The 57,671-nt window shown below is 62.1% G+C and carries 50 protein-coding genes and 1 tRNA gene (1 of these 51 only partly in view); 30 read left to right on the forward strand and 21 right to left on the reverse strand.

Annotated features, from left to right (window positions below; translation table 11 throughout):
• The first annotated feature begins 86 nt into the window (after positions 1 to 86).
• From gltB to EEB12_RS27830, 4 genes are all read left to right on the forward strand, one after another.
• On the forward strand, positions 87 to 4,565 hold the full coding sequence (gene gltB, locus EEB12_RS27815) for a glutamate synthase large subunit (RefSeq protein WP_141488886.1): 4,479 nt from the start codon (positions 87 to 89) through the stop codon (positions 4,563 to 4,565).
• The gene (locus EEB12_RS27820) at positions 4,558 to 6,060 is read left to right on the forward strand and encodes a glutamate synthase subunit beta (protein WP_020969747.1); all 1,503 of its coding nucleotides are present in this window, start codon (positions 4,558 to 4,560) and stop codon (positions 6,058 to 6,060) included. Before gltB ends, EEB12_RS27820 begins: the two co-directional genes overlap by 8 nt.
• Positions 6,061 to 6,142: 82 nt before the next feature.
• The gene (pyk, locus tag EEB12_RS27825) at positions 6,143 to 7,561 is read left to right on the forward strand and encodes a pyruvate kinase (protein WP_003944038.1); all 1,419 of its coding nucleotides are present in this window, start codon (positions 6,143 to 6,145) and stop codon (positions 7,559 to 7,561) included.
• Positions 7,562 to 8,443 (forward strand): acyl-CoA thioesterase, encoded by an 882-nt coding sequence (locus EEB12_RS27830; RefSeq protein ID WP_019748651.1) that lies wholly within the window; start codon positions 7,562 to 7,564, stop codon positions 8,441 to 8,443.
• A gap of 33 nt (positions 8,444 to 8,476) precedes the next feature.
• Here the strand turns inward: EEB12_RS27830 and EEB12_RS27835 are convergent, their stop codons facing one another.
• The gene (locus EEB12_RS27835) at positions 8,477 to 8,980 is read right to left on the reverse strand and encodes an SRPBCC domain-containing protein (protein ID WP_003944006.1); all 504 of its coding nucleotides are present in this window, start codon (positions 8,978 to 8,980) and stop codon (positions 8,477 to 8,479) included.
• A gap of 278 nt (positions 8,981 to 9,258) precedes the next feature.
• Here EEB12_RS27835 and EEB12_RS27840 point away from each other — a divergent pair, with 278 nt between their 5' ends.
• A complete protein-coding gene (locus EEB12_RS27840) occupies positions 9,259 to 10,194 on the forward strand; it encodes a bifunctional 5,10-methylenetetrahydrofolate dehydrogenase/5,10-methenyltetrahydrofolate cyclohydrolase (RefSeq protein WP_141488887.1) in 936 nt (311 codons plus the stop codon).
• Between the two features lie 166 nt (positions 10,195 to 10,360).
• Here the strand turns inward: EEB12_RS27840 and EEB12_RS27845 are convergent, their stop codons facing one another.
• Together EEB12_RS27845 and EEB12_RS27850 are read right to left on the reverse strand one after the other, a co-directional pair.
• Positions 10,361 to 10,975, reverse strand: a complete 615-nt coding sequence (locus EEB12_RS27845) for a hypothetical protein (protein ID WP_141488888.1) — start codon at positions 10,973 to 10,975, stop codon at positions 10,361 to 10,363.
• A gap of 75 nt (positions 10,976 to 11,050) precedes the next feature.
• Positions 11,051 to 11,127 (reverse strand) — tRNA-Leu (locus EEB12_RS27850).
• A 107-nt stretch (positions 11,128 to 11,234) separates the two neighbouring features.
• On the opposite strand from EEB12_RS27850, the gene EEB12_RS27855 reads away from it, so the two are divergent.
• A complete protein-coding gene (locus EEB12_RS27855) occupies positions 11,235 to 11,852 on the forward strand; it encodes an ANTAR domain-containing response regulator (protein ID WP_003944029.1) in 618 nt (205 codons plus the stop codon).
• A 218-nt stretch (positions 11,853 to 12,070) separates the two neighbouring features.
• The gene (locus EEB12_RS27860; protein ID WP_141488889.1) at positions 12,071 to 13,402 is read left to right on the forward strand and encodes an ABC transporter substrate-binding protein; all 1,332 of its coding nucleotides are present in this window, start codon (positions 12,071 to 12,073) and stop codon (positions 13,400 to 13,402) included.
• A gap of 56 nt (positions 13,403 to 13,458) precedes the next feature.
• Here the strand turns inward: EEB12_RS27860 and EEB12_RS27865 are convergent, their stop codons facing one another.
• Genes EEB12_RS27865 through EEB12_RS27880 form a run of 4 tightly spaced genes read right to left on the reverse strand, consistent with a single transcriptional unit; the run spans position 13,459 to position 17,588 of the window.
• Positions 13,459 to 14,265: an ABC transporter ATP-binding protein gene (locus tag EEB12_RS27865; RefSeq protein WP_007728720.1), complete on the reverse strand. Its 807-nt coding sequence runs from the start codon at positions 14,263 to 14,265 to the stop codon at positions 13,459 to 13,461.
• Positions 14,262 to 15,290: an ABC transporter ATP-binding protein gene (locus EEB12_RS27870; RefSeq protein WP_020907906.1), complete on the reverse strand. Its 1,029-nt coding sequence runs from the start codon at positions 15,288 to 15,290 to the stop codon at positions 14,262 to 14,264. The genes EEB12_RS27865 and EEB12_RS27870 overlap by 4 nt, the downstream gene beginning before the upstream one ends.
• Positions 15,283 to 16,272, reverse strand: coding sequence for a branched-chain amino acid ABC transporter permease (locus EEB12_RS27875; RefSeq protein ID WP_003944088.1), 990 nt, complete (start codon positions 16,270 to 16,272; stop codon positions 15,283 to 15,285). Before EEB12_RS27875 ends, EEB12_RS27870 begins: the two co-directional genes overlap by 8 nt.
• A 5-nt stretch (positions 16,273 to 16,277) precedes the next feature.
• On the reverse strand, positions 16,278 to 17,588 hold the full coding sequence (locus tag EEB12_RS27880) for a branched-chain amino acid ABC transporter permease (RefSeq protein WP_037120375.1): 1,311 nt from the start codon (positions 17,586 to 17,588) through the stop codon (positions 16,278 to 16,280).
• A 303-nt stretch (positions 17,589 to 17,891) separates the two neighbouring features.
• Here EEB12_RS27880 and polA point away from each other — a divergent pair, with 303 nt between their 5' ends.
• Positions 17,892 to 20,639 carry a DNA polymerase I gene (polA, locus tag EEB12_RS27885; protein ID WP_141488890.1) on the forward strand — a complete coding sequence of 916 codons (2,748 nt, stop codon included), beginning with the start codon at positions 17,892 to 17,894 and terminating at the stop codon, positions 20,637 to 20,639.
• A 74-nt stretch (positions 20,640 to 20,713) separates the two neighbouring features.
• On the opposite strand, the gene trxA is transcribed toward polA, so the two are convergent.
• Together trxA and EEB12_RS27895 are read right to left on the reverse strand one after the other, a co-directional pair.
• Positions 20,714 to 21,085 (reverse strand): thioredoxin, encoded by a 372-nt coding sequence (gene trxA, locus EEB12_RS27890; RefSeq protein ID WP_003944106.1) that lies wholly within the window; start codon positions 21,083 to 21,085, stop codon positions 20,714 to 20,716.
• A 74-nt stretch (positions 21,086 to 21,159) separates the two neighbouring features.
• Complete coding sequence (locus EEB12_RS27895; RefSeq protein WP_020969741.1) at positions 21,160 to 22,155, reverse strand: helix-turn-helix domain-containing protein; 996 nt, start codon at positions 22,153 to 22,155, stop codon at positions 21,160 to 21,162.
• Positions 22,156 to 22,368: 213 nt separating this feature from the next.
• Here EEB12_RS27895 and EEB12_RS27900 point away from each other — a divergent pair, with 213 nt between their 5' ends.
• A complete protein-coding gene (locus tag EEB12_RS27900) occupies positions 22,369 to 23,298 on the forward strand; it encodes a DMT family transporter (protein ID WP_141488891.1) in 930 nt (309 codons plus the stop codon).
• Here the strand turns inward: EEB12_RS27900 and EEB12_RS27905 are convergent.
• The gene (locus EEB12_RS27905; protein ID WP_223257901.1) at positions 23,243 to 23,818 is read right to left on the reverse strand and encodes a 2'-5' RNA ligase family protein; all 576 of its coding nucleotides are present in this window, start codon (positions 23,816 to 23,818) and stop codon (positions 23,243 to 23,245) included. The genes EEB12_RS27900 and EEB12_RS27905 overlap by 56 nt on opposite strands.
• Here EEB12_RS27905 and EEB12_RS27910 point away from each other — a divergent pair.
• The 4 genes from EEB12_RS27910 to EEB12_RS27925 all read left to right on the forward strand — a co-directional run bounded on the left by EEB12_RS27910 (position 23,784) and on the right by EEB12_RS27925 (position 27,674).
• Positions 23,784 to 24,881: an isocitrate/isopropylmalate dehydrogenase family protein gene (locus EEB12_RS27910; RefSeq protein WP_060939360.1), complete on the forward strand. Its 1,098-nt coding sequence runs from the start codon at positions 23,784 to 23,786 to the stop codon at positions 24,879 to 24,881. The two genes, EEB12_RS27905 and EEB12_RS27910, sit on opposite strands and share 35 nt — an antisense overlap.
• Before the next feature lie 206 nt (positions 24,882 to 25,087).
• Entirely contained in the window at positions 25,088 to 25,960 is an 873-nt protein-coding gene (locus EEB12_RS27915) for an ABC transporter substrate-binding protein (protein WP_024487476.1), read from the forward strand.
• Positions 25,960 to 26,916, forward strand: coding sequence for an amino acid ABC transporter permease (locus EEB12_RS27920; protein ID WP_019748635.1), 957 nt, complete (start codon positions 25,960 to 25,962; stop codon positions 26,914 to 26,916). The genes EEB12_RS27915 and EEB12_RS27920 overlap by 1 nt, the downstream gene beginning before the upstream one ends.
• Positions 26,913 to 27,674 carry an amino acid ABC transporter ATP-binding protein gene (locus EEB12_RS27925; RefSeq protein ID WP_019748634.1) on the forward strand — a complete coding sequence of 254 codons (762 nt, stop codon included), beginning with the start codon at positions 26,913 to 26,915 and terminating at the stop codon, positions 27,672 to 27,674. Before EEB12_RS27920 ends, EEB12_RS27925 begins: the two co-directional genes overlap by 4 nt.
• 3 nt (positions 27,675 to 27,677) lie before the next feature.
• Here EEB12_RS27925 and EEB12_RS27930 read toward each other — a convergent pair whose 3' ends face one another.
• Positions 27,678 to 28,523 (reverse strand): class I SAM-dependent methyltransferase, encoded by an 846-nt coding sequence (locus EEB12_RS27930; RefSeq protein WP_007728737.1) that lies wholly within the window; start codon positions 28,521 to 28,523, stop codon positions 27,678 to 27,680.
• A gap of 338 nt (positions 28,524 to 28,861) precedes the next feature.
• On the opposite strand from EEB12_RS27930, the gene rpsA reads away from it, so the two are divergent.
• Entirely contained in the window at positions 28,862 to 30,349 is a 1,488-nt protein-coding gene (rpsA, locus tag EEB12_RS27935; RefSeq protein ID WP_019748632.1) for a 30S ribosomal protein S1, read from the forward strand.
• Between the two features lie 174 nt (positions 30,350 to 30,523).
• On the opposite strand, the gene EEB12_RS27940 is transcribed toward rpsA, so the two are convergent.
• Positions 30,524 to 30,739 carry a hypothetical protein gene (locus EEB12_RS27940; RefSeq protein ID WP_003944056.1) on the reverse strand — a complete coding sequence of 72 codons (216 nt, stop codon included), beginning with the start codon at positions 30,737 to 30,739 and terminating at the stop codon, positions 30,524 to 30,526.
• Between the two features lie 159 nt (positions 30,740 to 30,898).
• Between EEB12_RS27940 and coaE the strand changes: the two genes are divergently transcribed.
• Positions 30,899 to 32,113, forward strand: a complete 1,215-nt coding sequence (gene coaE / locus EEB12_RS27945; protein WP_141488892.1) for a dephospho-CoA kinase — start codon at positions 30,899 to 30,901, stop codon at positions 32,111 to 32,113.
• Between the two features lie 4 nt (positions 32,114 to 32,117).
• On the opposite strand, the gene EEB12_RS27950 is transcribed toward coaE, so the two are convergent.
• Entirely contained in the window at positions 32,118 to 32,636 is a 519-nt protein-coding gene (locus EEB12_RS27950; protein ID WP_042952002.1) for a DUF402 domain-containing protein, read from the reverse strand.
• Positions 32,637 to 32,722: 86 nt separating this feature from the next.
• Here EEB12_RS27950 and uvrB point away from each other — a divergent pair, with 86 nt between their 5' ends.
• From uvrB to EEB12_RS27965, 3 genes are all read left to right on the forward strand, one after another.
• Positions 32,723 to 34,885 carry an excinuclease ABC subunit UvrB gene (gene uvrB / locus EEB12_RS27955; RefSeq protein ID WP_141488893.1) on the forward strand — a complete coding sequence of 721 codons (2,163 nt, stop codon included), beginning with the start codon at positions 32,723 to 32,725 and terminating at the stop codon, positions 34,883 to 34,885.
• 45 nt (positions 34,886 to 34,930) lie between these two features.
• Positions 34,931 to 35,806, forward strand: a complete 876-nt coding sequence (locus EEB12_RS27960) for an SCO6745 family protein (RefSeq protein WP_029538185.1) — start codon at positions 34,931 to 34,933, stop codon at positions 35,804 to 35,806.
• 188 nt (positions 35,807 to 35,994) lie between these two features.
• Positions 35,995 to 36,447 carry a universal stress protein gene (locus EEB12_RS27965; protein ID WP_019748627.1) on the forward strand — a complete coding sequence of 151 codons (453 nt, stop codon included), beginning with the start codon at positions 35,995 to 35,997 and terminating at the stop codon, positions 36,445 to 36,447.
• Position 36,448: 1 nt separating this feature from the next.
• On the opposite strand, the gene EEB12_RS27970 is transcribed toward EEB12_RS27965, so the two are convergent.
• The 3 genes from EEB12_RS27970 to EEB12_RS27980 form a co-directional block, all read right to left on the reverse strand.
• Entirely contained in the window at positions 36,449 to 36,910 is a 462-nt protein-coding gene (locus tag EEB12_RS27970) for a DUF732 domain-containing protein (RefSeq protein WP_019748626.1), read from the reverse strand.
• 83 nt (positions 36,911 to 36,993) lie between these two features.
• The gene (locus tag EEB12_RS27975) at positions 36,994 to 39,276 is read right to left on the reverse strand and encodes a HelD family protein (RefSeq protein ID WP_141488894.1); all 2,283 of its coding nucleotides are present in this window, start codon (positions 39,274 to 39,276) and stop codon (positions 36,994 to 36,996) included.
• A gap of 132 nt (positions 39,277 to 39,408) precedes the next feature.
• Positions 39,409 to 40,341 (reverse strand): DoxX family protein, encoded by a 933-nt coding sequence (locus tag EEB12_RS27980; RefSeq protein ID WP_003944048.1) that lies wholly within the window; start codon positions 40,339 to 40,341, stop codon positions 39,409 to 39,411.
• A gap of 217 nt (positions 40,342 to 40,558) precedes the next feature.
• Here EEB12_RS27980 and EEB12_RS27985 point away from each other — a divergent pair, with 217 nt between their 5' ends.
• A complete protein-coding gene (locus EEB12_RS27985; RefSeq protein ID WP_258537543.1) occupies positions 40,559 to 41,053 on the forward strand; it encodes a DUF2716 domain-containing protein in 495 nt (164 codons plus the stop codon).
• A gap of 28 nt (positions 41,054 to 41,081) precedes the next feature.
• Here EEB12_RS27985 and EEB12_RS27990 read toward each other — a convergent pair whose 3' ends face one another.
• Positions 41,082 to 41,768 carry an MBL fold metallo-hydrolase gene (locus EEB12_RS27990; protein WP_141488895.1) on the reverse strand — a complete coding sequence of 229 codons (687 nt, stop codon included), beginning with the start codon at positions 41,766 to 41,768 and terminating at the stop codon, positions 41,082 to 41,084.
• A 174-nt stretch (positions 41,769 to 41,942) separates the two neighbouring features.
• Between EEB12_RS27990 and uvrA the strand changes: the two genes are divergently transcribed.
• A complete protein-coding gene (uvrA, locus tag EEB12_RS27995; RefSeq protein WP_024487477.1) occupies positions 41,943 to 44,903 on the forward strand; it encodes an excinuclease ABC subunit UvrA in 2,961 nt (986 codons plus the stop codon).
• Positions 44,904 to 44,975: 72 nt separating this feature from the next.
• On the opposite strand, the gene EEB12_RS28000 is transcribed toward uvrA, so the two are convergent.
• Positions 44,976 to 45,686 (reverse strand): alpha/beta fold hydrolase, encoded by a 711-nt coding sequence (locus EEB12_RS28000; RefSeq protein WP_141488896.1) that lies wholly within the window; start codon positions 45,684 to 45,686, stop codon positions 44,976 to 44,978.
• Between the two features lie 80 nt (positions 45,687 to 45,766).
• Here EEB12_RS28000 and EEB12_RS28005 point away from each other — a divergent pair, with 80 nt between their 5' ends.
• Positions 45,767 to 46,477, forward strand: a complete 711-nt coding sequence (locus EEB12_RS28005) for a helix-turn-helix transcriptional regulator (RefSeq protein WP_141488897.1) — start codon at positions 45,767 to 45,769, stop codon at positions 46,475 to 46,477.
• A gap of 5 nt (positions 46,478 to 46,482) precedes the next feature.
• On the opposite strand, the gene EEB12_RS28010 is transcribed toward EEB12_RS28005, so the two are convergent.
• Both EEB12_RS28010 and EEB12_RS28015 read right to left on the reverse strand, forming a co-directional pair.
• Complete coding sequence (locus EEB12_RS28010) at positions 46,483 to 46,899, reverse strand: DUF1801 domain-containing protein (RefSeq protein ID WP_019748618.1); 417 nt, start codon at positions 46,897 to 46,899, stop codon at positions 46,483 to 46,485.
• A 1-nt stretch (position 46,900) separates the two neighbouring features.
• A complete protein-coding gene (locus EEB12_RS28015; protein ID WP_020907885.1) occupies positions 46,901 to 47,269 on the reverse strand; it encodes a DUF1844 domain-containing protein in 369 nt (122 codons plus the stop codon).
• A gap of 370 nt (positions 47,270 to 47,639) precedes the next feature.
• Between EEB12_RS28015 and infC the strand changes: the two genes are divergently transcribed.
• The 6 genes from infC to pheT all read left to right on the forward strand — a co-directional run bounded on the left by infC (position 47,640) and on the right by pheT (position 53,665).
• Positions 47,640 to 48,332: a translation initiation factor IF-3 gene (gene infC / locus EEB12_RS28020; RefSeq protein WP_003944008.1), complete on the forward strand. Its 693-nt coding sequence runs from the start codon at positions 47,640 to 47,642 to the stop codon at positions 48,330 to 48,332.
• Between the two features lie 43 nt (positions 48,333 to 48,375).
• Positions 48,376 to 48,570: a 50S ribosomal protein L35 gene (rpmI, locus tag EEB12_RS28025; RefSeq protein ID WP_003944043.1), complete on the forward strand. Its 195-nt coding sequence runs from the start codon at positions 48,376 to 48,378 to the stop codon at positions 48,568 to 48,570.
• 63 nt (positions 48,571 to 48,633) lie between these two features.
• Positions 48,634 to 49,023 (forward strand): 50S ribosomal protein L20, encoded by a 390-nt coding sequence (rplT, locus tag EEB12_RS28030; RefSeq protein ID WP_019748616.1) that lies wholly within the window; start codon positions 48,634 to 48,636, stop codon positions 49,021 to 49,023.
• A 23-nt stretch (positions 49,024 to 49,046) separates the two neighbouring features.
• The gene (locus EEB12_RS28035; RefSeq protein WP_141488898.1) at positions 49,047 to 49,877 is read left to right on the forward strand and encodes a TrmH family RNA methyltransferase; all 831 of its coding nucleotides are present in this window, start codon (positions 49,047 to 49,049) and stop codon (positions 49,875 to 49,877) included.
• Positions 49,878 to 50,047: 170 nt separating this feature from the next.
• Positions 50,048 to 51,118, forward strand: coding sequence for a phenylalanine--tRNA ligase subunit alpha (pheS, locus tag EEB12_RS28040; RefSeq protein WP_047888963.1), 1,071 nt, complete (start codon positions 50,048 to 50,050; stop codon positions 51,116 to 51,118).
• A 60-nt stretch (positions 51,119 to 51,178) separates the two neighbouring features.
• Positions 51,179 to 53,665, forward strand: coding sequence for a phenylalanine--tRNA ligase subunit beta (gene pheT, locus EEB12_RS28045; protein WP_141488899.1), 2,487 nt, complete (start codon positions 51,179 to 51,181; stop codon positions 53,663 to 53,665).
• Between the two features lie 58 nt (positions 53,666 to 53,723).
• Here pheT and EEB12_RS28050 read toward each other — a convergent pair whose 3' ends face one another.
• Positions 53,724 to 54,788: an Lrp/AsnC family transcriptional regulator gene (locus tag EEB12_RS28050; protein WP_141488900.1), complete on the reverse strand. Its 1,065-nt coding sequence runs from the start codon at positions 54,786 to 54,788 to the stop codon at positions 53,724 to 53,726.
• 56 nt (positions 54,789 to 54,844) lie between these two features.
• Here EEB12_RS28050 and EEB12_RS28055 point away from each other — a divergent pair, with 56 nt between their 5' ends.
• The 3 genes in view from EEB12_RS28055 to EEB12_RS28065 are tightly spaced (each overlapping or abutting the next) and all read left to right on the forward strand, a layout consistent with a single transcriptional unit that may run on beyond the window.
• Entirely contained in the window at positions 54,845 to 56,164 is a 1,320-nt protein-coding gene (locus EEB12_RS28055) for a flavin-containing monooxygenase (RefSeq protein WP_141488901.1), read from the forward strand.
• Positions 56,164 to 57,075, forward strand: a complete 912-nt coding sequence (locus EEB12_RS28060) for a bile acid:sodium symporter family protein (protein ID WP_019748612.1) — start codon at positions 56,164 to 56,166, stop codon at positions 57,073 to 57,075. Before EEB12_RS28055 ends, EEB12_RS28060 begins: the two co-directional genes overlap by 1 nt.
• Positions 57,072 to 57,671: the 5' portion of an SDR family oxidoreductase gene (locus EEB12_RS28065; RefSeq protein ID WP_092763567.1), read on the forward strand. Its footprint extends 336 nt past the window's final position; the window shows 600 of its 936 coding nt (coding positions 1-600); the start codon lies at positions 57,072 to 57,074; its stop codon lies off the right edge, out of view. Before EEB12_RS28060 ends, EEB12_RS28065 begins: the two co-directional genes overlap by 4 nt.

The raw sequence follows: 57,671 nt of genomic DNA on the forward strand, positions 1-57,671 counted from the left end.
GGGGGTCACACTTTTCTCTCGCGACCTGCGGTTATGTGCTGATAAACTAACGAACGTCGGCTGCATGACCGTGTGGAGGTCGCCGAGTGCCGTTTTCTCGAATACCTGATCCTCGAGGCCTGTACGACCCCGATCAGGAAACCGATTCATGTGGTGTAGCCGTGGTAGCAGACACCTCTGGACGTCACCTGCATTCCATTGTCGACGAGGCGCTCGCGGTCCTGGCCAATCTCACCCATCGTGGCGCAGTCGGGCGCGAGTGCAACAGTGGTGACGGCGCGGGCATCCTTCTTCAGCTGCCGACGGAATTCTTCGACGCGGTGACCGCGTTCGAGCTTCCACCACCCAACGCGATGGGTGAGAACACCTACGCAGCCGGAAACTGCTTTCTCCCGGTGGATCAGGAAGCACGTCGGCGCGCGGTAGTTCGGATACACCGGTACGCAGCGGCAGAAGGACTGCGGATTATCGGGTGGCGGGAGGTCCCAGTCGACCGTGACTGCGTCGGAACCGTTGCCGCGCAGTGCGCTCCGTACATCAGTCAATGTTTTGTGACGTGCGCCGAGCCAAGAGATCGCAGTGTGGGCGGAATTGCCTTGGACCGACGAGTGTTCGCGCTCAGGAGACAAGTCGAGCGAATTCATTCGGCCGATGATGCGGTGTATTTCCCCTCGTTGTCCGCCCGAACCATCGTGTACAAGGGCATGCTCACGCCGACGCAGTTACCCGGTTACTTCACCGACCTATGCGACGCCCGAATGCGAACTGCCTTGGCGGTCGTGCACAGTCGGTACTCCACGAACACTTTTCCGTCGTGGTCACTTGCTCAGCCGTATCGCTGCATCGCTCACAACGGCGAGATCAATACGATTGTGGGAAACAGGAATTGGATGCGCGCTCGCGAGCCGATGTTGCGGAGCGCACTTTTAGGTGGGGACATCGATCGCATGTTTCCGATCTGTACCCCGGGTGGATCCGACTCTTCGTCGTTCGACGAAGTGCTCGAGTTTCTGACGCTCGGGGGCCGCACTATGCAGCACGCCATCGTGATGATGATTCCCGGTGCATGGGAGAACGATTCTTCGATGCCAGACGAGATGAGGGCCTTCTACCAATTTCACGCTTGCCTGATGGAACCATGGGACGGTCCGGCGTCGGTGACGTTCAGCGACGGCACTGTTGTCGGGGCGGTGTTGGATCGCAACGGTCTTCGCCCAGGGCGATGGTGGCGGATGAGGAACGGCCGTATCGTGTTGGCGAGTGAGAGCGGTGTGTTCGACGCTCCGACGTCCGAGGTGTTGGAGAAGGGGCGCCTCGAACCGGGTCGAATGTTCCTCGTCGACACCGCTCGCCGTGGCATCGTTTCCGATGCGGAGATCAAATCCGAACTCGCGAGCACAGCCCCCTACCGGGAATGGGTCGACGGGGGATTGGTCGATCTCGAGGAAATCCCGGAGTCGGCGCCTGCCCGAGGCGATCCGGCTCCGCTGTTGCAAAGGCAGCTGCTCTTCGGATACCAGGCAGAGGACTTGCAGGAAGTTCTCCTTCCAATGGCTCGCTCAGGATCGGAGCCGTTGGGATCGATGGGAGTCGACACACCTATCGCCGTTCTCTCGGATCGGCCGAAGGTGTTGTACGACTACTTCGTCCAGCTCTTTGCTCAGGTGACGAACCCGCCTTTGGACGCGATTCGCGAGGAAGTCGTCACTACGCTTGGTGTCACCCTCGGCGCTGAGCAGAACTTGTTCGAAGCGTCGGCGCTGTCGTGCCGAAGGATTGTTCTCGATAAACCGGTGATCGGACCGGGGAAGATGGCGAAGGTCGCCGAACTATGCGACGCAAGAACTCCGAGAAGCGCTGTCCTACGGGGAGGTTTCGATCCGAGAGGCAGTCTCGCCGAAGGCGTCGAGAGGCTTCGTGAGTGCGCCCGAACGGCCGCCGCAGCCGGAATCGAGATTCTGGTGATCTCCGACCGTGGATCGGGCCCTGAGCAGGCTCCCATTCCGTCATTGCTCGCAGTATCTGCCGTGCACCACGATCTGGTTCGGCATGGCCTGCGAACCAAGGTTTCCCTCGTCGTCGAGTCGGGTGACGCGCGCGAAGTTCATCACATCGCGCTGCTGATCGGCTACGGTGCGGCGGCTGTCCACCCGTATCTTGCTCTCGAATCGGTAGAAGCACTCAGCGAGCAAGACGAACTTCCCGGGATAGATTCGAAAATGGCATCGGACAACTATCTGAGAGCGGCAAATTCCGGCGTGCTCAAAGTGATGTCGAAGATGGGAATCGCTACGGTTCACTCCTACACGGGCGCACAGGTATTCGAGGCCGTGGGCTTGGGCCGAGGATTGGTCGACGAATACTTCTGCAACACACGAAGCCGGATCGGCGGGATCGGTATCACCGAAGTCGCGCGAGAAGTTCTGATGCGTCACGCGGCCACGTATCGTACGGTGCGGCATCGTCAGTTGAGCAGCAGTGGAGAGTTCCGGTATCGCCGCGGTGGTGAATTGCATGTGTTCACACCCGAGTCCGTGTTCTTCCTTCAGCATGCGACCCGGACGGGGCGAAGTGAGATGTTTCGTCGCTACAGCGATGAAGTCGATCGACTGAGTGCGCAGGGCGGAACACTTCGGGGGCTGTTTCGATTTCGGCGTGGGATTCGTCCGCCGATTCCGCTCCGTCAGGTCGAACCCGTCGAGTTGATTCTCGCTCGATTCAACACCGGTGCGATGAGCTACGGCTCCCTCTCTGCCGAGGCTCACGAGACGATGGCAGTCGCGATGAATGCTCTCGGCGGACGTTCCAACACCGGTGAGGGTGGAGAGTCACCGGAGCGGTTGCGCGACAACAAGCGTCGAAGCGCAGTCAAGCAGGTCGCGAGTGGGCGCTTCGGGGTGACCAGCGATTACCTGGTCAACGCCACCGACATTCAGATCAAGATGGCCCAGGGTGCCAAGCCCGGTGAAGGAGGGCAGCTTCCGGGGTCCAAGGTGTACCCGTGGATCGCGGAAACCCGGTACTCGACACCTGGAGTCGGGCTCATTTCTCCGCCCCCGCACCACGACATCTATTCGATCGAGGATCTCGCCCAATTGATCTACGACCTCAGATGCGCAAACGATCGTGCGCGGATACACGTGAAGTTGGTCAGCGCAGTCGGAGTCGGGACTGTTGCGGCAGGTGTGGCCAAAGCGCACGCCGACGTGGTGCTGATCTCCGGTCACGACGGCGGGACGGGGGCGGCGGCACTCTCGTCCATCCACCACGCTGGTACGCCCTGGGAGATCGGGCTGGCCGAAACTCAGCAGACCTTGGTGCTCAACGGGTTACGCGATCGGATCGTCGTCCAGTGTGACGGGGGTTTGCGCACGGCGCGGGACGTCGTCGTCGCCGCGTTGCTGGGGGCGCAGGAGTACGGGTTTTCCACGGCGCCACTGATCGCGGCCGGCTGCGTCATGATGCGGGTATGTCACCTCGACACCTGCCCCGTCGGAGTAGCGACGCAGAATCCCGAACTGCGAGAGCGATTCACCGGCCGGCCGGAGTACGTCGAGAACTTCTTTCGCTTCATCGCCGACGACGTACGACGTTTGTTGGCAGAACTGGGGTTTCGAAGTATCGACGACGCTCTGGGCCACGCAGACGTATTGGAAATGTCTCCGGCGGTGGCGCATTGGAAGAGTCGCAAGTTGGACCTCTCACCACTCTTCGACGTTCCGGCCGCGCCGACCGGCGCGGCCTACCCGCCGTGTGTACCTGTTTCGAGCGAACTCGAACGCACCCTGATCGAGTGCGCCGCGAACTCACTCGAGGACGCTCGACCCGTGCATATCGAACTGCCAGTACACAATACGGATCGGGCGGTGGGAACGAGGCTGGGCGCAGAGGTGACCAGACGTTACGGCGCCGTCGGGCTACCTCAAGGCACCATCGACGTCGTGCTCAGTGGAACGGCAGGCCAGTCACTCGGTGCGTTCCTGCCGCCCGGCATCTCGCTGGTCGTCGTCGGCGATGCAAACGATTACGTGGGGAAGGGGCTCTCCGGTGGACGAATCGCGCTTCGGCCGAGTGAGGACGCGCCCTTCGTGGCGGAGGATCAGGTGATTGCCGGCAATACGCTGCTGTACGGCGCTACGAGCGGTGCGCTGTATGCCAGGGGGCGTGTCGGGGAACGATTCGCAGTGCGCAACTCGGGCGCGGTCGCTGTGGTGGAAGGCGTCGGAGACCATGCGTGCGAGTACATGACCGGGGGTCGCGTCGTCATCATCGGTCCAACTGGTAGGAACCTTGCTGCGGGAATGTCGGGCGGAATTGCCTTCGTACTCGACGTGAAGGCAGAGAAGGTCAACGGCGACATGGTCGTTCTGGAGCGGCCTTCGGCGGAAGACTGCAGTCAGCTGGTCGAAATTCTCGGCGAGCATTTGGCTGCGACCGGCTCGCCCGTGGCGGCAAAACTTCTCGACGACTGGGTTGGCCAGAGTCCGAGATTCACCAAAGTTTTGCCTGTCGACTACCGGAAGGTCGTGGAAGAGAACGAACTGGTGGAGCCGGCTCATGCCTGACGCACGCGGGTTCCTCAACGTGAAACGATCCGGCTCACCGACCAGATCGACCGATGTGCGTGTCGGCGACTGGGCGTCGGTATACGAGTCGCTGGATCCCGTCGTGCGAAATCGAGACGTATCTGCACAGGCCTCGCGTTGCATGGACTGCGCTGTGCCGTACTGCCATTCGGCCGACGTGGGGTGTCCGCTCGGCAATCTCATTCCGGAATGGAACGACCTGGTTCGGCGTGGACGGTGGTCCGAAGCCTCGGAGAATCTGCATTCCACCAACAATTTCCCCGAGTTCACCGGACATCTGTGCCCCGCACCGTGCGAAACGGCGTGCGTTCTCGCACTCGACGACGAGCACACGTCGGGGGGTGTCACCATCAAGCGCATCGAACAGGCAATCGTCGACAACGCCTGGGAGTCGGGTTGGTTGGGGCCGCAGGCACCGGTAGTTCACAGTGGAAACCGTGTTGCAGTTGTCGGTTCGGGACCGGCGGGACTGGCTGCGGCTCAACAACTGACACGAGCCGGACACAGTGTCACGGTGTTCGAGCGGAGCGATCGGATCGGGGGACTGCTTCGCTACGGAATTCCGGAATTCAAGTTGCCCAAGGCCCTCATCAACCGGCGGCTGGACCAACTGACCGCCGAGGGGACCAGATTCGTCACCGACTGCGCCGTCGGAGTGAACGTGAGCGCGCACGACCTCTCGACGGAATTCGAGGCGGTAGTCCTGGCGGTCGGGGCTGACCGTGCCAGAGACACAGACGTACCGGGTCGTAGTCTTCGCGGAATCCATCGTGCGATGACGTACCTGCGTGCGGCCAACCACGAATGCGAGGGTGACGGAGCGTCGAGCATCTCGGCGCGAGGTAAGAACGTCGTGATCATCGGTGGCGGCGACACGGCCGCCGACTGCCTCGGCACGGTGCATCGCCAAGGCGCCCTCTCGGTGACGGAATTGGATTACCACGTCCCACCTCCGGCACGCCGCGATCGAGATCGCGACCCATGGCCGTTGTGGCCGCGGGTCCTACGCAGCTCGCCGGCAGACGAGGAGGGCAGTGACAAACGATTCCGATGGGCGGCGCAGGAATTTCTCGACGACGGTGGGGGTGCGGTCCGCGCAATCCGGATGGTTCCGGTAGCCGTGTCGCGGGGGACGAATGGACAACGGACCCTGGTGGAGACCGGCGACACGACGGATCTGGTGTGCGAGATGGTCCTGCTCGCTCTGGGTTTCGACGGCGTCGAAACCGCCCCACTGCTCACCGACCTTGATGTCGGCACCGATCCACTCGGCAGAATCGAGTGTGATGTCGGGTGGCAGACCCGGACACCCGGCGTATTCGTCTGCGGCGACGCGCATCGCGGCGCGTCGCTGGTCGTGTGGGCGATTGCCGAGGGACGGTCGGCCGCACGTGCCGTCGACATGTTTCTCACAGGCGAGTCGGCGCTTCCGGCTCCGGTTCATCCAAAGGCATTTCCGCTGTTCGTGAGCTGACCAACTGAATCGAGTAAGTACAGAAAGTGCAGGTCGCAAATGCCGGATAGAAGTGCGGTGGGGTAGCGACTAGGCTCGAGCCGTGAACCGACGGACAAAAATTGTATGCACACTTGGACCTGCGACAGCTTCTGGCGACCGCATCCGTGAGCTCGTGGAGAGCGGCATGGACGTGGCGCGCCTCAACTTCAGCCACGGCGAGCATGCCGATCACGAAGAAAACTACATTCGCGTCCGCGCCGCGTCGGACGCCACCGGAAAGGCCGTCGGTGTTCTCGCCGACCTTCAGGGGCCCAAGATTCGCCTCGGCCGATTCAAGGACGAGCGGACCACCTGGGCCAACGGTGAAGAGGTTCGTATCACCGTCGACGACGTCGAGGGAACGCACGATCGCGTCGGGACCACGTACAAGGAATTGGCGCGCGACGCCAAGGCCGGCGATCGACTGCTGGTCGACGACGGAAAGGTCGGCCTGGTCGTCACGTCCATCGACGGCAACGACGTCGTCTGTCGGGTCACCGAAGGCGGTCCGGTCAGCAACAACAAGGGCCTCTCACTGCCCGGTATGAACGTCTCCGTTCCAGCCCTGTCGGGCAAGGACATCGCCGACCTCGAGTTCGCTCTCAAGCTGGGTGTCGACTTTATTGCACTCTCCTTCGTTCGCTCACCGGCGGACGTCGAATTGGTTCACGCCATCATGGATCGAGTCGGGCGCCGCGTTCCCGTCATCGCGAAGCTCGAGAAGCCCGAGGCCATCGACAATCTCGAGGCCATCGTGCTCGCGTTCGACGCCGTCATGGTCGCCCGCGGTGACCTCGGTGTCGAGTTGCCGCTCGAGCAGGTCCCGCTCGTTCAGAAGCGCGCAATCCAGATTGCTCGTGAGAACGCGAAGCCGGTCATCGTCGCGACGCAGATGCTCGAGTCGATGATCGAGAACTCACGTCCCACTCGTGCAGAGGCATCCGATGTCGCCAACGCCGTTCTCGACGGCGCCGACGCAGTCATGCTCTCGGGCGAGACTTCGGTGGGCAAGTACGTCATGGAAACCGTTCGCACCATGGCCCGCATCGTCGAGGCCGTCGAGAACGAATCAACCCGTGTCCCACCGTTGACCCACGTCCCGCGCACCAAGCGCGGAGTCATCTCGTACGCAGCACGCGACATCGGCGAACGTCTCGACGCCAAGGCCTTGGTTGCGTTCACTCAGTCCGGTGACACGGTGCGTCGACTGGCTCGTCTGCACACGCCGCTGCCGTTGCTCGCCTTCACACCGCTGCCCGCGGTGCGCAGTCAGCTGACGCTGACGTGGGGAACCGAGACGTTCCTGGTCGATGCGGTGGCCACCACCGACGAGATGGTGCGTCAGGTGGACAGTGCGTTGCTCTCCCTCGGGCGGTACGTCAAGGGCGACCTCGTGGTCATCGTTGCCGGATCCCCTCCGGGAACTGTCGGTTCCACCAACCTCATTCACGTCCACCGTATCGGCGAAGAGGACCACTGAGTGACCCACGCGAACGCGTCCACCGACCTCGGTACTCTTCTCGGTCTGTTGGATCTGGAGCAGATCGGTGACGACGCGTTCCGTGGATACCACCCGAAACAGGTAGGTTCGCGGACGTTCGGCGGCCAATTGGTGTCTCAGGCACTGATGGCCGCCGGACGGACTGTCGATGGTGATCGCCCCATCCATGCCGTGAACGCCCATTTCATTCGGGGCGGAGATGTGAAGGCGCCTATCGAGTACCGGGTGGAGCGTCATCGTGACGGGAGGGCATTCGCCAACCGTCAGGTGACTGCCTATCAGGGTGAGAACGAATTGTTCGTGATGCTCGCGGCGTTCCAGGACTCCGGCAAGGGGCTCGACCATGCTGTCGAGATCCCGGATGTTCCACTTCCGGAGTCGTTGCCTCCCATCGGCGATCATCTGGTGGGGTACGAGGAAAAACTGCCGCATTTCAGTGCGGCGCTCAAGCCGATCGACATGCGGTACGCCAACGATCCGGCGTGGATCCTCAAGGGCACCGGCGAGAAACTCAACCACAATCGGGTGTGGATGCGCCCCGACGGTGATCTGCCGGACGATTCGCTCATTCACGCTGCGACGCTGGCATATTCGTCCGACACCACCGTGCTCGATTCGATTCTGACCACTCATGGTTTGTCCTGGGGTCATGATCGTATCGTCGCGGCGACGGTCAATCATTCGATCTGGTTCCATCGCCCGTTCCGGTTCACCGACTGGGTTCTGTACGCCACCGAATCGCCGGTCGCCGCAGGTTCGCGCGGTCTGGCAACCGGACGGTACTTCTCGGTGGAAGGACTGCTGTTGGCGACGGTGGTCCAAGAAGGAATGATCAGGCATTTCCCGCGTAAAGGGGAATGAGATGCGGGCCCGAGACTGAACTCGGGCCCAGAATCAAGCAGACTTGCGATATTGCGGTGAGAGTTCGTCGGCGCGGTCCCACGGAGACCAGTCGACTTCGCGTCCATCGAGTTGGGCCGCAACAACTTCCAAGCCCGCGTGCCAGCCGGCAGCGTGGGCGTACGCGGACTCTTCGTCTTCCATCGTGTGGGTGAGGGTCAGCCAGCAGCCGCCGGTGCCGTCCGGTGCCAGTTCCCAATGCAGAGTATCTGCGTCCCAGAGGAATTCGAGAATTCGGTGCGGGTGGACGCTGATGACCGTCCCGCGCGTCACGTGATCTGCGGGCAGTCCGAATCGCTCGACTTGTTCCGGGGTCACCTTGAACAGCAGATCCGCGCCTGGAGTGAGATTGAAATCGACGTCCGCCGGGAACCAGGCGTCGAGGTACTCGCGTTCCGTTATCACTTTCCAGACCTTGTCCGGTGCGTGCGGAATTGCCAGTTGGAAGCTCAGTGACACCCGACCGTCATAGGTCAGGTTTATCTTGCCGTTGTCCATCGGTGCCTCCAATGCTTGGTGCCCGTGCGGTTGCCCCCATCGTGCCATCTAATTGCTTAGGATGGAATAACTGCAGGTCAGATCGTTACCTATTGATAGGTTATGTCGATTTGTCTCGTTTTGAGAGCGGCGTTCCGGATGCGTTTCGTGGCAGTGAGACAAACGCGCGGTACGCTGACCACGCACGACTGGCGCGGGTGGGAATTACCACCGGGGAGTGCACATCGCGAGGCATCGACCGCCTGGGTGCTTCACACATCTTGTGTGAAGGGGGATTCATGTCTACCGAAGATCTGTCTACTGAAGATCTGTCTACCGAAAATCTGCCCAGCCAGAACGTGGCCGCTCGAATAATCGACGGACGCGCAATTGCCGATGCTGCGCTCGCGGACCTGTCAGTGCGCACGAGGCAGTTTCGTGATGAGACGGGGCACGTTCCTTGCCTGGCTGCCGTCATCGTGGGAGCGGACCCGGCCTCGAAGGCGTATGTACAGATGAAGGCCAAACGGTCTGTCGTCGTCGGAATGACGTCGCGGACGGTCGAACTCCCGGTGAGTACAACCACCGAAGAACTAGTCGACGTGCTGAGAGCGTTGTCGGCGGACCCTTCGATCGACGGCATACTGCTGCAACACCCGGTGCCAGGCCACATCGACGAACGGGCTGCGTTCGATGCCATCTCGGCCGACAAAGACGTTGACGGCGTTACCTCGGCAGCGTTCGCGGCAATGGCGTTGACGGGTGGGGGATTCGAATCATGTACACCGAGTGGCATCCTGCGCCTGCTCGACGCCACAGGCGTCGAACTCTCCGGAAAGCATGCTGTCGTGGTCGGCCGAAGCCCGATACTCGGATTGCCGATGGGAATGCTCCTTCTGCGTCGAGGCGCAACGGTGACATACTGCCATTCGCGAACCGTCGACCTGGCCGCCCACGTCGCCTCGGCAGACATCGTCATCGCGGCCGTCGGTGTTCCGGAACTGATCAAAGGGGCGTGGATCAAGCCTGGGGCAGTGGTGATCGATGCGGGGTACAACGAGGGCAACGTCGGAGACGTGGAGTACGCCGCTGCGCTCCCACATGCCGGTGCGATCACACCAGTGCCGGGTGGCGTCGGCCCCATGACGGTTGCCGTCCTGCTGGAACAAACACTGGCAGCAGCAGTTCGAGCAGCGGAAGTTCGGGCATGCAGTGAGAGTTCGGGCATGCAGTGAGAATCATGACAGTCGTGTTGGACCGGACCCAGCAATCGCCTCGGATCGATTGTGAGACCTCGGTTTCGAGACGGAGTATTCATCCGCCCCTCGATAACCGAACTACCGCGTCGAGCACCGCTGCGCTGGAATGGCTGAGCTGAGCGCGCAATTGGGTATTCGACAGTCAGCTGTCTGCCGTGGGGATGTCGATCATCAACTGGGACGGTGAATCGGATGTCGATACGGTGTATGCCGGACGGATGTCGACCGTGCCGACAAACGACTGCAGGATCGCACTGTTCCTGGCCGCACTGTCTATGCGCGTGATGTTTTCGCCCTCGTGAGATACGGAGTTGAGCGACGAATCCGATTGGACTCCCATCAGGTCGACTTGAAGTATCGATCGACTTCCGACGTCCACGACTGTGCTGTCACCCGCTCGGATTGCTTCGCTGACATATTCGGTTTTCCAGAACACTGATCCATTTCCGTCGAATCGGTAGGTGATTCGGGTGAAACCATCGTGATCGGTCACGTCGATCTCGGTCACGTCGACGCGCGGATTCGGTGAAGGGATCTCCGTGTCGTTCGGGAACGGAGCAAGCGTGGAGATCTCGGTTGGTGGGGCATCGATCGGGGGAGTGCCGACCTGAAGGGTGCCTGTCTGTGCTGCAGCATCGAGGACGGTCTGGGTGGAAGATTCGCCGGCAGTGTCGGATTGGTCGTCAGTCTGACACCCGGGGAGCAGCGCGAAAACAGATATGGCTCCGAGCAGCGCAATCAGGCGACGACCGTTCATGGATCGAATCTAACTGCGGTCGATCTGGGGTACAGCCGAATGCCGAAACCTTGCGGTACGGCCAACTGCGGCAGGTGGTGCCCTCGGTGAGACTCGAACTCACACTGGACGGGTTTTGAATCCGTTTCCTCTGCCAATTGGGATACGAGGGCTTGTTGCGATGACTACATTAGAAGATGCGATTTCAATGTCAAACACCGGTACCCTCTAATCGTTCGCGTCTCGTGTCGGGGCGGTTCGATGGAGGAGGATGGTGGCCATGAATTCGCCGCAGCCGCAAGGCAATCAGCTCGCACCCCGTCGTGTTGTCGTCGCTGAAGACGAGGCGTTGATCCGCATGGATCTGGTCGAGATGCTCCGCGAAGAGGGCTACGACGTCGTCGGTGAGGCCGGTGACGGGCAGGTTGCGGTGGAGTTGGCCGAGTCGCTCAAGCCTGATCTGGTCATCATGGACGTGAAGATGCCCAGGAGAGACGGCATCGACGCCGCTTCGGAGATTGCCGCCAAGCGGATCGCTCCTGTTGTCATTCTCACAGCGTTCAGTCAGCGCGAGTTGGTCGAGCGCGCACGCGATGCCGGCGCCATGGCTTACTTGGTCAAGCCGTTCTCGATCAGTGACCTCGTTCCCGCTGTCGAATTGGCGGTCAGTCGTTTCCGCGAGGTGACGGCGCTCGAGCGTGAGGTCGCTGATCTTTCCGACCGGCTCGAAGCACGCAAGCTGATCGAGCGAGCCAAGAGTGTTCTGATGGTTCGCCAAGCGCTCACCGAACCTGAGGCGTTCAAGTGGATTCAGCGCGCCGCGATGGATCGGCGCTCCACGATGAAGGCGGTCGCACAGGTCGTACTGGAAACTCTGGGCGGTGAACCGGACGCTTGAGCAAAGTGTCCGGGTTATCCGGCTGCACTGAGTGGCTGCGTCGACCGTCGAAACGTCGCGCAGCGCTACAGCCGTGTAAACACTGTGCGCCTTCAGATAACAGTCAGGTCACAGGGCTTTCTTGAAGGATCGCGAAACGGTTCCAAGGTCTAGCGTCTGATCCCACAGCGAGCGCCAGTTCGGGTGGCGCGAGCACCGGCTGATCTTAGGAGCGTGGGATGGCTAGACGAACACTTGTGCGTACTGCTGCAGTTCTCGGCGCGGCATCACTGGCACTTGCAGGCTGTAGCTCGGACAAGTCGGATGACTCGTCTTCGAGTGGCTCTACGTCCGGCGCTTCTGCCGCGACGACATCCGTCACGACTGATTGCACCCCGGAGCAGGCCAAGGCCGGCGCCACCCCGTCCACGGAAGCGCTGCGTATCGGCACGCTTCTTCCTGACACCGGCAGCTTGTCGTTCCTCGGGCCGCCGATGGTCGCGGGCACCCAGCTGGGAGTCAACGACGTCAATGCTGCCGGAGGCGTTCTCGGCCAACCGGTCCAGCTGATTCCCGGCGATTCGGGTGACACCACAACGGACACCGCCAACACCACCGTCGACCGCGAATTGGCTGCAGGCACTCAGGTCATCGTCGGCGCCGCGTCGTCCTCGGTTTCGCTCAAGGTGATCGACAAGATCGCCAGCGCAGGCGTCGTGATGTTCTCGCCGGCCAACACCTCGGACCAATTCGTCTGCTACCCCGACAAGGGCATGTACTTCCGCACCGCTCCGACGGACGTACTACAGGCTCAGGCCGTCGCACAGCTCATTTCGGACGACGGTGGTCAGCGCGTAGCGATCATGGCCCTCAACGACCCGTACGGGACGGGTCTGGCGGACAACATCGAAAAGAATCTGATCGATTCGGGCGTCCCCTCCGATCAGATCGAGAAGATCATCTACGACCCGAACGCGCAGTCGTTCAACTCCGAAGTCGATCAAGTCAAGAACTTCAATCCGGATGCAGTGGCATTGGTGGGCTTCGAGGAGTCGGCGAAGATCATCACGCGCATGCACGAAGTGGGCATCGGCCCGTCGGACGGAATGGCGATGTACGGCGTCGACGGCAACATGGGTAACGCGCTCGGCGAATCCGTGGCGAAGCCGTTGCTCGACACCATGCAGGGAACCACGCCCCTGACGGACGTCGGAGCTGCCTTCCAGGATCGTCTGAAGGCTGTGAACCCCTCTCTGATCGACTTCAACTACGCCGGAGAGTCGTACGACGCGGTGGTGATCTCAGCGCTCGCTGCCGAGCAGGCGAAGTCGACGGCCGGTACCGACATCGCAGCCAACATCAACAGCGTCACCGAAGGCGGCACCAAGTGCACGTCCTACGTCGAGTGCCTGCCGTTGGTGAAGGCGGGAACCGACATCGACTACGACGGCATCACCGGTGAGTTGGACTTCAACGATTCGGGAGAACCGTCCATCGGTTCGTACGGAAAGCTCAAGTTCGGCCCTGAGAACACGCTGACCACAGGAGGATTCGTGGTCGTGGGCAAGTAAGCAGCCAACGAGAATGGGCCAGGGTCGCAAGACCCTGGCCCATTCTCGTGTCTGTTCTACTTCTCTTTGCTGCCAGCGAGCGTTCCCAAGTACAACTCGATCACCTTGGGGTCGTTCATCAGATTGGCGCCGGTGTCGGTGTACGCGTTCTTACCCTGATCGAGTACGTAGCCGCGGTCGCAGATCTGAAGGCAGCGGCGCGCGTTTTGCTCGACCATGATGACCGAGACACCCGCAGCATTGATCTTCTTGCAGCGGATGAACACCTCGTCCTGGAACATGGGGGACAGGCCCGCGGACGGTTCGTCGAGCAGCAGCACCGACGGATCCATCATCAGGGCCCGGCCCATCGCGACCATCTGGCGTTCGCCGCCGGAGAGTGCGCCGGCCTTCACCTTTCGTCGTTCACTCAGAAGAGGGAAGAGTTCACTCACGAAGGCGAATCGTTCCGCGAATGCCTTGGGCCGCAGATAAATGCCCATTTCGAGGTTTTCTTCGATGGTCAGAGTCTGAAAGACGTTCTGTGTCTGAGGGACGTACCCGACTCCCTTCTGAACGAGGACGTGAGCGGGCGCAGACGTGATGTTGTCCTCGCGTAAGGTGACCGACCCTTCGCGTACCGGTATCAGTCCGAACAGTGATTTCAGGAGTGTCGATTTGCCTGCGCCGTTCGGTCCGATGATCCCGACGATTTCCCCTTCCTTCAGGAAGAAGTTGCATTCACGCAGGATGTTGACGCCGGGAATGTAGCCCGCGACGAGGCTGTCGGCGCGGAGCAGGGCACCTGCCGACAGTCGCTGATGCTCCTCGGCCGTCGCGGCGAACTCTGCAGGCGTGAGTGAACGTGCGTGGTTCTCGCTCATGGCTTCTCGTGCCTTCCGCGCGGTTCCTCGGGACTCGATTCCAGCGTCGCGGCGAGATCGGCCGGAAGGCTGTCGACGTCGGGTTCCGACAGGTCCCCGCCCGACTCGAGGGTTTCGACCTCGGCTTCAGCCAGGGCGGCGGCCAGAACGGCCGTCTCGCCCACCGGATTTCCGTTGTCGTCGAACTCGAGGGCCTGGTCATGGTGGCTGCCCAGATATGCGTCGACGACGGCTGTGTTGGACGAGAGTTCGTCCGGGGTGGATTCGGCGATGACGCTGCCCTGCGCCATGACCACCACCCAATCGCTGATATCTCGGATCACGTCCATGTCGTGCTCGACGAACACGACCGTCATTCCGTCGTCGCGCAATGATTTGATGTGTCCGAGCAGGCTTTGCGTCAGAGCAGGATTGACCCCCGCCATCGGTTCGTCGAGCATCACCACCGAGGGCGAGGTCATGAGTGCGCGAGCCATTTCGAGCAGTTTGCGCTGCCCACCGGAGAGTGAACCGGCGAGGTCGTCTGCCTTGGTGTCGAGTTTGAATCGTGCGAGGAGTTCGTTGGCGCGTTCGGTGATCTCGCGTTCCTGGCCTTTCCAGATCCACGGAACGAGGGATGCAAAAATGCGTTCACCACGTTGGCCGGTGGCACCGAGACGTACGTTGTCCAGCACGGTGAGTTTGGAGAGCGCCTTGGTCAACTGGAACGTCCGTACCACTCCTTTCCTGGCTACCTGGTGGGGATACATGCGGCCCAGCGATTGACCGTCCATCGACCACGTACCGGTGTCCGGCCGGTCGAAACCGGTGAGGAGGTTGAAGAGCGTCGTTTTTCCGGCACCGTTTGGACCGATCAGACCTGTGATGCACCCTCGTTGAATCTCGAGGTGATCGACGTCGACGGCCTTGAGACCGCCGAACGTCCGCGAGACGTTGTCAGCGACCAGTACCGGGTCGGGTTTCGCCGATCCGGGAAGGTGAGGAACGTCGGCAAAGATCTGTGCTCTGGTATCGGCGTCAAGCATTGAGTTGCACCTCCCGCTTGTTACCCAGTATTCCCTGCGGTCTGAAGACCATCAGGAGAGCAATCATCAATCCGAGCAGGACATACCTGGTGGCCCCGACTTGCTGTTCCGTGAGTGAAAGCAGCGGATTTTCGCCGGAGATCGCCTGACGCAGCAAGGCATCAGGGATGGCGAGGAGGAACCAGAACAACATTGCGCCGACCACCGGGCCGAATACCGTTGCCGCCCCGCCCAGAATCAGTGCGCCGAACGCGAAGAACGTCTGCGCGGTCGAGTAGAAGTCCGGGTTGATGGACTTGGTCTGCAGGGCGTTGAACACACCGGCCAGGCCACCGATCACGCCGCCGAGAACCAGAGCCTGCATCTTGTACACGAAGACGTTCTTGCCCAACGATCGCGCTGCGTCCTCGTCTTCGCGTACCGCCTTGAGGACGCGCCCCCACGGACTGTGCGTCAACAAGTAGACAAATCCGCACAAGATCAAGACCAGCGTCCACCCCACGACCATCGACCAGAGGTCGTCTCCGTAGAACTTCACGCCGAGAAATGAGTACTGCTTGGCCGAGTCGAAGGGGCTCAGTGCGGTGAACGGGTCTGCGAAACCGAACAGGCCATTGGTGGAACCGGTCACCGAATCCGACGCGGTCGAGCGGAAGATCAGACGCAGGATCTCCGACGCGGCGATGGTCACGATGGCGAGATAGTCGGCGCGCAGACGCAGCGTCGGGATACCCAGCACGAGCGCGAGGAGCCCGGCTGCGGTAAGACCGACGAGGATGCCGAGCCACAACGGCTGGTCGTAGGTCACGGTCATGATGCCGACGCCGTAGCCGCCGAGGAGGGCAAAACCGATCTGACCGAAGTTGAGCAGTCCGGCGTAGCCGAAGTGCAGGTTCAGCCCGATTGCCAGCAGTGCGTAGAAGATTGCCGACGGCCCGATCAACTGGGCGAAGGAAACCTGGAAAGCTCCCATGATGTCCATGTTCGTCACCCGATCCTTTGTCTGGATCCGAGGATGCCCTGGGGGCGAACCACGAGGATCACGATCAAGACGAGAAGTCCGCCGATGTATTTGAGATCGGGGTTGATGATGAGCGTCGAGAGTTGGACCAGAAGTCCCACGATGACGCAGCCGAGTAGCGCCCCGTACGCGGTTCCCAGACCACCGAGGGTGATTCCGGCGAACATGAGCAGCAACAGTTTGAAGCCCATTTCCCACTGGACGCGTCCGCCGAGTTCGGAGATACCGAACAGCACACCGCCGAGGGCGGCCAATCCGCCGCCGAGCCCCCAGACGAACATGATCACGCGCTCGACGTTGATACCGGACGAAGCGGCGAGGTCACGATTGTCGGAGACGGCACGCATGGCCTTTCCGATGCGAGTCTTCTGCAGAAGCAGTGCGACGCCGACCAGGACGACCAGACTGACGATCATGACTATCGCGTTGGCGTCGGTCAGTGCGATCGGGCCCCAGTTCTTCTCGACCTGGCCCTGGTAGTCGTCGAACGGTTCGGCGCGGTCGGAGAAGAAGATCAGGATCAAGTAGCGCAATGAAATCGCGAGACCGATCGAGACCACCAATTGTGCGATCAACCCGGTCTTGCGCTTACGCAGTGGTTTCCAGACGATTCCGTTGGTCAGCAGGCCGATGCCGATGCCGACGAAGATCGCGAGGATCGTGGCGGGAATCAGCGGAACGCCGAAGGACGTGTTGATCACCCAGGCAGCTACGGCTCCTAACGTCACCATCTCGCCGTGAGCGAAGTTGGTCAGGCCAGTGGTGCCGTAGATCAGGCTCAAACCCACACCGGCGATCGCGATCACGAGGCCGAACCGCAGACCGTCGACCGTCGTGCGGATCAGCTTCTCGCCGAAGCTGACATTCGAGGCGGTACGTACCTCGCCGAACGAGAAGATCACGGTGTTCGCGCGGCCGGCCACCACCTCGCGTTCGACAGCGGCTTGCACACTGACCCCGTCGGGAAGTGTGTCGGCAACGATCTCGAAGGTGTAGGTGCCCGGTGCCACGGCCAGTTCCCAACGGCCGTTCGATGCCGATTCTCCGGTGGCGACTTCCGTACCGGAAGAATCGAGCGCACGGACGGTGACGCCCTCGAGGCGTGTGCCGCCGTTGTTGAGATTGCCGCTGACGGGGACAGCGTTGTCGGGAACCGGTGCTGTCGGTGTTGCGGATGCTGTCGGGGTCGGCGGTGTAGGGGAAGTGGTCGGTTCCTGAGCCGAAGCAGTTCCGGCCAGGCTGAGTAATGCGAAGAACGTCAGTAATGCAAAGGCCAGTAGTCGGCTGAGTGTCGCGAGGGTCTGCCGTTTCACTACGGGTGGGGCCACGTACGTCCTCCGAGCGGGTCGGGAATAGCGCGTCTGGACAAAGGTGCCGCGCAGCACAGGGATTGTTTCGTTGCTGCGATTTCCGGACTCTAACGGCTCCGTTCGCTTCAGATGGGGTTCTGAGATTTCCGGGATGTTTCGGTTCCGTATCGAAGGCCGAAGGCTGCATCAATTGTCCGATTCTTGTGTGTGTTCCTGCGTAAACAACGGCGAAGGCGTCGATGTCGGTCGCGATCCCTAGACTGATGAACCGTGAGCCCCGCAACCACAACTCGGTCCAGCACGTCCACCGCTTCAGCCGGCACCACCGGCAAGGCGGACGATCGCCCTCTTCTGATGCTTCTCGACGGGCATTCGTTGGCATTTCGCGCCTTCTATGCGCTGCCTGCAGAGAACTTCAAGACACACAGTGGGCAGGCCACCAACGCGGTGTACGGCTTCACGTCGATGTTGATCAACCTTCTTCGTGACGAGCAGCCCACCCACTTGGCCGCGGCTTTCGACGTGTCGCGTCAGACGTTTCGCGCCGACCTGTTCCCCGAATACAAGGCGCAGCGCGCGAAGGCTCCGGACGAATTCAAGGGCCAGATCGACATCACCAAGGACGTTCTCGGCGCGCTGGGCATCCCGGTCATGGCCGAGGAAGGTTTCGAGGCCGACGACGTGATTGCCACGTTGACCACGCAGGCGGAGGCACTCGGATACCGGGTTCTCGTCGTGACCGGCGACCGCGACTCGCTGCAGCTGGTGACCGACAACGTCACTGTGCTCTACCCGAAGAAGGGTGTCTCGGAGCTCACCCGATTCACGCCGACGGCCGTCGAGGAGAAGTACAGCCTCACTCCGTCGCAGTATCCGGATTTTGCTGCCCTGCGCGGCGACCCGAGTGACAACCTCCCCGGTATCCCCGGCGTCGGTGAGAAAACCGCTACCAAGTGGATCCGTGAGTACGGTGACCTGCAGGGACTGGTAGACAACGTGGACAAGGTCCGCGGCAAGGTGGGCGACTCACTACGAGAGAACCTCGCAAACGTCCTGCTCAATCGTCAGCTCACCGAGATGGTTCGCGACGTTCCGTTGCCGTACACGCCCGAGCAGTTGGTCTTGGCCCCGTGGGACCGCGAGAAGATTCATGCGTTGTTCGACGATCTCGAGTTCAAGGTTCTCCGCGATCGACTGTTCGCGACCCTGTCGTCGTCCGAGCCCGAAGCAGAGGAAGGGTTCGAGGTCAGCGGCGACGCACTCGCCCCGGGTGCGGTTGCCGCGTGGCTCGACGCCCACGCGCGAACCGGTGAGCGTCACGGCGTCACGGTGCTCGGAACCAGAACTCCGTTTGCCGGCGACGTCACTGCACTCGCGATCGCGGCCTCCGACGGTGAATGTGCGTACATCGCGGCGTCGACGGCAACACCGGAAGACGAAGCAGCTCTCGGTGATTGGCTCGCCGATGCATCGCAGCCGAAGGCGCTGCACGAAGCCAAGTGGGCGATCCATGCTCTGCGTGGGCGTGGTTGGACGCTCGGTGGACTGACCAGCGACACTGCTCTGGCCGCATATCTCGTCCGGCCGGGCCAGCGCAGCTTCAATCTCGACGATCTCTCGCTCCGCTACCTCAAGCGTGAACTGCGCGCCGAAACATCCGGCCAGGAACAGCTTTCACTGCTCGACGACACCGAACAGCTCGATGCCGAAGCAGCCGAGACCGCGATGCTCAGCGCTCAGGCCGTTCTCGACTTGGCAGCTGCACTGGACACCGAGTTGGAGTCGATCGAGTCCAAGTCGCTCCTCTCCGACATGGAACTGCAGTTGACGATCGAGCTCGCTCAGATCGAGGCCACCGGCATCGCCGTCGACAGCGCGCATCTGCACGATCTTCAGAGCCGTTTCGCCTCCCAGGTCGCTGACGCCGCAAACTCCGCCTACGAGGTGATCGACAAGCAGATCAACCTGGGTTCGCCGAAGCAGCTGCAGGTGGTCTTGTTCGAAGAACTCGACATGCCCAAGACCAAGAAGACGAAGACGGGCTACACCACCGACGCCGAGGCGTTGCAGGGTCTGTTCGACAAGACAGGACACCCGTTCCTTGAACACCTTCTCGCGCATCGTGATGCGACGCGTATGAAGGTGACCGTCGACGGTCTTCTCAAGGCCGTGGCCGAAGACGGTCGCATCCACACGACGTTCAACCAGACGGTTGCCGCGACCGGGCGTCTGTCGTCGACCGATCCGAACTTGCAGAACATCCCGGTGCGAAACGACGCGGGGCGCGAGATTCGCGACGGATTCGTAGTCGGGCAGGGGTTCGACGTTCTGCTCACTGCCGACTACAGCCAGATCGAAATGCGCATCATGGCGCACGTGTCAGGCGACGAGGGGTTGATCGAGGCATTCAACACCGGTGAGGACCTGCACAGCTTTGTCGGCTCGCGCGCATTCGGAGTTCCGATCGAAGAGGTCACTCCTGAACTGCGTCGCCGGGTCAAGGCGATGTCCTACGGTCTGGCCTACGGGCTCAGTGCCTACGGATTGGCGTCGCAGCTGAAGATTTCGACCGAAGAAGCGAAGCAGCAGATGGATGCGTACTTCGCTCGTTTCGGCGGCGTGCGGGATTACCTCCACGCGGTGGTCGAGCAGGCACGTAAGGACGGCTACACCTCGACGCTCTACGGTCGTCGTCGCTACCTGCCGGACCTCAACAGCGACAACCGTCAGCGTCGTGAGGTGGCCGAACGTGCTGCCCTGAATGCGCCGATCCAGGGCACCGCAGCCGACATCATCAAGGTCGCGATGATCAATGTTCAGAAGGCTCTCGCCGAAGCCGGATTGAAGTCGCGCATGCTGTTGCAGGTGCACGACGAATTGGTGCTCGAAGTGGTCGCCTCCGAGTTGGAGGAAGTCACCGCACTGGTCAAGGACAAGATGGCCACAGCCATCGAGTTGTCGGTACCCCTGGACGTTTCGGTGGGAACCGGTCGAAGCTGGGACAGCGCGGCTCACTGAGTCGGCGTCAAGACAGTGTGGCTACGAAAAGAGCGCGCTCCGAATCGAATTCGATTCGGAGCGCGCTCTTTTCGCTATTCAGCTGAAGCGGTCTGCTCTGCGATCTGCTTGCGGACCTCGTCCATGTCGAGTGCCTTGACCTGAGTGACGAGCTCTTCGAGCTGAGCGGCGGGAAGAGCGCCGGCCTGGTTGAACACGAGTACGCCTTCGCGGAAGGCCATGATCGTGGGGATAGAGCGGATGTTCGCGGCCGCTGCGATTCCCTGCTCGGCCTCGGTGTCGACCTTGGCGTGAACGACGTCGGCGTGCTTCTCCGAAGAGGCTTCGAACGTCGGTGCGAACTGGCGGCACGGGCCGCACCAGGAGGCCCAGAAGTCCACGAGGACGACGTCGCTGCCGTTGATCGTTTCGTCGAAGTTCTGCTGGGTGAGTGTCTGGGTGGCCACAGGGGTCCTTTCCATTGTGCGGGCTGTTGGTGTGTGCAACGCCCCGGAACCGCTGATTCTTCCCTGAGCCGATTTCAGCTTGCGTTCTCGGTCGCCCGAAACGTCCGGCGGTAGGCCTGGGGCGTGGTGCAGCGAAGCCGGATGAAGTGCTGGCGAAGCACGGCGCCGCCGCCGAAACCGACGCGTTCCGCGATGACATCGACGGAGAGGTCCGAATTCTCCAGGAGTTGCTGGGCGGCCAGTACTCGCTGATCGCTGAGCCAGCGGGCGGGAGTTGTTCCCGTTTCCGCTTGGAAACGGCGGGCAAATGTGCGAGCGGACATGTTCGCTCGGGCCGCGACCATTCCGACAGTGAGGTCGAGGGCGAGATTCTCCGTCATCCAGTCGAGGAGTGGGGCAAGGGTTGCACTCGGCGTCGAGGTGAGGGGAGTGGCGACGTACTGGGCCTGCCCACCGTCACGGTGGGGTGGCACCACCATCCTTCTCGCGATGCCGTTGGCGACACGAGAACCCTGTTCCTTTCGCACGATGTGCAGGCACAGATCGATTCCTGCCGCGGTGCCTGCGCTGGTGAACACCGGATCTTCGTCCACGTACAACACGTCCGGATCGACCTTGGCTTCCGGATACGTCTGGGCAAGCCTCTCTGCGTGCCGCCAATGCGTCGTGCATCGCCTTCCGTCCAGTAGTCCAGCCGCGCCGAGGACAAACGCTCCGGTGCACAGGCTCGCCACCTTGGCGCCCCGGGCTACGGCCTCGTTGAGTTTCACCAGCAGGGGATCGACACTCGAGTCGGGACTCGGTGAGCACATGTACGCGTCGCCGGCGTCGTAGGTTCCGCCGGCGGAAACGACGATGAGGTCGGCGTCGTCGAGAGAATCGAGGTTGTACGGAACATCGATGTTGTAACCGAACCGCGTTCGGATCGGGCCCGGAACTGCGGCGATCAGCGAGAAGTCGTACGTGGGGAGGCCGTCGTCGGATCGGTCGAAGCCGAAGACTTCACATGCCACGCCGAGTTCGAACGCCTCGGTCATCGGCATCAGTGGGACCACCACTTTCGCGAGCATCTTTCGAGTGTGACAGAAAAACGGGAAAGTGGCAGAAAATCGTCCAAGTCTGGCTTTTCTGCCACTACTGCCACGTGGGACATTCCGTCAGGCTGGACACATGGCAATCATCGTCGTCAGCCTCTTGGTCCTACTGGTCCTGAACGTACTAGCTCTTGCCGGCCGAACGCCCGACACTCGTCACGACGTCAGTCCGCACGGAGACTTCACCCTTTGAGGGCAAGTCTGGCCTTTCAATACACCGCAGCTGCGGTGGTGTGGGGAGCCAGTTTCCTCTTCATGAAGATCGGGCTCGAAGGTCTGTCCTTCACGCAGGTAGTTCTGTGGCGCTTGGTCTTCGGTGCGCTCGCGCTGGTTCTCGTGTCAGCGGTCAACCGGATCGGCCTACCGAGGGAATTTCGTGTCTGGAAGCACCTGGCTTTTCTCGCAGCGACGCAATGCATCGTTCCGTGGCTGCTGTTCAGTTGGGCGGAGCAAAACATGTCCTCGGGACTCGCGAGCATCTACAACGCCACCACGCCACTGATGACTATGGCTGTCTCCCTTGCCTTTCTGCCGGGGGAGACGCTGACGCGATACAAGTCGCTGGGGTTGCTTCTCGGATTCGGTGGGGTGCTGATCGTGTTGGCGCCGTGGAATCTCGGCGTTGGCGGAAGTTTGAGTGCTCAGGTCGCTTGCCTGGGAGCGACTGCGTCGTACGGGATTTCGTTTGTCTACCTCAGGCGTTTCGTGCTTCCTCTCGGCGTCGACACTCGTACGGTCGCGCTTGTGCAGATCAGTATCGGTGCTTTCGTGATGGTTCTGGCCTCTCCGGTCGCCGCAAACACGCCGATGCACCTCACGCCGGCAGTTGTCCTGTCGATGATCGCTCTAGGCGCACTGGGGACCGGGCTCGCATTCATCTGGAACACCAACGTCGTTCAGGGGTGGGGGCCGACTGCGGCGTCCACCGTCACTTATCTCAGTCCAGTGGTGGGCGTCGCTCTCGGCGCAATAGTCTTGGACGAAAGCGTTGGCTGGAATCAGCCGGTTGGTGCGCTGGCGGTGATCGCGGGAATCCTGGTGACCCGACGTGCAACCCGCTCTGTCACACCGGCGGTGTCAGTAACCATTCCGTCTTCTGTTCGCCGTCCCAGCGCCTGATCCCGCCGCTGCGCCCTTGAATCACGTCGGTGCCCAGCAGGGCGATGGCTTCACCCAGACGTGCAGGTTCGACGCGTCGGGCGAGCGTCACATGAGGCGTCCACGCGCCGGGCTCGACGTGGGCGGGAAGTGCCGTCGAGCCAACTGTTGACTCGGCTATTTCTCGGTGCAGGTGAAGGAGTGCACGCGAAGGAACAACCGAGCGCGCCAAGACCATCTGCTTGCCGCCGAACACGACGTAGCCACCCAGCCGGACCTCGAAGTCCGGGGCCGAGAAGCGCCGCACCAACAGTTCGTCGATCTCCGCGGGGATCTCACGGGCGACGAACAGCGTGATGTGCGGACGGTTGGACGGGCTGTGATGAGAGGCCTGACTCGGTAGTCCGGCGTCGGCGAGTAGCTGCCATTGTGCTCGCACTGCCGACTCACTCACCGGATCGAGGAGCAATTCCACCGACTGGACCATGGTGAGCAATGATTGCCTGATGACAGGTGCGAGCGCAATCGGTACTCCGGCCATGCGGCTGGGGCTCATGCACGGCGACGGAATCGGCCACGAAATCGTCCCGGCGACACGGCAGATCGTGGATGCGGCGCTGTCATCGGTTCACGCTCCGCCCGTCGAGTGGGTCGAGCTTCCGCTCGGGAGTACGGCCATCGACACTCACGGCACGCCAATTCCCGACGAAACCATCGATGGGTTGGGGCAGCTGCAAGGCTGGATCCTCGGACCCCATGACAGCGCGTCGTATCCCGAGAGGTTTCGCGGACAACTCACCCCCGGCGGCGTCATCCGGAAAAAGTTCGAGTTGTTCGCGAACATCCGACCGGCAGCAGCATTCCCCGGCGTCAAGGCGATGGTCCCCGACATGGATCTGGTGATCGTCCGCGAGAACACCGAGGGGTTGTACGCGGATCGGAACATGGCAGTCGGCAGCGGCGAATTCATGCCGACGCCAGACATCGCCCTGGCCGTCGGTGTGTTCACCCGCGCTGCATGCGAACGGATCGCACGCACTGCCTTCGCGTTGGCGTCGCGTCGGCGCAATCACGTCACGATCGTCCACAAGGCCAACGTCCTGACACTGACCACCGGCCTCTTCCGCGACGCCTGCCGAACCGTCGCCGCGGAGTACCCCCACGTAGTCGTCGACGACGAGCACGTCGACGCGATGGCGGCGCACCTCGTTCGACGCGGCGGAGACTTCGACGTCGTGGTGACCGAAAACATGTTCGGCGACATTTTGTCGGATCTGGCGGGCGAGCTGTCCGGTTCACTCGGAACCGCGCCGTCGATCAACGCTTCCGAGACGCAGGTCATGGCTCAGGCTGCGCACGGTGCAGCACCCGACATCGCCGGGAAGAACCGGGCGAACCCGACGGCACTGTTCCTCTCGAGTGCGATGATGCTCGACTGGCTCGGTGATGCGCGGGGAGATCGGTTGTTGTCTGCGGCGGCACGCCGCATTTCAGACGCGGTTCGCACGACCATCGCGTCGGGTATCGCGACCGCGGACCTCGGCGGTTTGGCATCGACCAGCGAATTTTCCGAAGTCGTGTACGCGCACACTCTGCGTCGCTGATTCTTGTACGACAGGCCGGAATCTTGCGAAGTCGGCGACGGTGGAACTCCTGCCGTAACCTACCGTTCGACTGAATTTCGGATGGACGTTGCAAGTGCGGCGATCGACGAGTGGAGAGCAGAGTCGTGGTCGATGAAAACGCACGGGCACCAAGGCCACGTGGCGTGGGTTATGGCTCGAGCAGTGGCGGGCGTATCCGCACCAACGTGGTGCGAGTCCTGTTGGTGGGCTTGATCGTCGCACTGTGCGGCGGATGTGTCACCAACAACGAGGGTCTCGTTCCGGAAGGGCCGCCACTTGATGTCCAGAAGGTGCCCGAGATCGCCGCTCTTCTGCCGTCCAAGGTCACGGATTCGGGCAAGCTGCAGGTCGGCGTCAACATTCCGTACGCGCCAAACGAATTCAAGGACGCGGACGGCAACATCGTCGGTTTCGACGTCGACCTGATGAATGCCGTTGCCGCCGTGCTCGGTGTCGAAGCTGTCTTCAACCAAGCCGACTTCGACAAGATCATCCCCGCTATCCAGTCGGGAAGCTACGACCTCGGCATGTCTTCGTTCACCGACTCCAAGGAACGCGAGAAGACGGTCGACTTCGTCACGTACTACAGCGCAGGTATCCAGTGGGCGCAACGGCCGGACAAGCCAGTCGATCCGAACAACGCATGCGGGCTTCGGGTGGCGGTGCAGACCACGACCACCGAGGACATCGACGAGGTGCCTGCCAAGAGCGAGGCATGCGTGGCCGAGGGCAAGCCCCCGATCGACAAGATCAAGTACGACAGCCAGGACGACGCGGCCAACGCGCTCATCCTCGGTCGAGTCGACGCGCTGTCCGCTGATTCGCCAGTGACCGGCTATGCGATCAAACGGAGCAAGGGCCGGATGGAAGCTGCGGGAGAACCCTTTGATTCGGCGCCGTACGGCTGGCCGATCGTGAAGGGTTCCGCCCTTGGGCCCGCTCTGCAGCAGGCAATGCAGTACCTGATCGACAACGGCGTCTATCAACAGATCGCGCAGACCTGGAGTGTCGAGGCCGGCGTCATCGAAGTATCCAAGATCAACGGCGCGGAAAGCTGATGAACATGACAACAACTGAGACCGGCGATCCGGTGCCGATCAAGGCGATTCCACTACGCAGACCTGGTCGTTGGATTGCCGCGGTCGTCGTCGTGGTCCTCTTCGGACTGTTCGTTTACGGCGCGGCGACCAACGAAGCCTTTGCATGGGGGACTTACGGTCAGTATCTGTTCGACAAACGGATCTCCGCTGGTGCGTGGACAACGATCCAGCTGACGGTGCTGGCAATGGTGATCGCGATCGTCCTCGGTGTGATTTTGGCAGTCATGCGACTTTCTCCCAACCCGGTGCTTCGCGCCGCGGCCTGGGGCTATCTGTGGATCTTTCGAGGAACCCCTGTCTACGTGCAGTTGGTCTTCTGGGGCCTGTTCCCGTCGATCTACAAGAGCATCGATCTCGGTATTCCCTTCGTACATCAGTTTGCGCACATCAATCTCCAGGACTTGCAGGCAGCGTTTCTGTTTGCGGTGATCGGTTTGGCACTGAACGAGGCTGCATACATGGCCGAGATCGTCCGTGCCGGCGTGAGTTCGGTCAACGAGGGCCAGACCGAAGCATCTGTTGCATTGGGTATGACGTGGAGTCAGACGATGCGCCGAACCGTTCTACCGCAGGCGATGCGCGTCATCATTCCGCCGACCGGTAACGAAGTCATCAGCATGCTCAAGACCACCTCGCTCGTGACGGCGGTCCCTTACAGCTTCGAGTTGTACGGTCGAGCGCGCGATATCTCGGGCGCCAACTTCGAACCGATTCCCCTGTTGATGGTGGCGGCAACGTGGTACCTCGCGATCACGAGTCTGCTCATGATCGGGCAGTACTACGTCGAGCGTCACTATTCGAAGGGCGCAACCCGAGCACTGACCACACGCCAGCTTCAGGCACTGGCCGACGCGCAAGGAAAAGCTACGGTAGTGGAAACGCTTCCGGATACCCCCGGAGGAGAACGCAAATGACACCCATGGTGAAAGCAGACCGAGTTTGTAAGAACTTCGGCGCACTGGAGGTCCTGAAAGGGATTTCGCTCGAAATCGACCCTGGCCAGGTCCTCTGCCTGGTCGGTCCGTCCGGGTCGGGCAAGTCGACGTTCTTGCGCTGTATCAATCACCTCGAGCAGGTCAACGCCGGCCGACTGTACGTCGACGGCGACCTGGTGGGCTACTCGGAGAAGAACGGCAAACTGTACGAACTCCACCCGCGAGCAGCGGCCAAACAACGCCGCGACATCGGGATGGTGTTTCAGCACTTCAACCTGTTCCCGCACCGCACCGCTCTCGAGAACATCATCGAAGCGCCGACGCAGGTGAAGCGCGTCAGTAAGAAGAAGGCTGTCGAACGAGCGAAGGACCTCCTCGATCAGGTCGGGTTGAGCGCCAAAGCCAACGCCTACCCGGCCCAGTTGTCGGGTGGGCAGCAGCAAAGAGTTGCCATCGCCCGCGCTCTCGCGATGGACCCGAAGCTCATGCTGTTCGACGAGCCGACGTCCGCGCTCGACCCCGAACTCGTCGGTGAAGTTCTCACTGTGATGAAGCAATTGGCCAAAGAAGGCATGACGATGGTGGTCGTCACCCACGAGATGGGTTTCGCCCGCGAGGTCGCAGATCAGTTGGTGTTCATGGACGGGGGAGTTGTGGTCGAGGCAGGCGAGCCCCGGGAACTCCTGGCCAATCCGCAGCACGATCGGACCAAGGCGTTCCTGTCGAAGCTGCTGTAGCCGTCAGGGTTTGACGGCGCTGAAAATTGCAGTGCCCGGAAAGAGTTGGCCGCGCAGGGGACTCCACTGTCCCCATTCGCGATCCAACCACTCCGGCCATTCGGGCTCGATGATGTCGCGCACCTGAAGTCCGGCCGCGACGATCTCACGAACCCGGTCGCCGATGGTGCGGTGATGCTCGACGTAGGTGGGGACTCCGTTGTCATCGACCTCGACATACGGGGTGCGGTCGAAGTAGGGGAGGGTCGCGGTCAAGCCCTTCGGCCCGGGATCGTCGGGGAAGATCCATCGGATCGGATGGTTGACGGCAAAGACCCACGATCCGCCGGGACGCAGAACCCGGGCGACTTCGTTCATCACTCGCTGCGAATCGGCAACGAACGGGACGGCGCCGAACGCAGAACAGACGATGTCGAAACTCTCGTCGGCAAATGGCAGGAGTTCCGCACTTGCCTGAATCAACGGGACTGCCGGTCCGCCGGCATTCATCGCGTCCTGCCCGCGGGCGAGCATCCCCATCGAGATGTCGAGACCGACGGCCCGAGCACCGTGTCCGGCGAGCCATCGGGCACACGGCGCCGAGCCGCAACCCACTTCCAATATGTCTTTGTCGACTATGTCGCCGAGTAAGTGGTGATCGCCCTCGTGCAGCCCTTCGGGGCACCAGACGAATTCACCTTCCGCGCTGTTCACGCCCAGAAACTCGCCGTGGGTTCGGTGGTAATCGTCGGCGTCGGCGTCCCACCACGCACGGCTGGCACGGTCGCTGGCACTGGAATCGACACGGACCCGGCCGACACCGCTGGTGCCGAGAATGGAATTGGCGGCGGCATGGCGCTCGTCAGACATGAACAACACAGTAGAACGGGCGATGCGGGCGCAGGGTACCCGGGTTTGCCCGGCAAGATAGCCGACGCGTAGTCTTACTCACGCGAGTGTCTGTCATCCGACCGATTGTCTATACGGGATCTTTACCAAGGTCTCGGAATCAGTTGGACCGAGGGAGCTCGCGGTGCGCTTCCGTGGTGTGGAATGTGATCCGGTATTCGGTTGTTCGTTATTGATGCAGCTGGGTACTTCGATCTAGTACTTCACAAAAGTACTTCCAACATTTGTACGCCACAGTTGCGCATCTCGTCCGACAAAATCCATCAACCGACCACAACTCGTCCGGAGCAATTCAACATATGCCCTCCACAACCGTCACCTCGCCGCAGGTTGCCATTAACGACATTGGCTCCGCCGAGGACTTCCTCGCCGCCATCGATGCCACGATCAAGTACTTCAACGATGGTGACATCGTCGAAGGAACCATCGTCAAGGTCGACCGCGACGAGGTTCTGCTCGACATCGGTTACAAGACCGAAGGTGTCATCCCTTCTCGTGAGCTCTCCATCAAGCACGACGTCGACCCCAACGAGGTCGTCTCCGTGGGAGATGCGGTCGAGGCTCTCGTCCTCACCAAGGAGGACAAAGAAGGTCGACTGATCCTGTCGAAGAAGCGCGCTCAGTACGAGCGTGCCTGGGGCACCATCGAGGAGCTCAAGGAGAAGGACGAGGCCGTCAAGGGCACCGTCATCGAGGTCGTCAAGGGCGGCCTCATCCTTGACATCGGTCTTCGTGGCTTCCTCCCCGCTTCGCTCGTCGAAATGCGGCGCGTCCGCGACCTCCAGCCGTACGTCGGCAAGGAGATCGAGGCCAAGATCATCGAGCTCGACAAGAACCGCAACAACGTGGTCCTGTCGCGCCGCGCATGGCTCGAGCAGACTCAGTCCGAGGTTCGCAGCGAATTCCTGCACCAGCTCCAGAAGGGCCAGGTCCGCAAGGGCGTCGTGTCCTCCATCGTCAACTTCGGTGCATTCGTGGACCTGGGCGGCGTAGACGGTCTGGTTCACGTTTCCGAGCTGTCTTGGAAGCACATCGATCACCCGTCCGAGGTTGTCGAGGTCGGCACCGAGGTCACCGTCGAGGTTCTCGACGTCGACCTGGACCGCGAGCGCGTCTCCCTGTCGCTCAAGGCAACGCAGGAAGATCCGTGGCGTCAGTTCGCCCGCACGCACGCCATCGGCCAGATCGTGCCCGGCAAGGTCACGAAGCTGGTTCCGTTCGGTGCATTCGTGCGCGTCGAAGAGGGAATCGAAGGCCTCGTTCACATCTCGGAGCTCGCTGAGCGCCACGTCGAGGTTCCGGACCAGGTTGTCGGCGTCGGCGACGATGCACTCGTCAAGGTCATCGACATCGACCTCGAGCGTCGTCGTATCTCGCTGTCGCTGAAGCAGGCCAACGAGGATTACAACGCCGAGTTCGATCCGTCCAAGTACGGCATGGCCGACTCGTACGACGAGCAGGGCAACTACATCTTCCCCGAGGGCTTCGATCCCGAGACCAACGAATGGCTCGAGGGCTTCGACAAGCAGCGCGAAGAGTGGGAGAACCGCTACGCCGAGGCTGAGCGTCGTCACAAGATGCACACCACTCAGATGGAGAAGACCGCTGCAGACGAGGCCGCTGAGGCTGCCACCGCTGCTGCCGGCTACTCCTCGGAGACGGCTGCTGCAGACGATGCTGAGGCTCCGGCTGCTGCCGGCTCCGCTCCGGCAGAGTCCGCTGGCGGATCGCTTGCCAGCGATGCGCAGCTCGCCGCACTTCGCGAGAAGCTGTCGGGCAACGCATAAGGATTACCGCTTGATCTGATCAAGCGAGATCTTTGAAGAACCCCGCCCCTGCACTTGCAGGGGCGGGGTTCTTTTCTCGGTCAGGTACCACTGGCGCGCGAAGAACTCAGTGAGTGAACACAGAAATGACCGGCACCGTAGGGTTGCCGGTCATTTTGTGCTTCGTGAAAAAACTCAGTTTGCGGGAGCAGGCACCCAGTAGGTGGCGGTCGCTTCGGCTGTGCGCTTACGCATCGATGCGAAGCTGTGTCGGCCTTGGCTCACGAGCATCGTGAACCACGTACGACGGTGCTCTGCCAGGGCAAAAGCAACTTCGGGAAACTCTATGCAGTGCACGCCGTTCGGCATTCCGAGGCGGTGCTGACCGTGATGGTCGCGATCTGCTCGCATGGCGTCCACTTTCTCGAGAAGGTGCAGGTACAGGTGCGTTCGCTAGAACATAACCGCACGGTCACCGAAATTGTGGTATTTGAGCCTCGAACGCCTCGGCGTGTTCGATCGGTAGGCGTGTCTCAATCTCTCGGGCGCGGAGATGAGAGACTGTCGAGTGTGTTGAGAGTAGGCCTCACTGGAGGCATCGGAGCCGGTAAGTCGACAGTGTCGAAAATCCTCAGCGAACTGGGAGCCGTCATCGTCGACGCCGACCTGATCGCCCGAGAAGTGGTCGAGCCCGGTACTCCTGGCCTGGCCGCTCTGGTCGATGCATTCGGCGACGGGATTCTGTCGGAGGACGGCAGCCTCAACCGCCCCGCGCTGGCCTCGTTGGCGTTTGCCGACGACACGTCACGCGGAACTCTCAATGGCATCCTCCATCCACTGATCGGTGCGCGGACGATGGAGCAGATCTCGTCTGCGCCGTCGGATGCAGTGCTCGTTCAAGACATTCCGCTGTTGGTCGAGGGTTCGATGGCGCCGGCGTTCAACCTGGTCGTCATCGTCTACGTCGACGAGGAGGAACGAGTTCGACGCTTGGTGGGCTCACGCGGTATGCCGGAATCCGACGCTCGTGCGCGCATCGCAGCGCAGGCACATGACGATCAGCGTCGTGCGGTTGCCGACGTGTGGCTCGACAACAGCGGAGAGCCGGGTTCACTCGACGACGTGGTCCGCGACCTGTGGGCGAATCGACTTGTACCTTTCGAGAAGAACCTCCGCGAGCGCACGGTAGTACGTGCACTGCCGGAGCTGGCTCCAGCTGACCCGTCGTGGCCGGCACAGGCCGAACGGATCATCGGCCGGTTGTCGCTGGCGTCCGGCGACCGCGCGCGCCGTATCGATCACATCGGATCGACCGCGGTGCCTGGTCTCGATGCCAAGGACGTGATCGACATTCAGATCACTGTCGAGCACCTCGGCGTTGCCGACGACCTCGCGGAAGATCTGGCCGCTGCCGGGTTCCCCCGGATCGAGCACATCGTCGCCGACGACCCGAAACCGTCGTACCTCGGTGGTGAAACCGATCCGGCGGTGTGGGCAAAGCGGATTCACGGCAGTGCCGATCCAGGGCGCCGCGCGAATATTCACATTCGGGTGGACGGTTGGCCCGGTCAGCAGTTCGCGATCCTCTTCCGCGACTGGCTTCGCGCCGATGCGTCGGCGCGTGCCGAGTATTCAGAACTCAAGGTCAAGGCAGCCGAGAGTGCCGCAGGCATCGACGACTACGCCGCTGCGATCGACGCCTACCTGGGAGTCAAGACGCCGTGGTTCGACGCCGCTTTCCACCGGGCGTGGGAGTGGGCCGAGAAATCAGGCTGGTCCCTCTAACCGCTCAGCGCCACGTGACCGGCATGCCCACCGAGGTGAGCCAGGCGACGAGATCGTGACCGTGGGCGGCGATGCCGTCGATAGCGCGGGCGGCGTTCAGCATCGCGCGCTCTGACGTCTTCGGGTCGAGAATCCCGGCGGTGTTCGCCTCGAGCAATTCGTCGACGTCGAGCAATTCGATGCTGCGTCCGGTCTGCACGATCAGGTCGAGGTAGTGGTCCTCGGAGGTCCAGACATGCTCACCGCGGGTGAAGTCGCCGATGTCGACATAGAAATCCCAGTCTCGGACATGTTCCGGGGTGAAGTGCAGGATCGACGCCCGAATTCCGAGTTCGGGAATGATCCAGGACTCCAGGTAGTGAAACCGGGGATGGTCGGCGTGGCGCGCCATGTACAGCCCCCACGGTTCTTCGCGGTAGTGCTCGACCGGGCGAACGAAACCCTTGGGATCGACGTTGGTGCGAGCTGCGATGTCGAAGGTTTCGACCTTCGGCCGGTGAATGTGGGGACGTTCCTCGCTCATGGTCGAAGAACCTACCGCCGAAGTGCATTTTCGGCTGAACGCGGACGAGCAGACATTGTGTCGGTGGGTGCGCCTACCCTGGTTTCATGGCGTTTGCTTCCGAACATCCCGTGGTCGCGCATTCCGAGTTTCGGCCGGTTGGTGACATCGAGCGCTCAGACGCGCGCTTCGAGGTCGTCAGCCCGTACGAACCGGCAGGCGATCAGCCGGCAGCTATCGCCGAGCTTGAAAAACGGATCAATGAGGGAGAGAAGGACGTTGTCCTCCTCGGTGCGACCGGTACCGGTAAGTCCGCGACAACAGCGTGGTTGATCGAAAAGCTGCAGCGCCCGGCTTTGGTGATGGCTCCGAACAAGACCTTGGCGGCTCAGCTCGCGAACGAGCTTCGGGAAATGCTTCCCAACAACGCGGTCGAGTACTTCGTCTCGTACTACGACTACTACCAACCCGAGGCGTACATCGCCCAGACGGACACTTACATCGAGAAGGATTCGTCGGTCAATGACGACGTCGAGCGGCTTCGCCACTCGGCAACGTCCAGCCTTCTGTCACGACGGGATGTGGTCGTGGTGGCCTCGGTGTCGTGCATCTACGGCCTCGGTACACCGCAGTCGTATCTCGATCGCTCGATTCAGCTCGACGTCGGTGTCGAGGTACCGCGCGACGCGTTCCTCCGTCTGCTCGTCGACGTTCAGTACAACCGCAACGACATGGCGTTCACGCGAGGTTCGTTCCGGGTGCGCGGCGACACGGTCGAGATCATTCCTTCCTACGAAGAGCTGGCGGTCCGCATCGAATTCTTCGGTGACGAGATCGAGGCGCTGTACTACCTACATCCACTGACCGGGGACATCGTTCGCCAGGTCGACACGGTTCGCATCTTCCCGGCGACGCACTACGTCGCCGGTCCTGAACGCATGGAGCGTGCGGCCAAGGACATCGAGGCGGAACTGGAAGAGCGGCTCGCGGAACTCGAGGGCAAGGGCAAGCTTCTCGAAGCTCAGCGTCTGCGCATGCGAACGCAGTACGACCTAGAGATGATCAAGCAGGTCGGATTCTGCTCCGGCATCGAGAACTACTCGCGCCACATCGACGGCCGTGGCCCTGGAACTGCCCCCGCAACTTTGATCGACTATTTCCCCGAAGATTTCCTGCTGGTCATCGACGAGTCACATGTGACCGTTCCGCAGATCGGCGCCATGTACGAGGGCGATATGTCGCGCAAGCGCAACCTGGTCGAATTCGGATTCCGGCTACCGTCGGCAACCGATAACCGCCCTCTGACTTGGGAAGAATTCAGTAAGCGGATCGGTCAGACCGTCTACCTGTCGGCGACACCCGGTAAGTACGAGTTGGGTCAGTCCGGCGGTGAGTTCGTCGAGCAGGTGATTCGCCCGACCGGATTGATCGATCCCGAGGTCATCGTCAAACCCACCAAGGGGCAGATCGACGATCTCGTTCACGAGATCCGTGAGCGTGCCGAACGTGACGAGCGTGTGCTGGTCACGACATTGACCAAGAAGATGTCGGAAGACCTGACCGACTACCTTCTCGAACTCGGAATTCGCGTCCGGTATCTGCACTCGGATATCGATACACTCCGGCGAGTCGAGCTGCTCCGGCAGCTCCGCCTGGGTGAGTACGACGTGTTGGTCGGCATCAACCTCCTGCGTGAGGGACTCGACCTCCCCGAGGTGTCGCTGGTCGCGATCCTCGATGCCGACAAGGAAGGCTTCCTCCGTAGCTCCACCAGCCTCATTCAGACGATCGGTCGAGCGGCTCGAAATGTGTCCGGTCAAGTGCACATGTATGCGGACAAGATCACCGCATCCATGGCGCAGGCCATCGAGGAAACCGAGCGGCGGCGCGAGAAGCAGGTCGCCTACAACGAGAAGATTGGCGTCGACCCACAACCTCTACGCAAGAAGATCGCGGACATTCTCGATCAGGTGTACGAGGAGGCAGAGGACACTGCGGCGTCCGTGGACGTCGGTGGTTCGGGTCGCAATGCGACGCGTGGTCGGCGTGCGCAGGGTGAGGCCGGTCGTGCGGTCAGTGCCGGTGTGTACGAGGGGCGCGACACCAAATCGATGCCTCGGGCCGAATTGGCAGATCTGGTCAAGGAACTCACCGATCAGATGATGAACGCTGCACGCGACCTTCAGTTCGAGTTGGCTGGGCGATTGCGAGACGAAATCTCGGATTTGAAGAAGGAGCTCCGAGGGATGGACGCCGCGGGTCTCAAGTAGGTCGCCTCGCGTGGGTTCGTGCTCTCGACCGCTACGGTTTCAGGTATGGATGCACAGACTGCAGGCAAGACCGCGCGGACGCTCGAACTTCTCCACTCGTTGGCGTACTTCGTCCCGGAGACGGAGAAGGAGCTTGTCGGCGTCGGGTTGGAGCCCGGCCGAATGGTGTACTTCGCGGGGCGATCAGCACCGCTCGGCGCTCCACCCGCGACTGTCGTCACGGCCACCTTCTTCAACTTCAATCCCGAACTGATCGCCAGCGTCATCCCACGTGCCTGGGAATTGGCAAGGCCCACAGAGGTTGTCGCCGCGCGGTATCGGGCAATCGACGCGGCGTACGTCCGCCTGTTCGGTGCGGACGTGACAGGATCGGCAGACATGGCCGAGGCCGCCGAACTCGTGTCGATCGCGGCTCAGAACATCCCCGGAGTGGACGGCCGCCCCCTGTATGCGGGTTGGGCGTCGCTCGACTGGCCGACCGAACCGCACCTGCGTTTCTGGCACGCGCTTACACTGCTGCGTGAGTATCGCGGCGACGGCCACATTGCGGCTCTTCAGACCGCGGGATTGAACGGCCTGGACGCGTTGATCACGCACACCGCGACGGGAATCGGGTTTCAGCGTAAGTTCGCGCAGACTCGCCGCGGATGGTCGCAGGAACAGTGGGACGAGGCCGTCGAGAGTTTGAAGGACCGCGAACTGCTGGATCGTTCGTCCGGTGCACTGACCGAGGACGGGCAGGAACTGCGTGACGTCGTCGAAGACCTGACTGACGACCTCGCTTTGGCTCCGTGGGATGCGCTGGGTGAGGAGGGTGCCAAGCGGTTGCTGGAATTGGCGACGCCGTGGCGTACCGCCCTGGTCGAGCAGGAAGTTTTTCCGGCGGCGCTGTTCGGGCCCCGCTTCGGCAAACTTCGCTGAGTGGTCACCGCCGGACAAATGTGTCTGTGACGAAGAATCACATTCACTGTGGGCTTGTGGCGTGTACTGCAAATAACACTATCCGCGGCACAATCCCGCTAATGTCAGCGCAGCGGTTGTCGAGCGGGCGCAACAGCGTTGCGCTCGGTGCCGGCCGTACCGTCCGTCCCGTAACCATGGAGGAATGAATGAGTGCCTACCGGACCGTTGTCGTAGGAACCGATGGCTCCGAGTCGTCACTGAAGGCAGTCGACAGAGCTGCCGCCATTGCCAGTGGCTCGGACGCTCAGCTCGTCATCGCATGTGCGTACTACCCGGCTGATCCCAAGGACGTGAGCGCTGCCGCTGATGCGTTGGGTAACGAGGCCTACCAGGTCACCGGTTCCGCTCCGACCTACGAGATCCTTCGCACCGCTCGTGAGCGCGCACATGCCCAGGGTGCCAAGGATGTTGTCGAGCGCGCTATCGTCGGCGCTCCCGTCGAATCGCTTCTCGCTTTGCTCGACGAGGTCAAGGGCGACTTGCTGGTCGTCGGAAATCGCGGATTGAACACACTGACCGGGCGTCTGCTCGGATCGGTGCCTTCCGATGCGGCGCGCAAGGCGACATCCGATGTCCTGATCGTGCACACCGTTCGCTGACCTACCGGCAGTAGTCGGCCTCGGCCGCATCGACGAACACTTCAGCCAGCTGATCGGCGCTGGGGGGCGTTGTCGATGCGGCCGAGTCGTTTCCGGTGGTGACCATCGGTTCGCTCGCGCCGTTCAGCGATACCGTCCGCAGATTCGCGATGATCATCGCTCGATCCGTGCCGGCCGCGAGCTGCTGGCAGACACCGTCACCGAGCGCCTGCAACATGTCGTCGGAAAAGGCTGGCTTGACCCCGGTAGATGCAAGCGCCGCCCGCAGCCGTTCTGCATCGTCTACCGGTTTTTCGGTCGGTGCGGCGGCAACGGCAGCGATGTCGTCGCTGCCTGCAGCAGCCGTTGAACTCGAATCATCCTCTGAACAACCGGCTGTCACCGCCGCAAGCATCCCGACACCGATCACCACGCGAGCGATCTTGCGGAAGGGTGCGGCGGAACTTGCGGGCAGGCCAAGCACGAGGGGTCATTCCTTCAGTCGTCGACACAAATTGGGGTGACACCACGATTCGTGGTGTCACGCACGAACCTACTCCGTGAGGCTCACGAATCGAAGGCCAACTCTGCTGCCGCGACGCCGTCGAGAACCGCGGGGAGCGACTCGACGTGAATGATGCCGAGCCTCTGGGTAGCGCGGGTCAACGCGACGTAGAGGTCGTTCATTCCGCGTGGTGACTCGTCGAGAATGTCGGCAGGTTCGACGATCAACACGGTGTCGAACTCGAGTCCCTTGACGTCCTTGACCGACAGGACACTTACAGTCTCACTCGCAATGCCCGCCAGAACGGCAACGACCTCGGAACCGGCGATCACTGCGGTGATACCGGGATGCGACTCGGACTCGATGCAACGGCGCACGGTCGATTCCAATTCTTCGGCCGTGGTCTTGAGTGCCCACGGCGCGAATCCGCTGTCGCGTACCGACCGGGGCACGGATTGCTCCGGGTCGATCTCTTCGAGCACACGGTGCGCGACATCCATGATCTCCGAGGGAGTTCGGTAGTTGACGGTCAGTTCGGTGAGCTTCCAGCGCTTGGCGACGTAAGGCTCGAGAATCTTCTGCCAGGACGAGGTTCCCGCGGGATCACCAGTCTGAGCTGTATCGCCGACCAACGTCATCCAGCGATTCGGTATGCGCCGCATCAGCATTCGCCACGCCATTTCGGAGAGCTCTTGGGCTTCGTCGACGATCACGTGACCGTAGGTCCAGGTTCGGTCGCCGGCAGCGCGTTCTGCCGTGGTCTGGCGCTGGCCCTGATCGTGGCGCTGGGCGAGTTGGCTGGCGTCGATCAAGTCGTACGCCATCAAGATCTCGGGATCCATCTCGTCTTCGAGATCCTGTGGTGCAGAGCCGGTGAGGATGTCGAGGGCGCCCTGGGCGTCGGCGATCTGCGCGCGCCATTCACGTTGTGCGCGTTCGCGTTCGGCGGCATCGTCGACTCCGAGGATCTCGGCCAGTTCATCGAGGAGGGGAGCGTCTGCCGCACTGAAACCCGGTCCGACGCTCTGCAGAAGCTCGTCGCGTTGGGCGTCGTCGAGTTGCGGCGCTGCCTTGGCCAACCTCGCCGGAGAGGTCCACAGTTCCGCGAGGATTTGCTGGGGCGACAATTCAGGCCACAGCTTTCCGATGGCGGACATGATGTCCGCGTCCTCACGCATCTCGTCGCGAATGTCGGCGATGTCGTCCCGACTGAGGAGTGAGCCGCCGTCCACGAGGTTGCCGCCGATGAGTTCGGCCATCTGCAGTGCCAACGCCTCGATGACTGCTGCCACGAAGATCGGGCGCGCCAGGTTGTGTGGGCGACGCGACGACCGAGCACGTCCGCGAGCCTTCGTGACAGTCTTGCGATCCAGCTTCAAGTCGTACGTGTCGAATCGAAGGGTGATCGGCTTCGACGGGACTTCCTGCCGATCCCGGACGGCGTTCTTGAGTACGTCGAGGATCGCGAGGGAACCCTTGATCTCACCGGCGGCGAGGGAATCCGTACGAGTCGCACGCACTCCGGGGTACAGGTCCCCGATCGTCGAGAGCAGAACTCCGGTCTCACCGAGTGAAGGAAGGACCTGGCTGATGTAGTCGAGGAACGTCGCGTTCGGCCCGATGATGAGAACACCGGCCTTGGCCAGTTGCTGGCGGTAGGTGTAGAGCAGGAACGCGGCACGGTGAAGTGCTACCGCGGTTTTGCCGGTACCCGGACCGCCCTGGACCACCAGAACGCTTTTGTGCTCGGAGCGGATGATGGCATCCTGCTCACTCTGAATGGTCTCGACGATGTCGTTCATCTGACCCGTACGCGCTGCGTTCAGAGCGTCCAGGAGTGCGCTCTCACCGGCGACGCCGCCGGCTTCGGTCACCACGCCGGCGGCTCGGGCAGCGTCGAGGTCCAGGTATTCGTCGTTGATTCCGGTGACTGTTCGGCTCCGACTGCGGATATGGCGTCGTCGCTTGACGCCCTCAGGTGCCGCGGGCGTCGCCAGATAGAACGGTCGTGCCATCGGAGCTCGCCAGTCGAGCAGTAGCGTTTCGTAGTCGTTGTCGGTGTCCAGAATGCCGAGTCGGCCGACGTAGCGTCGCTCGTCGTCGAAGTCGATGCGTCCGAAACACATTCCGTTCTCGGCTGCGTCGTACTTGGCGAGATCCTCGGTGTACATGGCATTGAAGGATTCGCGTTCACTGCGTGCTTGCGGGGTTCCGCCGGTCTCGAGGAGGACCGTGCTCAAGCGAGTTTGGGCATACTTTCGAAGATCGTCGAGACGGGAGTACAACATCGTCACGTACTGCTGCTCGAGCTCTTGCTCGTTCAGTGACGGGTCCGCGTCGGGCAAAGGATCTCCTAGGCTTGATGAGAAATTCACGCGCTGCAAAAGCGCCAAGACAGTCTAGTTCCCCCAGATGAACTGCCGCATAGATACAGGTCAGGCCACCCGAAGGTGGCCTGACCGTGTTTTTCGGTGCACTCAGTGCGTCAATTCGTCCTTCTTGGCGCGAGCCTTTTCGAGCGCCTTCTCGGCGCGCTTTCGGGCACGCTTACCCAGCACCTCGGTCTGCTCCGACGCCGTTTCGGCCCACTCGTTGCTCTTTTCGAGCGCGAGTTCGGCGAACTCAGAGCTGCGCTTGCTCGCCAGCTCTGCCAGTTCGGCGCTGCGCTCGCGTGCGGTCTCGGCCAGTTCGGAGCCGCGTTTCTGCGCGACTTCGAGGATGTCCGGGCCGCGTTCTTTGGCGACCTCTCCGAATTCCGCGGCACGCTTGCTCGCGATCTCCGCGAACTCGGAGCTGCGCTCCTTGGCAAGTTCGAGCCAATCCGTGCCGTGCGCCTTCGCGGTTTCGGCAAGTTCGGAACCGCGTTCGGAAGCCACCGACAGAGCGTGTTCGACGCGATCGCTCGTGTGATCGGTCTGCGATGCGACCAACGGAAGTGCCGCGGCGATAGACGCCTGAGCCTTCTTCGCGGCACGGCGACCACGCCAGCCGAGCGACGGCTTGCCCTCGGTGTCGACGGACGCGATCATCAGTCCGCCGAGCAGGCTGACGTTCTTGATGAAGTTGGTCCGCTGCATCGCTCGCAGTGACGGATCGGTTTCGTTCCAGAAGTCGTGACCGGCAAGCGTGGTCGGTACCAGGCTCCCCGCGAGGACCAACGACGCGAGACGCGGCGCCTTGCCGGTGGCCAGCAGGGCACCGCCGCCGATCTGGACGGCGGCGTTGATCTTGACGAGTGTTTCCGGATCAGCAGGCACCTTCTGCGTCACTGCTCCTGGCAGCGTCTCGACGGATTTGTCGATCAGCGGTGACGCTTTGGCTGCTCGCTGAGCGGGGTTGCGCAAAGCATCGATTCCCCCGGCGATGAAGATCGTGGAAAGCAGTGGACGAGCAATTCGACGTACCAGCATGTTTCAAGCCTCCCGATGTAGGTTCGTTTTCCACCCTAGCGATCTCACAAGGAATTGGTCCGATTCGGCGATCCCGCGCCGCTCGACCCGGTTGGCGGATTCCTGGTCGCCGAAGCGCGCTGTACTGCGTCGATGACTTCTCCACCGATCCGGACACATCGTTCTGAAGTATCCGTTACCGCGTATCCGCATACGGCGTGTTCGAAGGTGTCACACAATGCGCACCGATCAACCACCATGGTGCGGTGACCACGAAGGTATCGCTGAGCCGACGCCGTCCGTGGTCTTCGATTTGGGTACGGTGCCAGCTGCGACTCCAGGGGCGTGGGCCGCTCGAGTTGATGCGATCAACGCCGAAGCGTTGCGCTGTTTTGTCATCGATTGGAACGACGATCCCAACTTTGTCGTCCTGGACTGGCAGCATCTGGGCTACACCTTCGACGCGGAGGCGCATGCTGCCGCGAAAGAGTTGGCGGAGTGGCGTGTCCCGATCTATCCGAACGGCGACTACTACATATTCAGTCGTGACGACTTCACGGAAGGGACCTTCGGCCATCCGTGGGAACGCACGCTGTGTGTGTTCGGGGAACGGATGGTCGAAGGACTCGGCCGGACTCTGTCGACCTGGCTTCCGCGACTTCGCGTCGACGCTGAACAGGTCGACGGTGAACAGGTCGACGATGAACAGGTCGATAGTCAGGAAGTCGGCTAGCAGGGTCCAGTACGGAGCTAGCGGAACGTCACCAACCGCGCTCGCGCCATTCCGTCAAGTGCGGGCGCTCGGTACCCAGCGTCGTGTCCTTGCCGTGCCCGGGGTAGACGACAGTCGCGTCGTCGTACCTTCCGAACAGCTTGTTTTCCACGTCGTCGAGCAGGGAAGTGAACTTCTCGGGGTCGGCGGTCTTGCCTACGCCGCCGGGGAAGAGTGAGTCGCCGGTGAAGAGGTGAACCTGCCCGTTCGGTTCGGTCAGAGCCAACGCAATGGAACCGGGCGTGTGGCCGGACAGGTGAATGACGTCGAGGCTCAGATTGCCAACTGTCACCTTGTCACCGTCTTCGAGGAGTACGTCCGGGGTGACGGGAAGGACATCCGCGTCGAGAGGGTGAGCGGCGGTCGGCACCTTGGTGGCAGCGTGGACGTCCTGCAGAGCCAACCAGTGATCACCGTGTTGGTGGGTGGTGACGATGGAATCGAAAACAGGTGCTTCCTGTTCGATGAGCGCAATGATCTTCTCGGCCTCGTTGGCCGCATCGATCAGGAGAGATTTCCCGGTCGCGGAACAGACGACGAGGTAAGTGTTGTTGTCCATGGGGCCGACCGACATCTTCGTGATGACGGCACCGTCGACTGTGCGCCGCTGAGGGGCAGAATCGGGGGAGACCTGACCGGTGTAGGAGTCGTCGATCACGATGGGCTGATTCGTCATGAAACGCAGGCTACCTTCGAATAGGGGCAGGTAGAGCGATGGGCTCGCCTGGTGAGAAAAACGTGTCGGTGGCTCGGCTTACGATGACGATCGCTCGAGGACTCGCGTTTGCGAGGCCACTCGAGACTTCTCCGGGGGGACGGCCCCGGACGATTGACAATGAAGGGAATTGGTGTGGCGGATCGCCTGATCGTGCGGGGTGCGCGTGAGCACAATCTGCGAGGAGTCGATCTCGACCTCCCGCGAGACAGCCTGATCGTCTTCACCGGGTTGTCCGGCTCCGGCAAGTCCAGCCTCGCGTTCGACACGATCTTTGCCGAAGGTCAGCGTCGCTACGTCGAGTCACTCTCGGCATACGCGCGTCAGTTCCTCGGTCAGATGGACAAGCCCGATGTCGATTTCATCGAGGGTTTGTCGCCGGCGGTGTCCATCGACCAGAAGTCGACCAACCGCAACCCCCGTTCGACGGTGGGCACGATCACCGAGGTCTACGACTACCTCCGGCTCCTTTATGCCCGCGCAGGTTCGGCGCACTGCCCGGTGTGTGGTGAGAAGATCGCACGTCAGACGCCTCAGCAGATCGTCGACCAGGTGCTCGAGATGGAGGAGGGCATCAAGTTCCAGGTCCTCGCACCAGTGGTCCGTACTCGTAAGGGCGAGTTCGTCGATCTCTTCGATCAGCTCAACACCCAGGGCTACTCGCGCGTGCGCGTCGACGGAGTCGTCCATTCGCTGGCCGATCCGCCGAAGCTCAAGAAGCAGGAAAAGCACGACATCGAAGTAGTGGTCGACCGATTGCAGGTCAAGGCGAGCTCGAAGCAGCGCCTGACCGACTCGGTCGAGACCGCACTTCGATTGGCCGAAGGCATCGTGGTCCTCGATTTCGTCGACCGTGAAGAAAATGCACCTGATCGTGAGCGTCGTTTCTCCGAGAAGTTGGCCTGCCCGAATGGCCACGCACTCGCGATCGACGATCTCGAACCGCGCTCGTTCTCCTTCAACTCGCCCTACGGCGCCTGCCCGGAATGCACCGGCCTCGGTATCCGCAAGGAGGTCGACCCGGATCTGGTGGTTCCCGATCCTGACCTGAGTCTCGAAGACGGTGCAATCGCGCCGTGGTCGATGGGTCAGAGTTCCGAGTACTTCGGACGCCTGCTGTCCGGCCTCGGCGACATTCTCGGATTCGACATGAAGACGCCGTGGAACAAGTTGCCGGCGAAGGCCCGCAAAGCAATCCTCGAAGGCAGCGAAGAGCAGGTGCACGTCCGGTACAAGAATCGATACGGCCGTACCCGTTCTTACTACGCGGAGTTCGAAGGTGTGATGCCGTTCTTGCACCGCCGGCTCGAACAGACCGAATCCGATCAGATGAAGGAACGCTACGACGGGTACATGCGCGACACCCCGTGCCCGGCGTGTGGTGGTGCTCGCCTGCGCCCCGAAATCCTGTCGGTAACTATCGCGGCGGGAGACTTCGGCAGTAAGTCCATCGCCGAGGTCTGTGAACTGTCGATCTCCGATTGCGCGGATTTCCTGAACAGCCTCACTCTCGGCTCGCGTGAAGAGGCAATCGCGGGTCAGGTCCTCAAGGAAGTTCAGGCGCGCCTCGGCTTCCTGCTCGACGTCGGCCTGGAATACCTTTCCCTCTCGCGAGCCGCTGGCACGTTGTCCGGTGGCGAAGCCCAGCGAATTCGCTTGGCAACGCAGATCGGATCCGGACTCGTCGGTGTGTTGTACGTGCTCGACGAGCCGTCCATCGGGCTGCACCAGCGTGACAACCGGCGACTGATCGAAACCCTGACGCGCCTGCGCGACCTCGGCAACACGCTGATCGTCGTCGAACACGACGAAGACACGATCCGTACATCCGACTGGGTGGTCGACATCGGACCGTACGCCGGCGAGCACGGCGGCAAGGTCGTCCACAGCGGACCGTACGAAGAACTGCTGACGTGTGAAGAGTCTTTGACCGGGGCCTACCTGTCGGGTCGCAGCTTCATCGAGGTTCCGGCCATTCGTCGGCCGGTGGATCGCAAACGTCAGGTCACGGTGGTCGGAGCTCGCGAGCACAATCTCGACGGCATCGACGTGAGTTTCCCGCTGGGTGTTCTCACCGCTGTCACCGGTGTCTCCGGTTCGGGCAAGTCGACGTTGGTCAACGACATTCTCGCGACCGTCATGGCGAACAAGCTCAACGGTGCACGCCAGGTGCCTGGCCGTCACACACGAATCAACGGTCTCGATCAGCTGGACAAGCTCGTGCAGGTCGATCAGTCTCCGATCGGCCGGACTCCGCGATCGAATGCGGCGACGTACACCGGTGTGTTCGACAAGATCCGAACCCTGTTCGCGGCCACCACGGAAGCGAAAGTCCGCGGTTACCAGCCCGGCCGATTCTCGTTCAATGTCAAGGGCGGACGCTGCGAAGCGTGCTCCGGCGACGGAACCTTGAAGATCGAGATGAACTTCCTGCCGGACGTGTACGTGCCCTGCGAGGTATGCCACGGCGCTCGGTACAACCGCGAAACGCTCGAGGTCCACTACAAGGGCAAGTCGATCGCCGAGGTACTCGACATGCCCATCGAGGAAGCCGCCGAGTTCTTCCAGCCGGTCACCTCTATTCACCGGTACCTCAAGACGCTGGTCGACGTCGGACTGGGCTATGTCCGACTGGGTCAGCCGGCTCCGACCCTGTCCGGTGGTGAGGCGCAGCGCGTCAAGCTGGCCGCCGAGTTGCAGAAGCGGTCCACCGGTCGCACGGTGTACATCCTCGACGAGCCCACCACGGGTCTGCATTTCGAGGACATCCGAAAGCTCCTGATCGTGATCAACGGTCTGGTCGACAAGGGCAACAGCGTGATCGTGATCGAGCACAACCTCGACGTGATCAAGACGTCGGACTGGGTCGTCGACATGGGGCCCGAAGGTGGATCCGGCGGCGGAACCGTTGTGGCGCAAGGTACACCGGAGGACGTTGCCGCGGTCCCCGAGAGCTACACGGGCAAGTTCCTCAGTGAGGTTCTCACCGCACAGCACGCGCCCGTCAAGGCCAAGCCGATCACCAAGAAGCGTGCAACGAAGGCAGTTGCCGCAAAGAAGGCGGCGCCACGGAAGAAAGCTGCTTCCGTGAGCTAGTAGAAGGTGAGCAAGTAGCAGTCGGTCAGTGATGCCGGGTCGGAATCCGATCCGGCATCACTGCTTTGTCGATCAGGAAGCGGCGGCCCCGAGGATCACCTGGGCGACGTCTTCGGGGCGCGACCACATCGGCCAATGGCCGGTCGGGAGGTCGACGTACGTCACGGGGAGTTTCGCCAGTTCGGCGGCCATCGGATGACCTCCGTCGGCCATCTGGGCAATCACCGCGGACGGGAACGTGCTGCAAACGACGGTTGACGGCACCTGGTAGCGCTTTTCGTTCGTCAGGACAATCGGCTCACGCGCCGGCCCGGCCGGTTCGGGGACGGCGTTGGCGCGAAACGCCTCGAGAGCCTTCTCGTCGAGTCCTTCGAGGCTGCTGCCGTCTGCTTCAAGTTCTGCCCACGTCGGCAGCGGTATCTCGACGACGTCAGCCGCCAGATCCGGTCGCAGCGCCGCGCCGTCGGGCATGGGACCTGAATCGACGTAGACGATCCGCGCGACTCGATCCGGGATGCGATCGGTTACCGCGTATCCCACCGGGCCGGCGCCGCTGTGTACGACCAGGACCGTACGTTCGTCTGAATCCGATACAGCGTCGATGACTGCGCGGACGTGGGCGTCGAAGGTGATCGCTGATCGATCTGCATCGACGGCGTCGAGTCCGGGCAGCGTCAGGCTGGTCACACGGGTGGTGTCGGAGCGCTCGAGGTGGGGGAGTACTGCATCCCAAGCCCATGAACCGAGCCAGAATCCGGGAACAAGAACGATGTGAGTTTTCATGTACTTACAGTGCACCCGGGTTGGTGACAACAGAGTGTCACCAATTATGTCACCGTTTGGTATCGGAATCTGAGACACTGGTGAACGTGAATCGAGCTGCGAGATTGCATGCTCTCGTCGAGGAACTTCGGCGACAGGGCGATCGAGGGACTACGTGCTCCCGATTGTCCGAGGAATTCGGCGTCACCACCCGGACGATCAAGAGGGATATCGAGACGCTGATGATGTCGGGTGCGGCGATCGAAGCGCGCTCAGGTCCCGGAGGTGGATACCGACTCGTGGGTCGCGCCACGCTGCCGCCGGTGAATTTCACTGTTCCGCAGGCAGTTTCGATCGCGTTGGCTTTGACGGCGATGGGTGTTGCTCCGTTTGCGCCGGATGGGCGAGCAGCGCTGGCGAAACTGCTCGATGTGATGGACGAGGAGAGTCGTCGCAAGGTCGCCGAGCTCGGTGGCCGCGTGTGGATTCGCGGTGACGGCGGGGTTCTGACGGATTCGCGCGCGAACCGGCAGGCCGTCGAGCAGGGTCTCGAACAGAGTCGAGTCGTGTCGTTGCACTACGTGGATGGGGACGGTGCGGAGACGGTGCGGGCAGTTGAGCCGCACATTCTGGCGCAGGACCGTGGGCAGTGGTTTCTCATCGGCTGGTGTCGCCAGCGCGACGCGGTGCGGTGGTTTCGACTCGATCGAATGCGTCGGGCCACGCTCACGAACGATCACTTCACACCACGGGATTCGACCCTGTTCGGCCAACCGCCCGAAGACGCTCGGCCTGTAGCCCCACGAAGGTGACCTGTTCAGTCGATCATGTTGCGGGCTGCGGCAACGGAATCCGCGATCAGTTCGGTCAGGACTGCCATGTCGACGTCGCTCAGCCGTTTGACGTACAGGCAGCCCTTGCCGATCTTGTGCTTGCCGAGGCGCGCCAGTGTGTCGGTGTAGTCGTCGAAGTTCAGCGACAAATACAACGTGAGCGCGGTGGCCCTGGGGGAGAACCCGATCAGTGGGGTGTCACCTTCGTGGCCACTCGCATACCGGTAGTGCCGTGCCCCGAAACCGATGATGCTCGAGCCCCACATGACGGCAGGCTCGCCGGTCGCGGCCGACAGCAAGGAGATCAACTCCACGCTGTCGGCACGCTTGCGGTCGTCGACGCGTGAAATGAATGCGTCGACGTCCTCGGGCGTCGGTTGAGTTTTGTTGGCGGTTGCCAACTCAGTAGACCGGACCGGTGAACTTCTCGCCCGGTCCCTTTCCTGGCTCGTCCGGGTGCGAGGAGGCCTCACGGAATGCGCGCTGCAGGGCTTGAAGGCCTTCACGGATGGGTCCGGCGTGGGGGCCGAGGTATTCGACCGACGCAGTCACGAGTCCGGCAAGCGCCGTGATGACTCGACGAGCTTCGTCGAGGTCCAGATAGGGACTGGAAGACGGATCGGCGTCGGAGAGGCCGAGTTTTTCGGCAGCCGAACTCATCAGCATCACTGCGGCGCGGCTGATGACCTCGACCGCGGGAACTTCGGAGAGTTCGCGGACGTCGGGGTTCGCGCCGTCGGTGTTCTGATCTGCCTCGAAGTTCTCACTCATGGTTGTAAGGATTCCATCAGGCTGTGGTCGTGTTGAATCGGGCCTCTCCCGGCAGCACTGGGAGCGGGACCGATTTCTTTCATCTGTGGCGACCTGTTACTCTTGTTGCAACGACCGCCTCCGACTTGTTCGGGGGCAGCAAGTGGAGTCCGACTCCCACCTCTGCGCGGCAGGTAAAACTGCGGTTCAGTGGTTCCGGTCACCTGTTATCGGAGATCAATTCTTCGTCAGGTTCCTCGCTCAGTCGAGGAGATAGGTTTCGGCGTGAGCTGGATCTTATGTGATCGGTCGACATCGGGCCCCGCGGATGAGCAATCATCACAGCGGGGCTTTTTTGTTGGGGTGCGGGCGGTACGGGCTGCGTGCGGTCATGAAGACCGCACCGTTCAACCTAGGAGGCCCCATCAGCACTGAGACCCGCATCAACGATCGTATCCGCGTTCCCGAGGTTCGTTTGGTCGGACCTGGCGGGGAACAGGTAGGCATCGTGCGTGTTGAAGATGCACTCCGCTTGGCCCTTGAGGCCGACCTCGACCTGGTCGAGGTAGCTCCTGATGCCCGTCCACCGGTCTGCAAGATCATGGACTACGGCAAGTTCAAGTACGAGGCTGCGCAGAAGGCACGTGAGTCACGTAAGAACCAGCAGCTGACGGTCATCAAGGAGCAGAAGCTCCGACCCAAGATCGACGACCACGACTACGAGACCAAGAAGCGCAACGTCGTTCGCTTCCTCGAAGCCGGTTCCAAGGTCAAGGTCACGATCATGTTCCGCGGACGTGAGCAGTCACGCCCCGAACTCGGCTACCGCCTTCTGCAGCGTCTGGGAGCAGACGTCGCAGATCTCGGATTCGTCGAAACCTCGGCAAAGCAGGACGGCCGAAACATGACGATGGTCCTGGCACCGCACAAGGGCGCCAAGACTCGAGTCAAGGCGCAGGAGAGCGCTCAGGCGCCAGTGGCTCAGGCTGCTCCGCGTCCGGCTCCGGCCGCACCGGCTTCCAGTGAAGCAGCTCCGGAAGCACCGGCGACCGGCGATGCCGCTCCCGAGGCTCCGGCCAGCTAGTCGATTTCCCAAGATCCACCACGTAACAAGAACTGAGGACTCCATGCCCAAGATGAAGAGCCACAGCGGCGCCTCGAAGCGATTCAAGGTGTCCGGCAGCGGAAAGCTCATGCGCCAGAAGGCCGGCCGTCGCCACCTTCTCGAGCACAAGTCCAGCAGGGTTACCCGTCGTCTCGACGGTGTCGCTGTTGTCAGCCCTGACGACGCTCCGCGCATCAAGCGCATGCTCGGCATCTGAGTCGCCCCCTTACTGACCACCCGGGGCCGTACTTTCAGCCCCTAGATTGACAGGATTTTTCAAGTGGCACGCGTAAAGAGGGCGGTCAACGCCCAGAAGAAGCGTCGTTCAATTCTTGCTGCATCCAGCGGCTACCGTGGACAGCGTTCGCGTCTGTACACCAAGGCCAAGGAGCAGCAGCTCCACTCGCTCACCTACGCGTACCGCGACCGTCGTGCGCGCAAAGGCGAGTTCCGCAAGCTGTGGATCACGCGTATCAACGCTGCAGCTCGCGCAAACGACATCACGTACAACCGCCTCATCCAGGGCCTGCGTCTGGCAGAGGTCGAGGTCGACCGCAAGATCCTGGCCGAGCTCGCTGTCTCCGATGCCGAGGCCTTTGCCGGCCTGGTCGCACTCGCGAAGGCCGCTCTGCCGGCTGACGTGAACGCTCCTGCCGGAGAAGCAGCCTGATTCACGCATCACAGCAACGGCCCGTGGACCCGCTCACCGAGCGGACTCCGCGGGTCGTTTCTGCTGTCAAGCTCCTGCGCACAGCAGAACGACGCAAAGCAGGACGTTTCCTCGTAGAGGGCGAGAACTCGGTCACCGAACTGTTGAACGGTGCACTCTCGCACGGCGAGGCCCGCCCGGTACACGACCTCTTCTACACCGAGGACGCAGCCGAGCGCTATCAGCACGTCATCGATCGGGCGCTGACCGCTGGAGTTCGTGTTGCTCTTGTGACCGATCGAGCAATCAAAGCTCTGAGCGATACCGTCACGCCGCCCGGTCTCGTTGCCGTCAGCGATCTACTGGATGTACCGCTGAGCGCAGCCGTCCATCAGGAGACCCGACTGCTCGCAGTGCCGGTCGAGGTCAACGAACCAGGTAACGCGGGCACCGTCATTCGCATCGCCGACGCAGTGGGTGCCGATGCGGCAATCCTCGCCGGTGACAGCGTCGATCCGCACAACGGCAAGGTCGTTCGTTCGTCGGCGGGCAGCCTCTTTCACCTGCCAGTCGTCCGCGATCGAGACACGGTGTCGGTGATCGAGCAGATTCGCGCAGCCGGCATTCAGATTCTCGCGACTGCAGCTGACGGCGAGGTCGATCTCGACGAGGCCGACGAGTTGCTGAGCAAGCCGACGGCTTGGCTGTTCGGTAACGAAGCCCACGGTCTCGATCCGGCGATCGCCGCTCAGGCTGATCATCGGGTCAGGATTCCGATCCATGGCCGCGCCGAAAGCTTGAACCTCGCGACAGCGGCGGCAATTTGCCTGTACGCAAGCGCGCGGGTGCAAAATCGCGCCACCGATCACGGCTGAAAACGCACGCGAAGACCTCACGGAATCCCATTTGCGGAAGCCTGAGACAATACAAGAGCAGAGACAATGCTCGAGCGAGTTCGAATGCTCGCTCGCAGTACAAGAAGTAAGCAGTACAAGAAGCACGCAGTACGAGAAGTAAACCGAGAAGCGACAGGAGCGTCACAGCCGTGGCCAAAAATGAGGGCGCGACACCGCCGGAGGTCGACGCGAGTGTACTCACCGAAGAGGCGTTGACCGCTGCGGCTGAGAACGCCGAGAAGGCGCTGGCGGACGCCGCTGACCTGGACGCGCTGGCGCACGTCAAGGTGGAGCACCTGGGGGACAAGTCCCCGATCGCCCTCGCGCGCCGGGGACTCGGCAGCCTTCCGGGCAAGGAAAAGGCGGACGCCGGTAAGCGCGTCAACATCTTCCGCACTCGGATCAACAACGCGTACGACGCTCGTCGTGAGGTCCTCCTCGCCGAGCGTGACGCCGCGGTGTTGGTTGCCGAGGCAATCGACGTCACTCTGCCCTCCGATCGCTACCCCGTCGGGGCGCGTCACCCGATCAGCCTGATTTCCGAGCAGGTCGCCGACGTATTCGTCGCGATGGGTTGGGAAGTTGCCGAGGGTCCGGAGGTGGAGACCGAGCACTTCAACTTCGACGCACTCAACTTCTTGCCGGATCACCCTGCGCGCACGATGCAGGACACCTTCCACCTGGCACCCGAGAACTCGCGCCAGGTGCTGCGTACCCACACCTCGCCGGTGCAGGTCCGCACCATGCTCTCGCGTGAGGTGCCGATCTACGTGGTGTGCCCGGGCCGCACGTTCCGCACCGATGAACTCGATGCGACCCACACGCCTGTCTTCTCGCAGGTCGAAGGCCTGGCCGTCGACAAGGGCCTGACCATGGCCAACCTGCGCGGGACTCTCGACGCGTTCGCTCGTGCCCTTTTCGGCCCCGAGACGCGTACCCGTATGCGCCCCAACTACTTCCCGTTCACGGAACCGTCGGCCGAGGTCGACGTCTGGTTCGCGAACAAGAAGGGCGGCGCAGGCTGGGTCGAGTGGGGCGGCTGCGGCATGGTCAACCCGAACGTTCTGCGCGCCAGCGGTATCGATCCCGACGAGTACTCGGGTTTCGCATTCGGCATGGGCCTCGAGCGGACCCTGCAGTTCCGCAACGGTATCCCGGACATGCGCGACATCGTCGAAGGTGACGTGCGTTTCACGCTGCCCTTCGGTGTCGCAGGCTGACCGATCCGGTCCGCGGAACCTTCACAAAGACTTATCGACAAACGAGAGAGCTGAGCAGACGTGCGAGTAGCGCAATCCTGGCTGACCGAGATCCTGCAGCGGGCAACTCCGGACTGGGAGGTGACCCCGGAAGAGTTGGACGCCGGGTTCGTCCGGGTGGGACTCGAAGTCGAGGAACTCGACACACTCGAGGCGATCGACGGCCCGTTGGTCGTCGGCAAGGTCGTCTCCATCATCGAACTGACCGAGTTCAAGAAGCCGATCCGCTTCTGCCAGGTCGAGGTCGGCGAACCCGAGCCTCGCGGCATCGTCTGTGGCGCGCGCAATTTCAACGAGGGTGACCTCGTCGTCGTTGCGCTGCCCGGCGCGGTGCTGCCCGGCGGATTCGAAATCGCCACTCGCAAGACGTACGGCCAGGTGTCCGACGGCATGATCTGCTCCGTCTCGGAACTCGGTATCGGCAAAGACCATTCGGGCATCTTGGTGCTCGAGCCTGGTACCGCCGAACCCGGCGCAGATGGCAACGAGTTGCTCGGTCTCGGTGACACGATCATCGAACTGAACATCACCCCGGACCGTGGCTACTGCTTCTCGGTCCGCGGTCTCACACGAGAGCTCGCGTGCGGCTTCGATCTCGAATATGCCGATCCCGCTTCGGTTCCCGCGCACCCGGCTGAGGGTGAAGCCTGGCCGGTGCGCCTCGAACCGGAGTCCAAGGCTTCGCGTTTCGTGATGCGGAAGATCACGGGTATCGATCCGCAGGCAGTGAGCCCGTGGTGGCTGCAGCGTCGACTTCTGCTCTCGGGTGTTCGCCCGATCTCGCCGGCCGTCGACGTCACCAACTACGTGATGCTCGAACTCGGCCAGCCTCTGCACGCGTTCGATGCGACCTCGGTGCAGGGCGACCTGGTGGTCCGTCGCGCCAAGGCGGGGGAGAAGCTGACGACGCTCGACGACGTCGAACGCACGCTCGATCCCGAAGACGTTGTCATCGCCGACGATTCCGGAGTCATCTCGCTGGCTGCCGTCATGGGCGGCGCAACCACCGAGGTGGGAACGGCAACGACGGACATCCTCCTCGAAGGAGCTACTTGGGATCCGCTCGCAGTCTTCAAGACGGCGCGCCGGCACAAGCTGCCGAGTGAGGCGAGCAAGCGTTTCGAGCGCGTCGTCGATCCGGCGATTCCGCTCGCGGCCGTCGACCGCGCAGCCGCTCTGCTGGTCGAGATTGCCGGCGGACGGATCGAGCCGGTCCTGACCGACGTGGGCGATGTTGCCCCTCGCGCTGCCATTCGCATGGATATCGACCTGCCCGATCGTGTCGCCGGAGTCACGTACCCCAACGGCACCGCAGCTCGCCGCCTCACCCAGGTTGGCTGCAACGTCGAGGTCGGCGTCAGCGAAGAGGGACACGGCCAGTTGGTCGCGACGCCGCCGTCGTGGCGTCCGGACCTGGTGCAGCCTGCGGACCTCGTCGAGGAAGTTCTTCGCCTCGAAGGTCTCGAGCAGATCCCGTCGGTGCTTCCCGCCGCTCCGGCCGGACGCGGATTGACTCCGTCGCAGCGGCGTAAGCGCACGGTGTCGAAGGCCGTGGCTCACGCCGGTTACGTCGAGGTACTTCCTCCGGTCTTCCTGCCCACCAACGTCTTCGACGTCTGGGGCCTCGACGCGGATGATCCGCGCCGCAACACCAGCAAGGTCCTCAACCCGCTCGAAGCCGATCGTCCGGAGTTGGCGACCACGCTGCTCCCGGGTCTGCTGGAGATCCTGGCTCGCAACGCTTCTCGCGGTCAGCGTGATCTTTCGCTGTACGGCATCGCGCAGGTTGTCCTGCCGGGCCCCGATACCAAGCCGGTGGATGCATTGCCGGTGGATCGTCGCCCGACGGACGAGCAGATCGCGAACCTGATCGCGTCGTTGCCGGCTCAGCCCGTGCACATCGCTGCAGTGTTGAGTGGTTTGCGTGAGCCGAGCGGCCCCTGGGGTCCTGGCCGTCAGGCCGAGGCTTCGGACACTTTTGCAGCAGTGCGGGTCATTGCAGCTGCAGCAGGCGTCGAGGTGGAACTGCGTGCGGCGCAGTACCTGCCGTGGCATCCCGGCCGTTGCGCCGAGGTTGTCGTTGACGGCAACGTAGTCGGTCATGCGGGCGAACTGCATCCGGCTGTTCTCGAGCGTGCGGGATTGCCTGCGCGCACTTGTGCACTGGAGATCGACCTCGACGCTTTGCCGTTGGTCGAGAACCTGCCGGCGCCGCGCATTTCGCCCTTCCCCGCAGTGCTCCAGGACGTGGCGGTTGTTGTCGATCGCGATATTCCTGCGGCGAAGGTCCAGGAAGCTCTGCGTTCCGGCGGCGGCGAACTTCTCGAAGACATTCGCCTCTTCGACGTCTTCGAGGGCGAGCAGGTCGGTGAAGGCCGCAAGTCGCTCGCGTTCGCGTTGCGATTCCGTGGTGTCGACCGGACACTGACCGAGGACGAGGCAAGCGCGGCTCGCGATGCCGCGGTCGAGGCTGCCTCCAAGGCCGTCGGTGCGCAGATGCGCGGCTGATCTACTCAACTGATCACAGAGCCCACGTCCACTCCCGGTGGTCGTGGGCTCTGTTGTGTTATCGGTTTTCCGGTGAATCGGTGCGGCTCGGCAACCACACATCCGGGGCGATAGTCGAGGTTCTGCGCCCGTCCTGATCGAGTACGTGACCGAGCAGTTTGCGCAGGTGCAGCAGAATGGATCGTTCGGTGACGTAAAGCCCCGAAATCTCCTTGCGCAGACGAATTTCGAATGCATCGAGTTCTGCAGGAGAATGCAGCCACAACTGAACCACCAGATTGTCGGCGCCCACCACCGCGAAACAGTTTCGGACTTCCGGCGCTCGGCTCAGTAATCGGCCCGCAGTATCGAGAAGTTCGGGTTCGACGCGGCACCACAGTGTGGCGAGCACGGGAAGCCCGGCCAGCGGCCGGGCAAATTCACACCGCAGCGCCACCAACCCCGAAGACGTGAGCCGGTCGATCTGGCGTTTGCATGCAGCCGGACTGACACCGATCGCGTCGGCCAACTCCTTCATGGGAGTGCGCCCGTCGTAGGCGAGGATCGTGAGAACCTTGCGATCCTGTTCGGAAATGCCGGTCGACCGAGCGCGCACGGCAGTACGGTTTTCGCTGGTGGTCAGCACACCCTTCTCGGACGGTGCCAGCGCATTGAGTCTCCATCGCCCACCTTCGGTGAACCAGCGTGTGATGATCGAGGTTCGTGTCGCGAGTACGCCGTCGATCGTTGCGATCTCTTCCGAGATGAAGCGCGACATCGACGCCAAGTCCGCAGTACCGGCTGTGACGAGCAGATCGGCTCTACCTGTTGATACTTCGATGGTCACGGCGTGGGCCAAGACGGTGAGACGTGCCGCGACGGTGTCGAGAAGTTCTGGTGAGCAATCGATTTCGATGATCGCTGTGACGATGCTGCCCAGCACCTGTGGCCCCGGAGTAACCGTGACCCAGGCCAACGACGATTCGGACAGTCGATTCCAACGCCGGGCGAGAGTCGCGGCGTCGAGTTCGAGTGGGCCGGCCAACGAAAGCCACTTCGATCGCGGTGCGAGTTGCAGCGCATTGATTATCCTCAGATCGATTTCATCTATCCCGCGATCGTTGTCGGCATCGAGTGCGCTCATAACGTCATTATCCTGCACATTGCCGCAAGATTCGAACTATCTGCGACGCTCGACCCATGAGCACAGAGGGCAAGTACGCGCTGATCGGAGCGGGTCCGTCTGGATTGGCCGGCGCACGAAACCTCGATCGAGCCGGCATAGCGTTCGACGGCTTCGAGAGCCACGACGACGTCGGTGGGCTCTGGGACATCGACAACCCGCACAGCACCGTCTACGAGTCGGCGCACCTCATTTCGTCGAAGGGCACCACCGCATTCGCGGAGTTCCCGATGGCGGATTCGGTTGCCGACTACCCGAGCCACGTCGAACTTGCCGAGTATTTCCGCGACTACGCCGATACCCACGATCTTCGCAAGCACTTTGCCTTCGGCACTACCGTCATCGACGTTTCGCCGGTCGATTCGCTGTGGCAGGTCACCACGCGTAGTCGCAGCGGTGAGACGACAGTCGCGCGGTATCGAGGCGTGATCATCGCGAACGGAACGCTGTCGAAGCCGAACATACCGACGTTCCGGGGCGACTTCACCGGCACGTTGATGCACACGAGCGAGTACCGCAGTGCCGAGATCTTCCGCGGAAAGAGAGTGCTGGTCATCGGAGCGGGCAACAGTGGATGCGACATCGCCGTCGATGCCGTCCACCAGGCCGAGTGCGTCGATTTGAGCGTTCGGCGAGGCTACTACTTCGTCCCCAAGTATCTGTTCGGGCGACCCTCGGACACCTTGAATCAGGGAAAGCCGTTGCCGCCGTGGATCAAACAACGCGTCGACACCTTGGTACTCAAGCAGTTCACGGGAGATCCGGTGCGGTTCGGATTTCCGGCACCGGACTACAAGATCTACGAATCGCATCCGGTCGTGAACTCGTTGATCCTGCACCACATCGGGCACGGTGACGTGCACGTGCGCGCTGACGTCGACCGGTTCGAGGGGAAGACGGTGCGGTTTGTCGACGGATCGTCTGCCGACTACGACCTCGTTCTCTGCGCCACGGGGTATCACCTCGACTATCCCTTCATCGCGCGCGAGGACCTGGACTGGTCGGGCGCTGCCCCGGACCTGTTCCTCAACGTCGCGAGTCGCCGTCACGACAATCTCTTTGTGCTCGGCATGGTCGAAGCATCCGGTCTCGGGTGGCAGGGCCGTTACGAGCAGGCCGAGTTGGTGGCCAAATTGATCACCGCACGCACCGAAGCCCCCGCCGCGGCGCGCGAATTCTCGGCAGCGGCGGCCGGCCCTCCTCCCGATCTGTCCGGGGGATACAAGTACCTGAAGCTGGGACGAATGGCCTACTACGTGAACAAGGACGCCTACCGATCAACGATCAGGCGGCACATCGGACTGCTCGATGCCGCTCTGACGAAGGGAGGACAATGATGCCGATCGACGACGTGGTGCTCAACTTCAACCCGGGATCGTTGATGATCCTCAACGTGGTGCTGGCCGCGATCATGCTGGGGATCGCCCTCGACACCTCGGTCGACGACTTCCGTCGTGCGCTCACCAAACCCAAGGCGATGGCGGTGGGTATCGCTGCCCAGTTCCTGCTGCTGCCGGCAGTGACTTTTCTGCTGACGCTGATTCTCTCGCCCGCTCCCTCGGTAGCGCTCGGCATGATCCTGGTGGCGTGCTGCCCGCCGGGCAATATCTCGAATGTCCTGACTCACCGGGCGGGCGGCGACGTCGCACTCTCGGTGTCCATGACGGCGGTGTCGAACGTCCTCGCGATCTTCCTCATGCCGCTCAATCTCGCGTTCTGGGGGAGCCGACGCCCGGAGACCGACGCTCTGTTGCAGTCCGTGAACCTGAATGCGCTCGAGATGGTCGCGCAAATCGCCCTGATCATCGGCGTGCCGTTCGTTCTCGGCATCTGGGCGGCACAAAAGTTCCCGGAGATCGCCGCGAAAGCGCAGCCGTGGGTGAAAAACGGTTCGTTGGTGGCGTTGTTGATCTTCATCGTCGCGGGTGTGTCAGGGAATGCGTCGTACTTCGTCGACTACATCGGGGTGGTACTGCTCGCGGTCTTCCTGCACGACACGGTTGCCCTCGCACTGGGATACTTCTGCGGCGCCGTCACCGGGTTGAACGAATACAGCCGTCGCGCCGTCTCTTTCGAGGTCGGCATCCGCAATGCGGGACTGGGGCTTGGCCTGGTGTTCACGTTCTTCGACGGGCTCGGTGGCATGGCCGTCGTGGCCGGCTGGTGGGGGATCTGGGACATCATCGCCGGGTTGGCTCTGGCGACGATCTGGTCCAAGCGACGCGCCCGAAAGGCGGTACCGGCATGACCGTCGCACTCGTCACGGGCGGGAACGGGTTCCTGGGTACCGCTGTCATCGACGCACTGATCGCGCAGGGCATCACCGTCGTCTGTGTCGACCTCACCGTCAAGGACACGCCGGACGATCGCATCCGCCGCGTTAGGGCGGACGTCTGCGACCCCACAGAATTGGGGCGGGTGTTCGGTCAGTACCGACCGAACGTCGTGATCCACCTTGCGTCCATCGTGAATCCCGGCAAGAACACGACAGCAGAGCAGGAGTACCGCGTTGACGTCGACGGGACACGAAACGTGCTCGCGGCCTGCGTCGAACACGGGGTTGGACGGATCGTCGTGTCTTCGTCCGGAGCGGCGTACGGCTACCACTCCGACAACCCACCGTGGATCACCGAGGACGTACCTGTCCGAGGCAACGACGAATTCACTTACAGTCGCCACAAACGCCTGGTCGAAGAGATGCTCGCCGAATATCGCGTCGAACACCCGGAGTTGGAACAAGTTGTCTTCCGGATCGGCACGATCTTGGGTGAGAGCGTCGACAATCAGATCACCGCGTTGTTCGATCGCCGCAAGCTGCTCAAGGTTGCCGGGAGCGACAGCCCC

The organism is Rhodococcus sp. WS1 (genome assembly GCF_003797745.1).
In the GTDB taxonomy this organism is placed as follows: domain Bacteria; phylum Actinomycetota; class Actinomycetes; order Mycobacteriales; family Mycobacteriaceae; genus Rhodococcus_F; species Rhodococcus_F erythropolis.

Coding starts and splice junctions, on each gene's coding strand:
- EEB12_RS27865 (WP_007728720.1), bottom strand. CDS start 14,265: ATGAGCGAGAACCACGCACGTTCACTCACGCCTGCAGAGTTCGCCGCG.
- EEB12_RS27820 (WP_020969747.1), top strand. CDS start 4,558: ATGCCTGACGCACGCGGGTTCCTCAACGTGAAACGATCCGGCTCACCG.
- rpmI (WP_003944043.1), top strand. CDS start 48,376: ATGCCCAAGATGAAGAGCCACAGCGGCGCCTCGAAGCGATTCAAGGTG.
- EEB12_RS27920 (WP_019748635.1), top strand. CDS start 25,960: ATGAACATGACAACAACTGAGACCGGCGATCCGGTGCCGATCAAGGCG.
- EEB12_RS27980 (WP_003944048.1), bottom strand. CDS start 40,341: ATGCTGGTACGTCGAATTGCTCGTCCACTGCTTTCCACGATCTTCATC.
- EEB12_RS28060 (WP_019748612.1), top strand. CDS start 56,164: ATGCCGATCGACGACGTGGTGCTCAACTTCAACCCGGGATCGTTGATG.
- EEB12_RS27905 (WP_223257901.1), bottom strand. CDS start 23,818: ATGGCCGGAGTACCGATTGCGCTCGCACCTGTCATCAGGCAATCATTG.
- EEB12_RS27835 (WP_003944006.1), bottom strand. CDS start 8,980: ATGGACAACGGCAAGATAAACCTGACCTATGACGGTCGGGTGTCACTG.
- EEB12_RS27910 (WP_060939360.1), top strand. CDS start 23,784: ATGACAGGTGCGAGCGCAATCGGTACTCCGGCCATGCGGCTGGGGCTC.
- EEB12_RS27845 (WP_141488888.1), bottom strand. CDS start 10,975: ATGAACGGTCGTCGCCTGATTGCGCTGCTCGGAGCCATATCTGTTTTC.
- EEB12_RS27840 (WP_141488887.1), top strand. CDS start 9,259: ATGTCTACCGAAGATCTGTCTACTGAAGATCTGTCTACCGAAAATCTG.
- EEB12_RS27960 (WP_029538185.1), top strand. CDS start 34,931: ATGGATGCACAGACTGCAGGCAAGACCGCGCGGACGCTCGAACTTCTC.
- EEB12_RS27925 (WP_019748634.1), top strand. CDS start 26,913: ATGACACCCATGGTGAAAGCAGACCGAGTTTGTAAGAACTTCGGCGCA.
- uvrB (WP_141488893.1), top strand. CDS start 32,723: ATGGCGTTTGCTTCCGAACATCCCGTGGTCGCGCATTCCGAGTTTCGG.
- EEB12_RS27895 (WP_020969741.1), bottom strand. CDS start 22,155: ATGCTCGCGAAAGTGGTGGTCCCACTGATGCCGATGACCGAGGCGTTC.
- EEB12_RS27950 (WP_042952002.1), bottom strand. CDS start 32,636: ATGAGCGAGGAACGTCCCCACATTCACCGGCCGAAGGTCGAAACCTTC.
- EEB12_RS28050 (WP_141488900.1), bottom strand. CDS start 54,788: ATGAGCGCACTCGATGCCGACAACGATCGCGGGATAGATGAAATCGAT.
- EEB12_RS27990 (WP_141488895.1), bottom strand. CDS start 41,768: ATGACGAATCAGCCCATCGTGATCGACGACTCCTACACCGGTCAGGTC.
- rpsA (WP_019748632.1), top strand. CDS start 28,862: ATGCCCTCCACAACCGTCACCTCGCCGCAGGTTGCCATTAACGACATT.
- EEB12_RS28055 (WP_141488901.1), top strand. CDS start 54,845: ATGAGCACAGAGGGCAAGTACGCGCTGATCGGAGCGGGTCCGTCTGGA.
- EEB12_RS27870 (WP_020907906.1), bottom strand. CDS start 15,290: ATGCTTGACGCCGATACCAGAGCACAGATCTTTGCCGACGTTCCTCAC.
- EEB12_RS27855 (WP_003944029.1), top strand. CDS start 11,235: ATGAATTCGCCGCAGCCGCAAGGCAATCAGCTCGCACCCCGTCGTGTT.
- EEB12_RS28000 (WP_141488896.1), bottom strand. CDS start 45,686: ATGAAAACTCACATCGTTCTTGTTCCCGGATTCTGGCTCGGTTCATGG.
- EEB12_RS27860 (WP_141488889.1), top strand. CDS start 12,071: ATGGCTAGACGAACACTTGTGCGTACTGCTGCAGTTCTCGGCGCGGCA.
- EEB12_RS27985 (WP_258537543.1), top strand. CDS start 40,559: ATGCGCACCGATCAACCACCATGGTGCGGTGACCACGAAGGTATCGCT.
- EEB12_RS27875 (WP_003944088.1), bottom strand. CDS start 16,272: ATGGACATCATGGGAGCTTTCCAGGTTTCCTTCGCCCAGTTGATCGGG.
- EEB12_RS27940 (WP_003944056.1), bottom strand. CDS start 30,739: ATGCGAGCAGATCGCGACCATCACGGTCAGCACCGCCTCGGAATGCCG.
- infC (WP_003944008.1), top strand. CDS start 47,640: ATGAAGACCGCACCGTTCAACCTAGGAGGCCCCATCAGCACTGAGACC.
- EEB12_RS27930 (WP_007728737.1), bottom strand. CDS start 28,523: ATGTCTGACGAGCGCCATGCCGCCGCCAATTCCATTCTCGGCACCAGC.
- EEB12_RS28015 (WP_020907885.1), bottom strand. CDS start 47,269: ATGAGTGAGAACTTCGAGGCAGATCAGAACACCGACGGCGCGAACCCC.
- EEB12_RS27965 (WP_019748627.1), top strand. CDS start 35,995: ATGAGTGCCTACCGGACCGTTGTCGTAGGAACCGATGGCTCCGAGTCG.